We start from the raw sequence: 55,212 nt of genomic DNA, 5'->3' as shown, positions 1-55,212 counted from the left end.
GGCCGACCGCAACAAGCCCGAGGATGCGCCGATCGGCATGATCGCCATCGATGCCATCTACTCGCCGGTCAAGAAGGTGTCCTACGACGTGCAGCCGACCCGCGAGGGTCAGGTGCTCGACTATGACAAGCTGACCATGAAGGTCGAGACCGACGGTTCGCTCACGCCCGATGACGCCGTGGCCTATGCCGCGCGCATCCTGCAGGACCAGCTGTCGATCTTCGTGAACTTCGACGAGCCGGAATCGGCCTCGGCCGGCGCGCTCGACGACGGGCTCGAGTTCAACCCGCTGCTGCTGAAGAAGGTCGACGAGCTCGAGCTTTCGGTCCGCTCGGCGAACTGCCTGAAGAACGACAACATCGTCTATATCGGCGACCTGATCCAGAAGACCGAAGCGAGATGCTCCGCACCCCGAACTTCGGCCGCAAGTCGCTCAACGAGATCAAGGAAGTGCTGTCGGGCATGGGCCTGCATCTCGGCATGGACGTCGAGGATTGGCCGCCGGACAACATCGAAGACCTGGCCAAGAAGTTCGAAGACCAGTTCTGAGTTTCACTGGGGGCGGGTGACCGCCCCCAGCACGACCCGGGCATCCCGCCCCAAGGAGAGCGATCGACACGCATCGGTCGCCGGACAAAGCAAAACGCTATAGGAGACACCCAATGCGTCATGGAAGTGGCTATCGCCGCCTGAACCGTACCCACGAGCATCGCAAGGCGATGTTCGCGAACCTCGCCGGCTCGTTGATCGAGCACGAGCAGATCAAGACCACGCTGCCCAAGGCGAAAGACCTGCGCCGCGTGATCGAGAAGCTTGTGACCCTTGGCAAGCGCGGCGACCTGCACGCCCGCCGTCAGGCCGCGTCCCAGCTCAAGCAGGACGCCTATGTCGCCAAGCTGTTCGACATCCTCGGGCCGCGCTACGCCGAGCGTCAGGGTGGCTATGTCCGCGTTCTGAAGGCCGGCTTCCGCTACGGCGACATGGCGCCGATGGCGATCATCGAGTTCGTCGACCGCGACGTCGATGCCAAGGGTGCCGCCGACCGCGCCCGACTCGAAGCGGAAGACGCCGCCGCCGAGTGATCGGCAGAGTGATAGGGACCCGATCCCTAAGCGTAGCGCTCCACCCCGAAAGGGTGGGGCGTTTTTGGTTAATGTCGTAACGTCAATGACTTATGCCTTGGGAGGGCACCGGCGGTCTGCCTAGAAGGAAGGATATGTAGCATCCTTTCAGGAGTGAAGACGCCATGTCCCTCGGAGCCGGTATCGACCTGCATATTCGCCAGCTCGCCACTCTCGCGCCGGATGGGTTCTTCTTCGCGCTGCACATCCGTTTCGCCCTGCCGCTGATGAGCCATGAGACCTTTCCCGAGGGCTGGACGGAACGCTACACCGAGGAGGCCTACGCGCTGCGCGATCCGATCATCGCATGGGGCTTCAGCACCACCGGCACCTGTCGCTGGAGCGACATCGAGATCCCCGATCCTTTCGACATCTTCGGGCAGGCGCGCGAGTTCGGGATGAATTACGGCTTCTCGGTGGCCTGCGGTCCCGTCAAATCGCGCACCATCGCCTCGGCCTGCCGCCCCGACCGCGAGTTTGCCGACGAGGAGATCGCCAGCTTCGCCGCGGTGATCGAACATCTGCACGAGATCACGGAGCCGCCGCGCGCCCTTACCAAGGCGCAGATCGAGGCGCTGCAATGCATCGCCAACGGCGATCGCCACACTGCCGCGGCGGCCCGCCTCGGTATCTCGGAAAGCGCGCTCAAGGCGCGGTTGGCTTCGGCACGCACCACGTTGCTGGCCCGCACCACCGCCGAAGCGATCCAACGCGCTCGGAACTACCGGCTGCTCTGATCCGCGCCCGGGGCCTCTACGGGACGCTCCGCCCGACCGGCCCCCATATTTCGGCAGCAATACCAAATCCCTTGGCAGTTATCCACAGCTGCACTAGATTTGGGGGCATGGCTGATCTGTTCGACAATTTTCCCGACACGCCCGTCCAACCTCCGCGCCGCGGCACGGTGCCCGAGGCCGCGCACCGGCCGCTGGCCGACCGGCTGCGGCCCAAGGTGCTAGGCGAGGTGATCGGTCAGGAGCAGGTGCTGGGCCCCGAGGCCCCGCTCGGCGCGATGCTGGCGGCGGGATCGCTGTCATCGCTGATACTGTGGGGACCGCCCGGCGTCGGCAAGACCACCATCGCGCGGCTGCTGGCCGATGCGTCGGATCTGGCCTTCGTGCAGGTCAGCGCGATCTTCACCGGGGTCGCGGACCTCAAGAAGGTGTTCGAGGCCGCCAAGCTCAGGCGCGGGCAGGGGCGTGCCACCCTTCTTTTTGTCGACGAGATCCACCGCTTCAACAAGGCGCAGCAGGACGGTTTCCTGCCACATATGGAGGACGGCACGATCCTTCTCGTCGGGGCCACGACCGAGAATCCCTCCTTCGAGCTCAACGCCGCGCTTCTGAGCCGGGCGCAGGTGCTGGTGCTGACCCGGCTCGACCTCGCCGATCTCGAACGTCTGGCCCAGCGCGCCGAGAAGGAGCTGGGCCGGGCCTTGCCCCTCGATGGGGCGGCGCGTGAGGCGCTTCTGGAGATGGCCGATGGCGACGGGCGGGCGCTCTTGAACCTGATCGAGCAGGTGACGGCGTGGAAGACCGACACCCGGCTCGGGGTCGAGGCGCTGACATCGCGGCTGATGAAGCGGGTGGCCAAATACGACAAGTCCGGCGACGAGCATTACAACCTCATCTCGGCCCTGCACAAATCGGTCCGCGGCTCGGATCCGGACGCGGCGCTCTATTGGCTGGCGCGGATGCTGACCGGTGGCGAGGACCCGCGCTACCTCGCGCGGCGCATCACCCGCATGGCGGTCGAGGATATCGGGCTGGCCGATCCGCAGGCGCAGACGATCTGCCTTCATGCATGGGAAACCTATGAGCGGCTCGGCTCGCCCGAAGGCGAGTTGGCGCTGGGGCAGGCCGTGACCTATCTCGCCCTCGCGCCGAAATCCAACGCCGGATACGCCGCCTTCAAGGCGGCGATGGCCGAGGCGCGCAAGACCGGCTCCGAGCCGCCGCCCAAGCACATCCTCAATGCCCCGACCCGGTTGATGAAGGAACAGGGTTACGGCAAGGGCTATGATTACGATCACGATGCCGAGGACGCGTTCTCGGGGCAGAACTACTTCCCCGAGACGATGAAGCGGCCGGTCTATTACACCCCCGTCGATCGCGGCCATGAGCGCGAGCTGCGCAAGCGGGTGGAGTTCTTTGCCGGGCTGCGCGAGAAGCGCAGGCGTAGTGGGGGCAGCTGAACCGGCCGATGCGGCGCTGTGTCAATGCCGGAGGCGATGGGGCATGGCAGGCCCGGCTTGACAAGCGCGGCGCGCGCGCGACACCGCGCGGATGATGACATCCCTTGCATTGGTGGCCTTCGGCGGCGCCACGGGCGCGAGCCTGCGGTTTCTCGTGGGGCAGGCGCTGGCCTTTCCCATCGGCACGTTCGCCGTGAACCTTGCGGGCAGCTTCGCGATCGGCGTGCTGTTCGTCTGGCTCTCGGGTCGCGACGCGCCGCTGGCGCCCTTGCTGATCACCGGTCTGCTGGGCGGCTTCACCACCTTCTCGGCCTTTTCTCTCGATGCGCTGCGCCTTGTCGAGGCGGGGCGCCTTGGGGCGGCGCTGGCTTATGTGGCGGGATCGGTCATTCTCTCAATCGCGGCCTGCGCTTTGGGCCTCTGGATCGCAAGGAGCCTCTCATGAGCGGCGTGCAGACCATCACCGTCGGCCCCGACGAGGGCGAACAGCGGCTCGACCGTTGGCTCAAGCGGCGCTTTCCCCATCTTGTCCAGACCCGGATCGAGAAGATGTGCCGCAAGGGCGAGCTTCGGGTCGAAGGCGGGCGCGTGAAGCCCGCGACCCGGCTCGAGGTCGGCCAGAGCGTGCGCGTGCCCCCGATCCCCGAGGCGCACGAGGTCGAGAGCCGGCCCGTGGACCGCAGCCAGATCTCCAAGAAGGACGCGGAGATGATCCGCGGCTGCGTGATCTTTCGCGACGAGCACATCATCGCCATCAACAAACCCGCGGGCCTGCCGACCCAAGGCGGCTCCGGCGTCTCCAAGCATGTCGACGGGCTCGCCGAGGCGCTGCGCGATGGGTTCGAGGACAAGCCGCGCCTCGTGCACCGGCTCGACAAGGACACCTCGGGCGTGCTGCTGCTGGCGCGCACCCGCATGGCTGCCAAGGGGCTGACCGAGAACTTCAAGCACCGCGAGACGCGCAAGATCTACTGGGCCGCCGTTGCCGGCGCGCCGCAGCCGCGCGCGGGCATCATCAAATACGGTCTCGTCAAGGCGATGGGCCACGGCAAGGGTGGCGAGGGCGAGAAGATGCAGTGCATTCATCCCGCCGAGGTCGACAAGACGCCCGGCGCCAAGCGCGCCACTACCGAGTTCGCCACGATCAGCGCGCTGGGACAGCGGGTGTCCTGGATGGCGCTGGTGCCGGTGACGGGGCGCACGCACCAGCTGCGCGCCCACATGGCCGAGATGGGCCACCCCGTCGTGGGCGACGGCAAATACGGCGGCTCGGGGCAGGAAAACCTCGGCGATGGCTGGGGCTCGGGCCTCGGCGCCGAGATCGACCGCAAGCTGCACCTGCACGCCCGCTCGCTGCGGATCGAGCATCCGATCACCAAGGCCGTGCTGCAACTCGTGGCACCCTTGCCCGAACACATGGAGCGGACCTGGGACTTTCTCGGCTGGGAGCCGCGCGAAGCGCCGCTCGATCCGTTCGACCCGGACGATGCGCTGGCATGAGCGAGCTGCGGCTGGTGATCTTCGACGTCGACGGCACGCTCGTCGACAGCCAGCGCGACATCCTCGCCGCGATGGCGGCGGCCTTCGGCTCACAGGGGCTGGAGACGCCCCCGCGCGAGCGGGTGCTGTCGGGCGTCGGCCTGTCGCTGCCCGAGACGTTCCTGCGGCTGGCGGGCGAGCAGGGGGCCGATATTCGCGCCCGGATGATCGACGCCTACTGCACCGCCTATGCCGATCTGCGGCAGGCGCACGGCCCCGAGAGCAGCCCGTTCTACGCAGGTGCACGCGAAACGCTCGATCGCCTGGCGGGCGAGCCTCACACGCTTCTGGCCGTGGCCACCGGCAAGTCGCGGCGCGGGCTCGATAGGTTGATCGAGGCGCATGGGCTGGAGGGTATGTTCCAAAGCCGTCAGACCGCCGATGACCACCCTCGAAGCCCAACCCCGCGATGATCCGCGCGGCTCTGGACGAGACGGGCGTGACGGCGCGGCGCGCGGTGATGATCGGCGACACCCGCTTTGATGTCGACATGGCGCACGCGGCGGGGGTGGCCTCGATCGGGGTCGCATGGGGCTATCAACCGGCGGCGGGCCTCTCCGCCGACCGGATCATTCACGACTGGGCCGAGCTCGCGCCCGCGCTCGACGATCTGACGGAGACGACCTCATGAGCGAATGGAAGGCCAAGCGGTTCTGGAAAGAGGCCAACGTGGCCCCAGCCGAGGGCGGCTGGCAGGTGCTGCTCGACGCGCGCCCGGTGCGCACGCCCGCCAAGGTGCCTCTGATCCTGCCCACGCAGGCGCTGGCAGAGGCTCTCGCCGCCGAATGGCAGGCGCAGGAGGAGCGGATCGATCCGGGCAGCATGCCGCTGACCCGCACCGCCAATTCGGCGCTCGACAAGGTGGCGGTGCAGCGCGTCGAGGTGGCGCAGATGCTTGCGGCCTATGGCGGATCGGACCTGCTGTGCTACCGCGCCGAACGCCCCGCCGAGTTGATCGCACGGCAGGCGAGCGAATGGGACCCGCTGCTCGCCTGGGCCGAAGAGCGCCATGGCGCGCGGCTCGTCACCGCGACCGGGGTCATGCCGGTGGCGCAGGACGCGGCGGCGCTCGAGCGGCTGGCGGCCCCTGTCTTCGCCATGGAGCCCTTCGCCCTCGCGGCCTTTCACGATCTGGTGGCGCTTTCGGGGTCGCTGGTGCTGGCGCTGGCCGTCGTCGAGGAGCGGCTGGAGCCACGGGAGGCCTGGCGACTGTCGCGGCTCGACGAGGACTGGCAGATCGAGCAATGGGGCGACGACGAGGAGGCCGAGGCCATGGCCCGCGTCAAGGGCGCGGCCTTTCTCGATGCGGCGCGGTTCTGGGCGCTGCTCGGCTGAGAGGCGGACAGGTGGAGTAATGATCGGGCAGCCTCTTGAGGGGCTGCCCTTTTTTTGTGTCTTGGCGCCGCTTTACCCGGCGTTCGCGCCGTTACGTGACAGGGCGCGACCCTTGACCTGAAGCGAAATCATTGTCCAACTGCCTGCGTCGGGATCAATGGTCCTTGCATATTGCCGGATCGCGTCGCGGTCGGCTCCAAGACTGCCGCCCCCGCCAAGAGGGGCCGATACTCAGGAAGAGGTAAACATGAAGAAATCCGTTATCTTCGGCGCGCTGACCGCCACCGGTCTTCTCGCCGGAGCGGCTCAAGCCGCCACCCTCGACGACGTCAAGGAGCGCGGCGAGCTGAACTGCGGTGTGGTGACTGGCCTTGCTGGTTTCGGCGCCCCCGACGCCAACGGCGTCTGGGAAGGCTTTGACGTCGCCGTCTGTCGCGCCGTCGCCGCCGCGGTGCTGGGCGATCCCACCGCCGTCAACTTCGTGCCGACCACCGGCCAGACCCGCTTCACCGCGCTGGCTTCGGGCGAGATCGACGTACTCGCACGCAACACCACCTGGACCTTCTCGCGCGACACCGACCTGAAGTTCGATTTCATCGGCGTCAACTACTATGACGGCCAGGGCTTCATCGTGCCGACCGCGCTGGGCGTGTCCTCGGCCAAGGATCTGGACGGCGCCACCGTCTGCATCCAGACCGGCACCACCACCGAGCTGAACCTCGCGGACTTCTTCCGCAACAACAACATCAGCTACGAGCCCGTGCCCGTCGAGACCAACGCCGAGGCACAGCAGCAGTACCTCGCCGGGGCCTGTGACGCCTACACCACCGACGCCTCGGGCCTCGCCGCGACCCGCGCCACCTTCGAGAACCCGGGCGATCACGTGATCCTGCCCGAGATCATCTCCAAGGAGCCGCTCGGTCCGCTCGTGCGCCACGGCGACAACGAGTGGGGCGACATCGTGCGCTGGACGCTCAACGCGCTGATCGCCGCCGAAGAGTTCGGCGTGACCTCGGCCAATGTCAGCGAGCTGGCCGCCGCGCCGGGCACCAACCCCGAGGTGAACCGTCTGCTCGGCACCGAAGGCGAGCTGGGCGCGATGATCGGCCTCGAGAACGACTGGGCCAAGAACGCGATCGCCGCAGGTGGCAACTATGGCGAGATCTTCGAGAAGAACATCGGTGAGAACACCCCGATCGGTCTGGCTCGTGGCCTCAACGCACAGTGGACCAATGGCGGCCTGATCTACGCGCCGCCGTTCCGCTAAGCATTTCGGAAAGGGGCGCCGCGGCGCCCCTTTCCACCCATGAAGAACAAGGCGCGATGCGCCACCTGTCCCCGTCAGCAGGGCGCAGCCGGAGCAACCGGCGCGAGGCCTGCGCGGGGACCAACGGGGACCAGGACATGACAACGACCTCGGATGCGCCGAAGGCCGGGTTTCGCCCGAGCCAGCTGATCTACGACACCCGCTACCGCTCCCTGACCATCCAGGTAATTGCCTTCATCGCGCTGATGCTGGGGCTGAGCTGGCTGGTGTCGAACACGGTCGCCAACCTCTCCGCGCTCGGCAAGGATTTCGACTTCGGCTTTCTGGGCCAGCGCGCGGGCTATGACATCAACCAGCGCCTGATCGAATACGACAGCGCTTCGTCCCATGGCCGCGCCGCGCTCGTGGGCATCCTCAACACGCTGCTGGTCGCGGCGCTGGGCTGCGTGCTCGCCACCATCGTCGGAGTTCTGGCGGGCGTGCTGCGCCTGTCCAAGAACTGGCTCATCGCCAAGCTGATGGCGGTCTATGTCGAAGGCTTCCGCAACATCCCGGTGCTGCTGTGGATTCTGCTGATCTTCGCGCTGATGACAGAGGCCACGCCGCAGCCGCGCGATTTCCGCGAAGGCGGCGGCGCGTCGATGATCTTCGGCGATACCGTCGCCATCACCAATCGCGGCGTTTTCGTCCCCGCGCCCGCCTGGGGCAATGGCTCGCTGATCCTGCTGATCGTGCTGGTCCTGTCTCTCGTCGCGGTCTGGGGCTGGCGGCGCTATGCTCACAAGACCCAGGAGGAGACAGGCCGTATCCTGCCCATTGGCTGGGGCACGCTGGGCCTTTTGGTCGTGCCGCTCACCATCGCCTTCCTCGCGCTGTCGATGACTTCGGGCCGGGTCACGCAGCCGATCTACGTTGCCGGCGGCATAGAGGGAGCGAGCCTTGCCGAGTTTGGTGCTGCGCAACAGGGTATCAACGCCTGCGCCGTGCCCAATTCGACGGAATCTCTGAACCTGCGCCGCGCGTTGCGTGCCGAGGGGCTGCGCTTCAACGTCGTGCCGGTAACGACCGCCGAGGAGGCCATCGCCGCCGCCGAGGCCGGGCGCTGCAACATCCTGTCGCTGCCCGCTTCGACCGATGCCGCCACCGTGCCCGCAGGCGCCGTGGCGCTGTCGGACACGATCCAGCGCGGCAGCCCGGTGCAGTTCGAAAGCCCCGTGTTGGGCGGCTTCAACTTCGAGGGCGGGCTGCAGCTTCGCAACTCGCTGATCGCGCTGTGGCTGGCGCTGTCGCTCTACACCGGCGCCTTCATCGCCGAGAACGTGCGCGGCGGCATCCTGTCGGTCTCCAAGGGCCAGACCGAGGCGGCTTTCGCGCTGGGCATCAAGCCCTCGCGCACCATGCGCCTCGTCATCCTGCCGCAGGCGCTGCGCGTCATCATTCCGCCGATGATCTCGCAATACCTCAACCTCACCAAGAACTCCTCGCTGGCAATCGCGGTGGGCTACATGGATGCCCGATCGACGCTGGGGGGCATCACCATCAACCAGACTGGCAAGGAGCTGGAGGGAATGTTGCTCTTGGGACTGTTCTACCTCGTGACCAGCCTCGTCATCTCGAGCGCGATGAACCTCTACAATTCCCGCGTGAAGCTGAAGGAGCGCTGAGATGTCGGACACCCACGCACAGACCGTCTCCTTCGTGCGCGAGACCATGCTGCCGGAGGCCGAGCCTCCGGTCGGCAACCGCGGCGCGATCCTGTGGATGCGCGAGAACCTGTTCTCGGGCTGGTTCAACATCCTGATGACGCTGGTATCGCTCTATGTCATCTGGTGGGCGCTCGCGCATACCATGCCATGGGTCTTCAATGGCATCTGGAACGCGGGCTCTCTCACCGAATGCCGCGAGATCCGCAACGCCACGCTGGGCGAGGGCGCCTCGGCGGCCTGCTGGGCGGTGCTGGGGGACCGCTGGCAGCAGCTGATGTTCGGCTTCTACCCACGCGAGCTCTACTGGCGGCCGGTTCTGGCCTTCGTGATCTTTCTCGTCGCCATCGCGCCGGTGCTCTTCGCTGGCATGCCGCGCCGGGCGCTGTGGATCACCGCGCTGTCGCCCTTTGTGATGTTCTGGCTGCTCTGGGGCGGCACCGCGTGGTTTCCGGTTTCGATCGCGCTGGGCTTCGTGTTGGGTTGGGCGGCGCTGCGGGCGCTCGCGCCGATTGCGGGGCCCCTCGTGGCAGTGATCGTCGCTGCCGCGCTGCCGATCATCTACTGGTTCTACACCGCCGGGCCGCTGGCACGCGAGCTGGAACAGGTCGTCGCGCTGCGTATCGAATACGTGCCGAGTCAGGATTTCGGCGGCTTCATGCTGTCGTTCATCATCGGCATTGCGGGCATCATCCTGTCGCTGCCGCTGGGCATCCTGCTGGCGTTGGGCCGGCAGTCGGACCTGTTCATCATCAACAAGATCTCGGTGGGCTTCATCGAGGTCATCCGTGGCGTGCCGCTCATCGTCTGGCTGTTCACCGCGTCCCTGCTGCTGAACTACTTCCTGCCGCCGGGCACCAATTTCGACCTGATGCTGCGCGTGATCATCATGGTGACGCTCTTTGCCGCGGCCTATATCGCGGAGGTCGTGCGCGGCGGTCTCGCCGCCCTGCCCAAGGGCCAGTACGAGGCGGCCGACGCGCTTGGGCTAGATTATTGGAAAGCGATGCGGCTGATCATCCTGCCGCAGGCGCTCAAGATATCGATCCCGGGCATCGTCAACACCTTCATCGGCTTGTTCAAGGACACGACGTTGGTGGTGTTCATCGGTCTGTTCGACCCGATCGGTCTCAGCAACGCGATCCGTGCCTCGGTCGAATGGAACGGCATCTACTGGGAGCTCTTCGTCTTCATCGGCCTGCTCTTCTTCATCTGCTGCTTCAGCATGTCCCGCTACTCGCTGTATCTGGAGAAAAAACTCCAGCGCGGCCACAATTGAGGAGGGTGTGATGACCGACACCACCGCCGCCCGCACCATCGACCGCAGCCACATGCAGGTCTCCGACGAGGTCGCGATCGAGATCTCGAACATGAACAAGTGGTACGGCTCGTTCCACGTGCTGCGCGACATCGACCTGACCGTCTATCAGGGCGAGCGGATCGTGATCTGCGGGCCCTCGGGCTCGGGCAAATCGACGTTGATCCGCTGCATCAACCGGCTCGAGGAGCACCAGTCGGGCCGGATCGTCGTCGACGGGACCGAGCTCAGCTCGGATCTCAAGAATATCGACAAGATCCGCTCCGAGGTCGGCATGTGCTTCCAGCACTTCAACCTCTTTCCGCATCTGACGATCCTCGAGAACTGCACCCTCGCGCCGATCTGGGTCCGCAAGACGCCCAAGCGCGAGGCCGAGGAAATCGCGATGCATTTCCTCAAGAAGGTGAAGATCCCCGAGCAGGCGAACAAGTATCCCGGCCAGCTTTCGGGCGGCCAGCAGCAGCGCGTCGCCATCGCCCGCAGCCTGTGCATGAAGCCGCGGATCATGCTCTTCGACGAGCCGACCTCGGCGCTCGACCCGGAGATGATCAAGGAGGTGCTCGACACCATGATCGAGCTCGCCGAGGAGGGCATGACCATGCTCTGCGTGACCCACGAGATGGGCTTCGCGCGGCAGGTCGCCAACCGGGTGATCTTCATGGATCAGGGCCAGATCGTCGAACAGAACGAGCCGGAGGCCTTCTTCATGGCGCCCAAGTCCGACCGGACCAAGCTGTTCCTGAGCCAGATTCTCGGCCACTGAGCGCGGCGCGGCCCCGAGGGCCGCGAAGACGCGTATTTGAAGTATGAAATCGGGAGGGGGGCGCGAAAGCGGCCCCCTTTCGCGCTCAGAGATCCGCGGGAACGGCGAAGGCGGCGACGCGGCCCTGACCCATGGCCAACCAGTCGGCGCCCTCGAACTCCAGCACCGTCACGGCGCAGGTGGGATAATCCGCAAAGCGCGCGTGATCGGGTGCTTCACCGGCCAGTTCGGCAGCAAGTCGGCCGATGCCGGGGTTGTGCGCCACCAAGGCGACGCTGCGCGTGCTCACGTCCTTGAGGGCGGACAGAAGCTGGCGCGGCGGGGCAGCGTAGAGCGTGGGATCGAAACGGATCTCGGTGGGGCCGGGCCATTCGGGCTGCATCAGGGCGATCGTCTCGCGGGTGCGCGTGGCATCCGAGCACAGGACCAGATCGGGAGCATGTCCGCCTTGGGCGAGCCATGCGCCCATGCGCGGCGCATCGCGGCGACCGCGAGCGGCGAGCGGGCGGGCATGGTCGCGCTGACCGGCGTCGCCCCAGTCGGACTTGGCATGCCGGATCAGGACGAGCTTGAGGCTCATGTCTCGTTGCGCGGACGCATCCGGCTCTCGCTCGAGCGGATGATGGAGCCCGCGCCATGCTCGGTGAACAGCTCCAGCAGGGAGGCGTTGGGCAGGCGGCCATCGAGGATCACCACGGCGCGCACGCCCTGCTCCAGCGCCGCGAGCGCGGTTTCGGTCTTGGGGATCATGCCGCCCGCGATCGTGCCTTCGGCGGTCATCTCGCGCACCTGCTCGGGCGAAAGCTGGGTGACGACCTCGCCGCTGGCGTCCTTGACGCCGGACACGTCCGTCAGCAGCAGCAGGCGGTCAGCCTTAAGCGCACCGGCGATGGCACCGGCGGCGGTGTCGCCGTTGACGTTGAAGGTCTCGTTGGGATCCATGCCGGTGGCCACCGGGGCCACCACGGGGATGATGCCGGCCGAGAACATGTCGCGCAGCACCTGCACGTTCATCTCCACGGGTCGGCCCACGAAGCCCAGCTCAGGGTCGTCGGCCACGGCGACCATCAGGTCGTCATCCTTGCCCGACAGGCCCACGGCGCGGCCGCCCTCGTCCATGATGGCCTGCACGATGCGCTTGTTGACGAGACCGGTGAGCACCATCTCGACCACCTCGACGGTGGCCTTGTCGGTGACACGCTTGCCGCGCACGAACTCGGACTTGATGCCGAGCTTGGCCAGCATCTCGTTGATCATCGGGCCGCCGCCATGCACCACGACCGGGTTCACCCCGACCTGCCGCATCAGCACCACGTCGCGCGCGAACTCGGCCATCGCCTCGGCGTCACCCATGGCGTTGCCGCCGAACTTCACCACGACGATCGCGCCCGAATAACGCTGCAGGTAGGGCAGGGCTTCGGAGAGCGTCTTGGCGGTGGCGATCCAGTCTCGGTCCATCTTCTGCGTCCTCATGGGAGGCCCCTGTTCAGCTGGTCAGGCCAGCCCCGCGACGATCGCGCGGAGCGTCTCGATGCCGTCGCCCTTTTCGGAGCTGGTCAGCACCAGCTCGGGAAATGCGGCCGGGTGCTTGGCCAGCGCGGCCCGTGTCAAGCCGAGGCTCTGGTCGAGCTCGTCGCGGCGCAGCTTGTCGATCTTGGTCATCACGACCTGAAACGGCACGGCCGAGCGGTCGAGCAGAGTCATGATCTCCTCGTCGACCTTCTTGGCACCGTGACGCGCGTCGATCAGCACGAAGGCGCGGCGCAGGGTGGGGCGGCCCGAGAGATACTGCTTGAGCAGGCGCTGCCACTTCTCGACCACCGCCAGCGGCGCATTGGCAAAGCCGTAGCCAGGCAGGTCGACGATATAGTGGCTGTCGGCAGCGGTGAAGAAGTTGATCTCCTGCGTTCGCCCCGGTGTGTTCGACGCCCGCGCGATCGCCTTGCGACCTGTCAACGCGTTGATCAGGGACGATTTTCCGACATTGGAGCGGCCGGCGAAGCAGACCTCGATCCGGTCGGCGGGCGGCAGGCCCGACATCGCGACGACGCCCTTGAGGAACTCGACCTCGCCCGCGAAGAGAAGCCGCCCCGCCTCGGCCGCGTCGGGCTCGGGCGGGGTGGCCTCGGGAAAGTTCATCTTCATGCCAGTCACTTCTTGGGCTTCCCGGGGGCGTTGGCGGCCTTGGCTTCGGTGGGCTTGCGCTTGAAGCCGGAGCGGATGTTGCCGAACACGTCCGGCTTGGCCCCATGGCTGCGCATGATGGCGTATTGCTGCAGGAAGGTCACGGTGTTGTTGGTGATCCAGTAGACCACGAGACCGCTGGCGAAATTGCCGAGCATGAACATGAAGACCCACGGCATCCAGGCGAAGACCATTTTCTGCGTCGGATCGGTGGGGGCCGGGTTCAGCTTTTGCTGCAACCACATCGAGATGCCCAGAAGGATCGGCAGGATACCCAGCGAGATGATCGCGAGGAAGCTGGTCGGATCTGGCGCGTCGAAGGGCAACAGGCCGAACAGGTTCAGGATCGAGGACGGGTCGGGGGCCGACAGGTCGCGGATCCAGCCGAACCATTCGGCATGGCGCAGTTCAATGGTGACGAAGATCACCTTGTAGAGCGAGAAGAAGATCGGGATCTGGATCAGGATCGGCAGGCAGCCCGAGGCCGGGTTGACCTTGTTCTCCTTGTAGAGCTTCATCATGCCCTGCTGGAGCTTCTGACGGTCGTCGCCGGACTGCTCCTTGAGCGCCTCCATCTGCGGCTGCAGCTCCTTCATCCGCGCCATCGACACGTAGGAGCGGTATGCCAGCGGGAACACGATCGCCTTGAGGATCAGCGTCAGCGCCACGATCGACCAGCCCATGTTGCCGATCAGACCGTTGAGGAAGTGCAGCAGTATGAAGATCGGTTTGGTCAGGAAGAAGAACCAGCCCCAGTCGATGCTGTCGACGAAGCCCTCGATGCCGCCGTCGTTCTGGTAGGAGCGGATCGCCTCCCATTCCTTGGCCCCGGCGAAGAGCCGGGTTTCGGAGGAGACCGTGGCGCCGGGGGCCACCTCAAGCGCAGGCGACACGCTGTCGGTCTGGTAGATCTCGGTGCCTTCGGTGTAGCGCACGACCGACCGGAACGGCGTTCCCGGCTCGGGGATCAGCGTCGTCATCCAATATTTGTCAGTGAAGCCGGTCCAGCCATTCTCGGTGACCTCGGCCACGTCGACCCGCCCCGCACCGCGCGGATCGGGGTCGAGATCGTCCATGTTCTTGTACTTGATCTCTTCGAGCGTGCCGTCGGTCATCCGCACGAGACCCTCGTGCAGGATGAAGAAGTTCTGCGTGTCGGGCTGGCCGTGGCGTGCGACAAAGCCATAGGGAGCAAGGCTCACGGCGGTGTCGCCGGTGTTCTCGACGGTCTGCTCGACGTCGAACATGAACTTGTCATCGACCGAGACGGTGCGGCGGAACACGAGACCCTCGCCATTGTCCCAAGCCAAGGTCACCGGGCTGCCGGGGGTCAGCGTCTCGCCGCTTTCCAAGGTCCACAGCGTGTCGGGGCCGGGCAGGGATGTCGTGGTGCCACCGACCGGGGCCCAGCCCCAGACCGCATAATAGGGCGTCTCGGTGCCGACGGGCGACAGCAGCCGAACCAACGGGCTCTCGGGGTCGAGGGTCTCGCGGTAGCCCACGAGCGACAGATCGTCGATCCGGCCGCCGCGCAGCGACAGCGAACCGGTCAGGCTCGGAGTCTCGACGGCGATGCGAGGCGCTTCCTGCTCTTGGGGGGCGGCCTGCGCCGCGGCGGTGCCGGGCAGTGCGGTGTCGCCCGAGGCCGGAGACGGCCCTTCGGCAGCGGTCGATATCTCGTCGAGATCGGGCGAGGGGGCCTGCTCCTCGGGTGGGAAGATCAGGAACCACCCCAGGATCACCACCAGGCTGAGCACTGTCGCCAGGATCAGGTTCTTGTTCTGATCGTCCATGAAAAAACGCCCTCGATCGCCGGAAAAGGTCAGTGGCGGTTCAACAGGGCGAGGGTCCGAAGGTCAAGCTCTTTCGCCTTTGCGGCCCGGTGCCGGGGGTCATACGGCGCGGCATGACGGCTCTTCGGGGCACGAGGGAGGGATGGCGCGGATCCAGGCTTCGGTCTCCAGGCGCGGCATCGGCCTGCCGATGCCAAACCCCTGCCCATGGTCGCACCCCAAGCGGTGAAGCATGTCGCGCTCGGCTTCGGTCTCGACCCCTTCGGCCAATGTCTCGATCCCGAGCCTGTCAGCCATGGTCAGGATCGCCGAGACCATCTTCTGCTGCTCCGCGTCGTTGTCGATTCGGGTAACGAAGGAGCGGTCGATCTTGATGCGCTGGATCGAGAATTGTCGGATCGAGGTGATCGCGGCATGACCGGTGCCGAAATCGTCAAGATCGAGCCTGCAGCCAAGACCGGACAGACCCGAGAGATTGCGGACCACCACGTCCTCGACACGTTTGGCCACCACCGTTTCGAGGACCTCGATCGCCAGACGGTCGGGGCGCAGGTCGAAGCGATCAAGCTCCCACGCAAGGCGGTCGACCAGCCGCGGGTCGGCGAGCTCTGCCTGCGAGAAGTTGATGGCGACATGCGGCACATCAAGGCCCGCGGCGTCCCACAGGCGCAGCGCGTTGAGGCCGTCCTGCACCATGACCTCACCCAGCCGACCCATCAGCCCGGCCTGTTCCATCACCGGCAGGAACTCCCCTGGTGGGATCAGGCCGCGTTCCGGGTGGTGCCAGCGCGCGAGTGCTTCAACACCGGTGAGCCGCCCGCTGCGCAGCGAAATCTGCGGCTGGAAATGGGCCACGACATCGCCCCTGTCGAGCGCGGCGGCCACCTCGTCCGCGAGGTCGTGACGCAGGCTCACCCGGTGGCGCATCGCTTCGGAGTAGCAGCGGATCGAATTCGATCCGCCACGCTGTGCCTCAATCAAGGCAAGGGTCGCGGCCTGTACGAGATCGGCCCCGTCCGGTCGCACCAGTCGCAATGCCAGAGCGAAGCCCAGCGATACGGTGACATGGATCTGCAGGCCCTCGACCGGGATCGGATCGGCGACCGCAGCCTGCAACCTCTGGCCAAGCTGGATCGCCGTTTCGAGGTCGGGCTGATGGCGCGAGGAGAGGGCCAGGCCGAAACAGGCCCCATCGAGACGGGCAAGCGTGTCGCCGTCACGCAGGCCGTCCTGCAGTCTTTCGCCCACGATCCGAAGCAGCCATTCGATCGCGACGCGGTCATGCCGCTGTTCGATCTGTTTGAAGCCGTCGATCTCGAGCACCATGGCCGCGACCGATCGCGGCGGCCCGCCGCTTCGGCCCAGTATCCGGTCTAGTTCGGCGGTCAGGGCGGCACGGTCCCCGAGCCCGGTCAACGGGTCGCGTGTCCCCTCTCGCGTCAGGATCGGCCGGCCAACCGCGCTCGCCACGGTCAGCGGCAACGCGAGGAGCACGAGCGCGACTCCGAGATTGCCCCCCAGCGTCAGCGCCGCGAGCAGCAACATCGGCGCCATGGCGAGCATGACAGGGCGGGTCAGGCGACCGATCGGTCCCGCGAGGGCTGCGATGAGGCGGTGCAGGGGAAGGCCGACCGTACTGCGCATGCGTGTTCTCGTCCCGCCGAAGAGAGGCCGATGCGCGGTCGCGCCGGGCCCTGACAGGAAGACAACCTAGAAACGCAATCTAAGCGGTTTCTTAATGTGACGGGCCCGGATCGTTAGAATTGCGGCTACCTTTCGGGCGCATCGCGGGTCAACGCCGCGAAATCGAACAACTCGGGGTCGAGCATGTGGCTCGGCCTGACCTGGTTCAGCGCAGTGAACATTTTCTGGCGCCGCCCCGGCGCGTTTCTTTCCCACTGGTCGATCATCTGCTTGATCTGTTGGCGTTGCAGCCCGTCTTGGCTGCCGCACAGGTCGCACGGGATGATCGGGTAGTTCATTGCGCTCGCGAACTTCTCGCAATCGGCTTCGGCCACATGCGCAAGCGGGCGGTAGAGGAACAGGTCGCCCTCGTCGTTCAGGAGCTTGGGTGGCATCGTCGCGATCTTGCCGCCGTGGAACAGGTTGAGAAAGAAGGTCTCGAGCATATCGTCGCGGTGATGGCCCAGCACCACGGCCGAACATCCCTCCTTGCGCGCGACGCGGTAGAGGTTGGCACGGCGCAGACGCGAGCACAGTGCGCACATGGTGCGGCCCTGCGGCACCTTGTCCATGACGATGGAATAGGTGTCCTGATACTCGATCCGGTGCGGCACGCCCATGCGTTCGAGGAACTCGGGGAGAACGGTCGCCGGAAAGCCTGGCTGGCCCTGATCGAGGTTGCAGGCAAGGATCTCGACCGGCAGCAGCCCGCGCCATTGCAACTCGGTCAGCGCCGCGAGCAGCGTGTAGCTGTCCTTGCCGCCCGAAAGGCAGACCAGCCAACGCGCGCCGCGCTCGACCATGCCGTATTTCTCGATCGCCTCGCGGGTGTCGCGAATGATCCGCTTACGCAGCTTGCGGAACTCCGTGGTCTTGGGCGCGCCGGCAAAGAGCGGGTGGATGTCGTCATGGCTGTCATCTTGGGCGTCGTCGAGCATGATCGGGGCTCCTGTGGATCGGCGGGGATATGCCACGCGGGCGCCCGCGAGGAAAGAGCCAGCGAAGAAAGGGCCAGTGAAGAAAGGGGTGGAACGCCGGGTGGCCGATCGTCGTTTTCCCGCCAGCAGAATGCCCCAAGCCAAGGGAGAACCCCCATGAAGAAATTGATCACCTGCGCCGCGCTTCTGGCGCTTCCCGCCGCCGCCTCCGCACAGGACGCCGTGGCCGACATGGTCGGCGCCGACGGGATGGAAATGGGCACGGTGGCCTTCACCCAGACCCCGAATGGCGTGCTGCTCACGCTTGGCATCACCAACCTGCCGGAGGGCGGCCACAGCTTTCACATTCATGAGACAGGCACCTGTGATCCCGATTTCGAAGCGGCAGGCGATCACTACAACCCCGACGGGGCCGAGCATGGCTTCATGAACGAGGCGGGGATGCATGCGGGCGATATGCCCAACATTTATGCCGATGCCGAGATGGAGGTGAACGCCGACATGTTCACCGACCGGCTTTCAATGGAGGAGGGGGCCGAGAGCACGCTGTTCGACGAGGACGGCTCGGCGGTCATTGTGCATGTGAACCCCGACACCTATCAGGCCGAAGCCGGGGCGGGCGACCGCATCGCCTGTGGAGTCATCACGCTCAGGCAATGATCCGGCGGGGAGTGGCCCGAAGGGATATGGTCAGTCGGGAACGTTGTCTATGCCACTGCCGCCCCATGGGTGGCAGCGGGCGAGACGCCGTAGGGTGAGCCAGCCGCCCCTGAGCCCGCCATGCCGTTCCAGCGCCTCGAGCGCATAGGCCGAGCAGGTCGGATGAAAGCGGCAGCCATGGCCGACCATGGGGGAGAAGGTAAGCCGATACGCGCGCACCGGCAGGGCCAACAGTCGTGCGAGAGGCTCATGCCTGCGAATGGACGCGGCCCAGCGCCCATTCTAGATCGCGCGCCATCTGTTCGATATCATGCATGGCCGTGACATCGGCACGGCCGATCAGCACGTAATCCCAGCCGGGGCGGCCTTGTTCGGGCAGCATTTTGCGCGCCACCTCGCGCAGGCGGCGCTTGGCGCGGTTGCGCGCGACCGCGTTGCCGACCTTCTTGGAACAGGTGAAGCCCACGCGCACGGTGTCGAGACCGTCCCCGCGCGGGTTGCCCTGCAGGTGAAAACCGGTCGTGCCCTGCCGTAGCGCTCGCGCGGCGCGCAGGAAGTCGGCACGCTTGCGCATCTTGTCGACGCCAACGCCAAAAGACCCCTGCGCGGCGGCATCGCTGCCGACCACGGGGGTCTTTTCCGCTGCCACCTGATCGATGATCAGGCGCTCAGGACCTTGCGGCCCTGCGCACGGCGGGCGTTGATGATCTTCCGGCCGGCCTTGGTGGCCATGCGGGCGCGGAAGCCGTGACGCGCTTTGCGCACACGGTTCGAGGGTTGGAACGTGCGTTTCATTGCGCTTTCTCCGTCTCAAGGGGCCGCGCCGTCCGCCGTCCATGCCGGATTCGGGGCCTGCCATCATTCGAAGCCCGTGCCATAGAGAGGCATCGGCAGGCTGTCAACGCAAGCTGGGCCTGAATCCCCATATCACCGGCATTGTTACAGTCCCACCCTGCGGATCAAGAGCCTGCGAGGGGGGTGGGCGGCCTTCCCGCAGCGGTGCATGTCTAAGGGAGCCACCGATCAGGAGATCCCGGGATGAGCATCGAGACCGTGGAAGAGCATGGGCCCCGCCGATCGGGCTGGCTGCGCCACCTGCCGCTGATCGTGATCGGTCTCATCGCGCTGACGGGGGCGTTCTTTCTGCGCGACCTGCTCAGCTTCGACACGCTGCGCGACAACCGCGAGGCGCTGGTCACATGGCGCGACGCCAATTACGCGCTCGCCGTGGCGTGCTTCATGGCCGCCTATGTCGCGATTGTTGCCTTTTCATTGCCCGGGGCCACCGTGGCGACGCTGACGGGCGGGTTCCTGTTCGGCACCTTTCCCGGTGTCCTGTTCAATACCGTTGCTGCGGCCGCCGGGGCGATGCTGATCTTCCTGGCGGCGCGGGCCGGACTGGGACGGCGGCTATCGGGCGGCATGGACACCTCCGCAGGGCGGATCAAGAGCATCACGGACGGCATTCGTGAGAATCAGTGGTCGATGCTGTTCCTGCTGCGGCTGCTGCCGGTGGTGCCGTTCTTCATGGCCAATTTGCTGCCGGCGCTCGTCGGCGTGGGGCTGGTGCCTTTCGGGGTCACCACGCTTCTGGGCATTCTGCCGGGCTCGCTCGTGTTCACCTCGGTCGGGGCCGGGCTCGGCACGGTCTTCGCCGCCGGTGAAACGCCGGATCTCGGCATCATCTTCGCCCCCCATGTCCTGCTGCCGCTTCTGGGGCTCGCCGCCCTTTCGGCGCTGCCCCTCGTGATCAAGGCCGTGAAGGGCCGGAAAGGCTTCTCATGAGCCATATCGACTGCGACATCTGCATCGTCGGCGCCGGATCGGGCGGGCTTTCGGTCGCGGCGGGGGCGGCGCAGATGGGCGCGCGCGTCGTGCTGATCGAAAAGGGGGAGATGGGCGGCGATTGCCTCAACAGCGGCTGTGTGCCCTCTAAGGCGCTTCTGGCGGCAGCCAAGCAGGCGCATTCGATGACCAAGGGTGCGGAGATGGGCATCACGCCGGTTACCCCCGAGATCGATTTCGCCGCCGTGAAGGAGCATGTCGCGCGCAGCATCGCCACCATCGCGCCCGTTGACTCGCAAGAGCGGTTCGAAGGCTTCGGCATCACCGTGATCCGCGAACACGCGCGCTTCACCTCGCCCCACGAGATGCAGGCGGGCGACACGACGATCAAGGCGCGCCGCTTCGTGCTCGCCACCGGTTCGCGCCCCCTCGTGCCACCGATCGATGGCATCGAGGACACGCCCTATCTTACCAACGAGACGATTTTCGGCCTGCGCGAAAGGCCGCGCCATCTGCTGGTGATCGGCGGTGGGCCGATCGGCATCGAGATGGCGCAGGCGCATCGCAGGCTCGGCTCGGAGGTCACGGTGATCGAGGGGGCGAAGGCGCTGGGCAAGGACGACCCCGAGCTGGCCGAGCAGCTTCTCGGCCGGCTGCGCGCCGAGGGCATCCGCATCGAAGAGGGGGCCAAGGTCACCGCCGTCTCGGGCCACGAGGGCGCGATCACCGTCGAGACGGAAAAAGGCCGGTTCGAGGGTTCGCACCTCCTGATGGCAGTGGGCCGACAGGTCGTGACCGACGGGCTCGGCCTTGACGTGGCACACGTGAAACATGACCGGCACGGTATCACGGTGGGCGAGGATCTGCGCTCGAAGACGAATCGCAGGGTCTATGCGGTAGGCGACGCGGCGGGCGGACTGATGTTCACCCATGTCGCGGGCTACCATGCGGGCGTCATCATCCGTTCCATGCTGTTCGGACTGCCATCCAAGGCCAAGACCGCGCATATCCCATGGGCCACCTACACCGACCCTGGCCTCGCGCAGGTCGGGCTGACCGAGGCGCAGGCACGCGAGAAGCATGGCGATGCGCTCAGGGTGATCCGCATGGCCTATGACGAGAACGATCGCGCCATCGCCGAAGGCCGCACCCTCGGCACGCTCAAGCTGATGGCCGTGAAGGGCCGCCCCGTGGGAGCCACGATCCTCGGCGCGAGCGCCGACGAGCTGATCGGCGTCTGGGCGATCGCCATCGCCAGCTGCACTAAGCTGTCGAAGATCGCGGGCGCGGTGCTCCCCTATCCGACCTTGGGCGAAATCAACAAGCGCGCGGCAGGCAACTATTTCAGCGCCAGCCTGTTTGATAACGAATGGGTGAAGACCGCCGTCCGGGCGGTGCAACGCTGGATACCTTGAAGGTCCGGCCGCCCGGCGGCGCAAAAGGGACCAGATGTTCAATACCCTCTCAGGACGCTTTCTTGCCCTGACCACGGTTTTCGTGATGCTGGCCGAGGTGCTGATCTTCGTCCCATCGGTGGCGCGGTTTCGGCAGGACTACCTGCAACTGCGGCTCGAACGCGCGCAGATCGCCTCGTTGGCGTTGTTGGCCTCCGACACGCTCGACGCCGATCTGGAGGCCGAGCTTCTGGAGAACGCGGGCGTCTACAACGTTGTGCTCAGGCGCGACGAGGTGCGTCAGCTTGCGCTGTCCTCGCCGCTGCCCGAGCCGATCCATGCGACCTATGATCTGCGCGAGGTCCCGGCGCTGACGCTGATCCGCGACGCGCTGGGCACGCTGACCGGCACCGGGGAGAGGATCATCCGCGTGATCGGAGATCCCGTGCAGCAGGGCGGGCTGCTGATCGAAGTGACGATGGACGAGGCGCCGCTGCGCGCCGAGATGCTCGACTACGGCCTGCGCATCCTGATCCTGTCGGCGGTGATCTCGGTGGTGACGGCGGCCTTGCTCTTCGCGGCGGTGCAGGCCTTTCTCGTGCTCCCGATCAAGCGGGTGGTGGGGCAGATCCAGAGCTATGCCGACGCGCCCGAGGATGCGCGCCGGATCATCTCGCCGCGCGCCAGCCTGCGCGAGTTGCGAGAGGCCGAGACCGCGCTTCAGGCGATGGAGACGCAACTCACCTCGGCGCTGCGCCAGAAGGACCGGCTGGCTCAGCTCGGCTCCGGCGTCGCCAAGGTCAGCCACGACCTGCGCAACATCCTCACCTCGGCGCAACTCTTCGCCGACCGGCTCGAAGGCTCCGAGGATCCGCTGGTCAAGCGTATGGCGCCCAAGCTCGTGGGGTCGATCACCCGCGCGGTGAACCTGTGCGAATCGACGCTGGCCTTCGGCCGGGCCGAGGAGCCGCCGCCGCAGCTTGCCCGGTTCGAGCTTGCGCCGCTCGTCGCGGAAGTGATCGAGGCCGAGCGTCTGGCGACGCCCGAGGGCGAGGTGGCGCTGGTGGAGGAGATCCCCGCGGGCTTCGTGCTGCGCGCCGATTCGGAGCAGCTGTTCCGGGTGCTGTCGAACCTCGTGCGCAACGCGCGACAGGCCATCACCGCGACCGGCAAGACGGGGCGTGTCACCGTCTCGGCCCGCGAGGAGGACGAGGAGTGGTGGATCTTCGTGACGGATACCGGCCCCGGCCTGCCGCCCCGGGCGCGCGAGCACCTGTTTCTCGCGTTTCGCGGCGGTGTGGCCAAGGGCGGCTCGGGTCTCGGCCTCGCCATCGCTGCCGAGCTGGTGCGTGGCCATGGCGGGCGGCTGGAGCTGAGCCGCTCCGACGAGACCGGCACCGAGTTCGCGATCTGCCTGCCACGCAGCGCTCCCGCTTTATCGTCCTGAGGCCGAGCGAGATCGGGGCCTGCCCCCACGGCATGCGAGATCGAATGCGAAAACCGGGGATTTCCGAAAAACGGCCCTTGCATGTCCCGGCACCGGGCGGTAGATCGGCCTCACTCTACAGCGGACTGGTAGCTCAGTTGGATAGAGTACTTGACTACGAATCAAGGGGTCGGGGGTTCGAATCCTCCCCAGTCCGCCATTTCCTGCTCAGACCGAAATCATCGCCGCAACCGGGCGCGTCACAAGACGCCGCGCCGGGCGTTCGGCGTTTGCGCAAAGCTTTTCGGGCGCGGAGACTCGCAATTGCCGCTTGGCGCGATACCTCCGGAAAAGAGCATTGATTCAATCGGGAGGGCCCCATGGCCGACGACAGGGAAGAACGGATTCGGCAGCGCGCCTATGATCTGTGGCAGAACGAGGGCGCACCCGAGGGCCGCGACCAGGATCATTGGCACGAGGCCGCGGCGCAGATCGATGCCGAAGAGGCAACCGACAACGACGTCGCACCGGGCACCGCCGCCGCCGCTGGTCTGGCGGGCCGCAGCGAAGGCGCCCCGCTGAGCGCCGACGGTCTCGACGAGATCGGCGAGCGGCAGGCGAAGGAGGGGCTGACCGAAGCCCCGGGCGAGCAGATCGCCGACACCACCCCGGCCACGGGCGGCCGCCGCAAGGCTGCCGCGAAATCGGCCGAACCGGGGGCCGCTCCCAAGCGGGGACGCCCCAAGAAGGCCAAGTCGACCGAAGATGTCGATCCGGGCAAGCTTGGTGCGAAGAAGGGGGGCAACACTGTCGCGCCGGGCGAAAAGAAGGTCAGCCGCCGCGCCGTGCGTTCGGGACCCGAAAAGACCGCCGACGCCTATGCCAAGGGGCCGACCGACACCGAGTGAGATCGAGACCACGCCTATCCCGGCATGGCAAAAGGGCCGCTTCCGATGGAAGCGGCCCTTGTTCGTTCCCGCAGGACCGACCCGAGGGTCAGGGGGCCAGTTCTTCGGCCTCGCGTGCTTCGTCCTCGGTGATGGCGAGACGATTGCGCAGCAGCGTCAGGTAGGCCCGGTTGGCCTCGGTCTCGGAATCGACCGCCGCGCGGGACGCGAGGTAGAACTCGATCGCCGTGTCATGATCGTCGATCTGCGCAAGCAGCGTATCGAGCGGTTTGGGGTTTTCGATCTCGGTGTTCATGAGCCGCCGTTCATCGGCGCTGGCCTCGGCCTCGTCGAGCTGACCAGTGATGCGGTGACGCTCATCCATGCTCAGCGTGCCGTCGGCATGGGCCGCGGCGATCATGCCCCGGATCAGCAGGAGCGCGCGGTCGTCGCTCATCGCCTCGGCGGCCTGCTGATGGCGCGGGTCCGGCGCCTCCTGCGACTGTGTCTCGCCGCCGAGCGCACCGGCGATCTGATCGAAGATGCCGCCCAGTCCCGAGCTGCTGCTGCCGGTTCTGGGGGCGTGCGCGGTCGAGCCGCTGGCGCGCTGACGCGATTGGTGATCGCGGTAGGCCTGATAGGCCATGTAGCCCAGCGCCGCGACGCCGGCCTTGCCGCGCATGCCGCGTCCGCCGAGCCCACCCAGAAGCGCCGCGCTGCCGAGGCTGCCCCGGCGGCGGCCACGACCGGCCATGCGAGAGGCCAGCATGACGCCGAGAATCCGTTTGAGGCTCATGGGAAGTCCTTTCCGCCTGATGTGCCTTGGTCAACGACGCGCGCGAGCGTTTCGTTCCGGTCCGGCCCCCGTGCGGCCCCGCACCGGGGCAAAACGGACCCTTGACCGGCCCGGAACCGGGCGCAGCTTGTCGGTCAGGCAGGCGCTCAGACAGGCGTCCAGACCCGCGCCGGAGTCCCACCCGTGAAGATTGCCCTGATGACCCATATCCGCCACCCCGTGCGCCCGCCCTTCATGGGTGGCATGGAGGCGCATGGCTGGCACCTCGCGCGCGCTCTCGTGGCGCGCGGTCACGAGGTCACGCTTCTGGCCAGCGGCGACAGCGCCGCCCCGCCGGGGGTGCGGCTGCACCCGGTCGTGCCCGAGCACTACGACCGCCGCTACCCGTGGCACGACTTTCACGGCACGGAAGTGCTCATCGCGCATCTCGACGCGGCCTTCGCCGGCGCATGCGACCACGTGGCGACAGGTGGCTACGACGTGGTGCACAACAACACGCTGCACCGTTTCGTGCCGCGTGTTTCGCGCGCGAAACGTTTGCCGATGGTGTCGTCGATGCATGTCCCGCCCTTCGAGGTGCTGCGCCGCGCGATGACCGACAGCGTCGCGCCATGGCATCTCGTGACGACCTGCTCAACGCGGCAGCTCGGCCGCTGGTGGGAGGTGCCGCCTACCACGGCCCGCGTCGTCGGCAACGGCATCGCGCTCGATGATTGGCCGTTTTCGCCTCGGGCGATGGCTCGGCGGTCTGGGCGGGGCGGATCACGCCGACCAAGGGGACACATCTGGCCGCACAGGCGGCGCGGATCGCGGGCGTGCCACTGACGCTCTTCGGGGTGATCGAACACCGCGACTACTTCGAGGCAGAGGTGAAACCGCATCTGGGGGGAGATGTCCGATATGGCGGCCACCTCGCGGGGGTCGATCTCGCGCAGGCCTTCGGACGGGCCTCGGTGCTGCTCTTCACACCGCTATGGGACGAACCCTTCGGTCTGGCCGCGATCGAGGCGATGGCTTGCGGGCTGCCGGTCGCGGCGATCGATCAGGGCGCGGTGCGCGAGGTGATCGGTGACAGCGGCGCCTATGCGCCGCCCAACGACCCGGACGCCTTGGCGCGGGCCATTCTGACGGCGATGACGCTGCCCCGCGCGGCGGCGCGGGCGCGGGTCGAGGCGCGGTTCTCGATCCGCGCGATGGTGGATGGTTACGAGGCGCTCTATGCCGAGGCAGTCGCGGCGCGCGAGGCGGATTGGCCCAACCTCGCCTATGCGCCGCACCAGCTGCGGATGACCCCGGCGGCGATCGCCGGGGCCTGAGGTCTATTCCGCCGCCACGCGGCTGGCGGATGTCGCGGCGCGGCGGCGCTCGATCTCGCGGATCACCTCGGCCGAGTTGCAATAGGGCCGGTGGCTCTGGTGCCGGGTCAGCTCGAGATCGGCCTCCGAGGGGGCGCGCAGGATTCGGATGCGCTCCTCGTCATGCGCGATCAGCCCCATGAGCGCGAAGGCGTGCAGCCAGTGCCCCATGGTGCGGTGGCCCCATTTCTCGCGGAACAGCTCTGCGTTGCGCACCACGCTTTCGAGGTGGTGCACCGGGGGCATGTGGTGCGGGTGGTACTGGTGATAGACCCGCGCTCCCTTGGCCCAGCCGATCTTGATGCCCTTCTTGTCGAGCACGCGGCCGAAATCCGTATCTTCACCGCCATAGCCGTGAAAGCGTGTATCGAAGCCACCCGCCTTGCGAAAATCGGCACGGCGCATGGCGAAGTTGAGCGACCAGAAACAGCGGTAGTCGTTGCAGTCCCGGATGCCTTCGGACGGCGGGCCTTGCCGGTCGGAATGGCGCTCGGCCACCGCTTCGAAATCGGGATAGTCCCAGCCCTCTTGGTTGACCCCGTCGGGCAGGTACATGACCTCGCCCATCACCAGCCCGTCGAAAACGGCGAGGTGGCGGCGGTAGTCTGCCACGAAGTCGGGGGCGGGGATGCAATCGACATCGAGGAACAGCAACGCGTCACCCACGGCCTCCTTGGCCGCGAGGTTGCGTGCCTCTGCGAGTGGCAGGCTGTCGCGGATCAGGGCGATCTGTCGGACCGGAAAGGGGGCCTCGGGCAGATCATAGGGTTCGGCCTGCATCCGCACGATCACGAATTCGGCCGGCAGTTCGGTCTGGCGGGCAAGGCCACGTACGACATTGGCAAGATGGGCGTCGCGCCGCGGGCGATGGTCAGGGCTGAGGCTGTCATAGGGGGCTCCGGAATGTCATTCGGCAACGAGGGCGAAGGGCGCAGCGGCCCCCCAGGCGCGGTGGATCAAGCCTTCGATCCAGGACGCGGCGGCGCGGGCGGCATCGGCGTCGACAAGGGATCGCATGCGCCCGGCATCGTGCCCGGCCTGCGCCGCCTCGACCGCGGCGCGCCAGGCGTGGGCCGAGGACGGCAGATGTGGTGTCACATGGGCAAGGCCCGCCTCCGCGAGGGCGCGGGCCTTTTCGTGCTGCTCATCGAAATAGCGCCATTCAGGCACCGCGATCCACGGCACCCCGGCAGCCAGCACCTGATGGCAGGTGGTGTTGCCGGTCGAGGCGATGACGAGATCGGCGCTGGCGATGCGGTCGGGCGCGTCGTCGACCCAGCCGTGATGCGTGAGGTTGCCGGGTTCGGTGGCGTGCCAGTCGCGCTCCACGTGGCCGATGCTGTGCCAGCTCCAATCGCTCAGGGCACGCGCGCCGACGCCGATCGGCGCCTGTGCAAAGCCCGACCCGCCGCCGCCCGAGACGACGAGGGCAATCCGCTCATCGGCCCGGATACCGAGTCGCGCCCGTGCCGCATCCCGCGCGGGCATCGGCGCGATGCCGAGACCGCCCGCGAAATGGGTCTTGGCGATCATCCAGTCGGGCCAGTCGGGTTGCGCCAAAGCCGCGTGGCAGGGGGCCAGCAGTCCCAGCGCGCCGCGATAGGTCGCGACATGGCCCGGATCGCTACGGTTGCCATGCTGGACCACCTTCACATGCGGCACCGAACAGATCCGCGCCAGCTGCGCGATCTCGGCCGAGACGTCGCAGATCATCAGCGCCGGGTCGGCTCCCGGAACCATTGCGCGATGATCCCCATGGCCTCACGGATGCCGGGCCAACCGACGGGCGCGCAATGCAATGTGTCCGGCGTATCGAGATCGGCCAGCCCCTGCGCCTCCGCCCCCGTGGCCTGAAACAGCGAAGGATGGTGACGATGCGCGCCTGCGGCGGCAGGGGCGGGAAGATGTCGTCGCGGGCGCAGAAGATCACCAGCGGCCGCGCGGCGGGCAGGGCATGCGCCAGTGCGGCGCAGCGCTCAGCATGGCCGCGCCCCTGGTGATGGACGAAGTAACCGATCGGCTTCATTCGGCGGCCATCCGCAATTGCGGCGCCCCGGCCCCGTCATGCAGCCCGGCCCAGGCCAAGCCGTCGAGCAGGCCTGCCGCATGTGCCAACGGGCTTCGATACAGGCCGGGCCGACGCGGCAGATGGCACAGATCGCCATCGGCATTGCCCACGATGATGGCGCGATCGGCGGCACGCAACATGCATTCGTCGTTGCCCGAATCCCCTGCCACGACGCAGTGGTCGAGCGTCAGCCCGTGGCTCTTGGCCAAATGCGCAACCGCCGCTCCCTTGCCGGCGCGGATCGGCAGCACGTCGATCAGACGCCCATGCGAGGCGATGACACGCGCCGCGAGACCCGCCATGTCGAGCCGGTTGCGGATGCGCATGGCCTGCCGGGCATCGCCCAGATAGCCCAGCTTCCAACGCCGCTGTTCGATTTCGGGCTGGGCCCGGATCGAGGGGTTGTCGAGGGTGTCGCGGATCGCGTCGATCCGCCAGTCCGACTCGATTTCCTGTGCCCATGTTTCGTCGAAAACGAGCCGCCCCGTCGCGTCGCGCCGATAGATCTCGGTGCCGACAGAGGTGATGAAGGCGTCGGGTTCTTCGATGTCCCATTCCGCGAGGATGCGCCGCGCCTCGGTGATGGTGCGCCCCGTGGCCACGGCAAAGAGCGCATGGCCCTGCCTGCGCCATTCCGCGAAACCGGCCAGAGCGCCCCGGTCTCCGGTGAGCGTGTTGTCGATGTCGCTGGCAAGGATGCGGGTGGGGGCGGGCAATGGACGCGGTGCCGCGATGCGCGCCATGAGATCGGACACCCGGGCGGCCCAAGCCGCCCAGGAATAGGCGTCCTCATGATCGGCGGCGGCGGCCCGGCAGCGCGCATGCAGGTCGGCATCGCCCAGAAGCCGCGATAGCGCGGCGCCGAAGGCCGGCGGATCGTTCGGTTCGGCCAATAGCCCGTGCCCGATCCGGGTCACGATGTCCGAGGGGCCGCCATGACAGGTGGCCACCACCGGCAGGCCGGCGGCGGCGGCCTCCAGAATGGTCAGGCCAAAGGGCTCGGTGAAGGCAGGGTTGGCAAAGATGCCGCGCCGGTCGGCGGCGAGGGCATAAAGCCCCGCGAGAGCCGTGGCGTCGTGCTCGGGCGGCAGGGCGACGCGCCCTTCGAGCCCATGTGTCCGCACCGCTCGTTCGATCCCGGCGATGACCCGGCGCTGTTCGGCGCTGCCCTGCCGTCCGGGACCGCGCAGCCCGGCGAGAATCACGAGGTTGGCGCGTTGGCGCAGGCCCGGGGTACGGGTATAGGCCTCGACCAGCCCGACAAGGTTCTTCTTTTCTACCGGTCGCGCGACGGCGAGGATCATCGGTCTGTCGGGCGCGGCGAGCCACGGCGCAATCAGTGTGCGGGCCGCGTCGCGATCGGGGGCGGCAGGCAAGGTGGCGCCGGGGGCGATGCAATGGATACGGGCCGGATCGGCGCCCGGATAGGCGCTGACCTGTCGCTCGGCCTCGTCGCGCGACGACACCACGGTGGCGCAGGCCCCGGCGATGGCGCGGGTCTCAGCCGCGATCCGGCGGGCCATGCCGGGGGCGGCCATGGCCCCCGCCTTGTCGAGTCCGAGCGAATGTGGCGTGTAGATCACCGGGATGCCGAAACGCGCGCGTGCCGCGAGCGCGACCTGCGCCGCGTCGGCGAAATGCGCATGGATCACGTCGGGCTTGCGGACCAGCCCGTCGAGATGGGTCAGAAACGCTGCCGTGAAAGCCTCGACCCGCGCCTCCAGCGCCTCCTTGGACAGATAGTCCGCCACCCCGTCGTCGATCCGCAGGATGCCGGATTTCGGCCCCAGCTTCTCGTAGGGCCGCGCATGGGCCGCGCCGAGATCGGGCCGGTCGAACCGCCGCGTGACCACTTCGACATAGTCGATGTCATCGCGCGCCTCAAGCGCATGGGCGGCAGCGAGGACATAGGCGATGTGGCCCCCGGTATCGTCAGTCAGGCCGTAGTGGATCGGCGGCGCCTTGAGGCAACCGCCGAGCGCAATTTGCATCACGAACATCGGGGGGATCTTTCGGCAGGGATGTCGGTTTCGCCGCTCAATGCTCCTTGGCGATTATCGGTTCCCTTCATGTTCCGGTGCGTACCCAGGCGGGATTTTTCGGCCAAACGCACTAGGTACATGTGACCCATCCGCCCGAGGACAACGCAACCATGCGCCATCGTTATCTTTTCATCGGTGGGTTGCATCGGTCGGGCACATCGCTGGCCGCACGGATCGCGGCATCCATCAATGGAATTGGCGCGATCGAGAACGCGCCAATTCCCGAAAACGAAGGTGTCTACCTGCAAGGCGCGATCCCGCATGACGCGCTGTCGGGGGCGCCGGGGCGCTTTGCTTTCGACCCCGACCAGCATCTTGCCGAAGGTGGTCTTTATGACCGGCTCGACGTGCGCGAACGGATCGAAGCGGATTGGGACCCGTGGTTTCCTCCAACCCCGTGGCGGGTCGAGAAATCGCCAGTGAACCTGCTGCGCAGCCGTCTCTACCAGCAGCTCTTTCCGCTGTCGCAATTCGTCATCGTCACGCGGCATCCGCTGGCGGTGGCGCGCGCGACCGAGAAATGGAGCGATCTGGGCGAAGCAGATCTGGTGGCGCATTGGGGGCAGGCCTACCGGCTGGCGCTGATGGATGCCCGAAGGCTGCATGCCCGGCTGATCCTGCGCTACGAGGACCTCGTGGCAGATCCCGGCACGGCGCGGCAGGCGCTCGCGGCGTTTTGCGACAGGCCGGGGGAGGGGCCGAAGGATGCACTGGAAGCCGTACGCGACGGCAATGCCGATTATGACCTGCGCGCGATGCCCTGTCCCGAGGGGGCACGGGAGGCGATGGCAGCGTTGGGCTATGGCCCAGACGGGGCGGTCCTGCCCTTGTCGGAAGTGACCGTGACGCATCCCTTGCGGCGGGTGCGCGAGGCGGTGGCCGCGATCTGGCCCCCCTCCCGATGACGGGGATTCTTGAGAAAATCTGCGCCGGGTCCGGAACCTGTCGCGCTTGCCTAGGTTGCCTCTTGGCGACAAGAATGCGGTGCGCGCGACGCGCCACGAGGGGAGATTTCACGACATGACCGATACAGCCGGACCCGCGAAGCGGCCCAAGACGTCACAATTCTGGATCGCGGTGGCCGCCGCGGTGATCGGCTGGATCTTGGTGCTGTGGCTGCTCATCGCCCGCGCCTCGATCGGCAGCGATCTCGAAGAGACGCAGGTCCGGGTCGTCGAGCTTGAGGATCAGGTGGCGATCCAGACCGAGACCATGGGCAGCATCGAGGCGCTGCGCGCGGAACTCGATCAGATGCGCGTCGAGGAGCAGGAGCTCGAGAACCGCCGCGCCACCATCGAGGCGGAGATCGCTCCTGCCGAAGCGCGGCTGCAGGAGCTGTCCGGTCAGATCGCCACGGCCGAAACCGATCTCGGTCAGGCACAGGCGCGGACGCAGGCCCTTGAGGAGCAGCTCGCACCGCTGCGCTCGGAGCTCGACAGCATCGAGAGCCGCCGGGCCGACGCGCAGGCGCAGGCCGAAGCCTCCGCCGCCGAGCTGAACGAGGTAACCGAGCGTCTGGAGCAGGCCCGCAATGAGGAGGCCGAGCTGCGCCAGCTCATCGCGACGCTGAGCGCCGAAGCTGCCGACCTGACCGAACAGGTCTCGCAGGCCGAAACCGAGCTCGGTGAGTTGCGGGCCCAGAACACGACCCTGGAAAAGCAGGTGGCCGAGGCGGAGGCACGCGTTGCCGAGCTGACCGAACGTCGCGACGGGCTTGAGACCGAGGTGGCTCAGCTCAGCGAAGAGCAGCAGGCTCTGAGCGGCGATGTCGAGGCCGCGCGCGACCAACAGCAGCTGCTGCAGCAGGAAGTGGCGCGGCTGGCGCAGAACCTCGCCATGCGGGCCGAGGAACTGGCGCAGATCGAAAGCCGCATTGCCGCCGCATCGTCGCGGCAGGGCATCGCGTCGACCCCTGTCGTACGCCCGCAGGTGACGGACCTGCCGCAAGACGAAGCGACTCGCGGCGAGGCGACCGCTCCTGACGCTCAGGCCGAGGTAGAGGCCCCCATCGCTCAGGAGGACGTCGCTCAGGAGGAAACCGCCGCCCCCGTCGTGCCGACCGCCGCCGAAGCCGGTGCGCAGGCGCGTCCGCAGGTGACCGAGCTGCCGCAGGAGGATGCACAGACAGAGACCGAAGCCACGCAACCGGCTCGAGCCTTCGAGGCTGGCGACATTGGCTCGGATGCCGCCGAAGCGTCTGCTCCCGCGGCCGCCGCACCTTCGATCGACGTCTCCGACCCCGCTCTCGACGAGCAGGCGAACGCAGCGCCTGCCGGTCCTGCCGTGGCCTCGGCCAACAGCGATACCGAAGAGGCAGTCGCCCCAGCCAATGCCATCGAACCAGGCCTTTACACCCTTGGCCCCATCGCGGTGAAGTTCTCGCAGGATGGCCGCTTTTCCATGGCGGGCAGCGATCAGCTGGGCCGGGTCAACGGCGTCTACACGGTCGCCAATGGCATTCTGACGCTCGACCAAGCGCAGGGCGACACGGGGTCGGCGATCTTCCCGATGCGTTGCGACATTTCCGATAGCGGCTCCGGTTTCGCCATCGGCGACAGCGACGGCTCCTGCGCCCTGTTCGAGGGTCGCGAGTTCATCGCCGCCGAATGATGGTCACGCCCGTCCTCTAGATGGATCTGGGTGGCCTCTCGCTTGGGGCCGTTGCCGGCATTTTCGTCATGGCGGCGGCGGCCATTGCCCTGGCGGGCGTGCGCCTTGCGCATGTGGCCGACGCCTTGGCCGATCGCACCGGTATGGGCGAGGTCGTTGCCGGGGCGCTCTTCGTCGGCGCGACGACCTCGCTGCCCGGCGCCATCACCTCGATCTCGACCGCAGCACAGGGAGCCTCGGGTCTTGCCGTCGGCAACGCGCTGGGCGGGCTCACCGCGCAGACCGCCTTCATCGCCGTGGCCGACCTGTTCTACCGTCGCGCCAATCTCGAACATGCCGCCGCCTCTGTCACCGGCCTCGCGCAAGGCGTGCTTTTGGTGGCGCTGCTGTCGATTCCGCTCATCGCTTCCGCCGAGCCGCAGATCACCTTCTGGGGCGTGCATCCCGCCTCGCTGCTGATCCCGGTGGGTTACGCTCTGGGCCTGCGCCTGCTTGCCCAGATGCATGAGGCCCCGATGTGGCATCCTGTTGAGACCGACGAGACGCGCGAGGAGGTTTCCGAGCCCGACCGCGAGGGCGGCAAGTCCGACACCGGCCTGTGGCGGCGCTTCGCACTCTATGCGGGGGTGACGGCGGTAGCGGGCTGGGTGATCGGCGAGGCGAGCCTCGCGCTCGTGGAGATCACCGGCATGGGCGAGAGCGCGGTGGGCACGGTCTTTGCCGGTGTCGCCAATTCTTTGCCCGAGCTGGTCACCGCCATCGCGGCGGTGCGGATCGGCGCGGTCAGCCTCGCCGTGGGCGATGTGATCGGCGGCAACGCCTTCGAGGTGATGTTCCTGTCGGCGGCGGATTTCTTCGATGACGGGTCGATCTACGCGGCGATCGGCCCGGCCGACCGGTCCACCGCGCTCATCGCGATGCTGATGACCGGTGTGCTGCTTCTGGGAATGCTGCGGCGACAGAAGACCGGACCGGTGCGGATCGGCTTCGAGAGCGTTCTGGTGCTTGGCCTCTATGTGGGGTCCGTGGTGTTGGTGCTTCTTTGACGCGGTCATATTGGAACATTGCGTTGCGCCGCTTGCGCAAACGCGCCACAGAGCCGCACCGTGCTTATCGGGTGTGACAGGGGAGACAGGACCGCATGACACAGTTGCAGACACTATTCGGCTGGATCGGAGACGCCACCTGGGGGTGGGCGCTGATCCCCTTCCTCGTTGTTTTCGGCGGGACCTTCACCCTGATGTCGGGCTTCGTTCAGCTGCGCTATTTCGGGCGCATGTGGGGCGTGCTGTCCGAGGGCGGCAATCGCGCCGGTGGCGTGTCCTCGCGCGAGGCGCTGCTCGTGTCCATCGGCGGCCGCGTCGGCGGCGGCAACATCGCGGGTGTCGCCGTGGCGATCACGCTGGGCGGGCCGGGCGCGGTGTTCTGGATGTGGGTCGTTGCGTTCATCGGCATGGCGACCTCTCTGTTCGAATGCGCGCTGGCGCAGCTCTACAAGCGCAGCGAGGATGACGGCACCTTCCGCGGTGGTCCGGCGCAATACATCATTCACGGTCTGGGTGAGCGGTTCACCTGGCTCGCGATGCTCTACGCGGTCTGCCTGCTGGCCTCCTTCGGCCTCGGCTTCTCGGCGTTTCAGGGCAACACCGTCGCCGTGGCGGCGCAGGACAGCCTCGGGCTAGATCCGATCTGGGTCGGCGCGGGGCTTGCTCTCGTCACGCTGATCATCGTGTTCGGCGGCATCAAACGGATCGCGCAGGTCTCGGACGTGGTGATCCCGGTGATGGCACTGGGCTATATCGTGCTCGCTCTGGCCGTGATCGTGCTCAACATCACGGAGGTTCCGGCGGCGCTGTGGACCATCGTGGCCAACGCGGTGGGCCTCGAGGAAGCGGTCGGCGGCGGTGTCGGCGCGGCGGTGGCCCAAGGCATGCGGCGCGGCCTCTTCTCGAACGAGGCGGGCCTCGGCTCGGCTCCGAACGTGGCAGCGGCGGCGGCGGTGCCGCACCCGATCAGCCAAGGCATCGTGCAGTCGCTGTCGGTGTTCATCGACACCATCATCATCTGCACCTGCACCGCGATGGTGATCCTTCTGGGCGATGTCTACGTGCCTGGTGCCACCGAGGTGGACGGCGTCGCGCTGACGCAGCAGAGCCTCGTCGATCATCTGGGCGGCTGGGCGCAATATTTCCTGACCGGCGCGGTGCTGCTCTTCGCCTTCTCCTCGATCATCTACAACTACTACCTCGGCGAGACGGCGCTTTCTGTCCTTTCCGACACCAAGATCGCGCGGCTTCTGCTGCGTGTCGCGGTGCCGGTGGTGGTGTTCCTCGGCGCGGCGGCCCCGGGTGCCACGGCCGTGTTCTTCTTCTCGGATCCGCTGATGGGACTTCTGGCGCTGGTCAACCTGCTGGCGTTGGCGATGCTGTTCCCGGTGGGGCTTCGGCTTCTGGCCGACTACCGCCGTCAGCTGCGCGCAGGCGCGGTGGAGCCGGTTCTGGAGATCGAGGATTATGCCGATCTCGACATCGACCGCGGGGCATGGGCCAACCCGGCGCTGACCCGGCCCCTGGGCTGAGGGTCACGCATCAGGCGGCAAAGACAAGGGGGGCCTCCGGGCCCCCCTTTTCACATGTCAGGTGTCGGTTTCGAAGCCGGTGGGCGGGTTCTCACGGCCCGGGCGCGATTTGTAGGCGGGCATCGACCAGCCTCGCCAGAGCGCCAGCATCCGCAGCACGAAGGCCGCACTGAAGCCTGCCAGCGCCGCCGCTTCGCGACCCGCTCCCGCGACCTCGAGCGCCGCGCAGGCGGCTGCACCCAGCATCGAGGCCGCGACATAGATTTCGCGGCGCAGGATCACCGAGGGCTCTTGGCCCAGCGTGTCACGGATGATGCCGCCGACATTGGCGGTGATCACGCCCATGGCGATCGCCACCGTGACCCCGGCCCCCGCATCGAGCGCCTTGAGCGTGCCTACCACGCTCACCAGCGCCATGCCGAAGGCGTCGAGCCACAGGATGTAGCGGTAGCGGTATTCGATCAGATGTGCCGCGAAATGCACTGCGATGGCGGTGGCGATGCAGACCAGCACGGTGGTCGGATCCTCGACCCAGAACACCGGCAGCCCGAGCAGCAGATCACGCAGCGTACCGCCGCCGACGCCGGTGATGACCCCGAACCAGACGAAGCCGAGGATGTCGAGTTCCTTGCGCGAGGCGACCAGCGCGCCGGTCGCGGCAAAGGAGACGGCTGCGATGAGATCGAGCGCCGCGAGAAACGGCGCGAGGGACAGGTCCATGACGGGGATCTCCGGCGGAGGGGCGAGAGCGCCCTCCTATCCGTCGGCACGGATCTGTCAACCGGGACAGTCCCGTCAGAGCAACGACGCCCCTTTCGGGAAATCAGGCGGCGAGAGAGGCGTAGCTGTCGCGCAACCGCACCAGATCTTCGATCCGGCCGGACATCATCAGCTGCAGCGGGCTGCGATCGCCAAGCTGGCGCTGACGCGCGCGGATCCAGTCGGCGGCGCCGAGACCGGCGCAGGCCGGGCGGGTGGCGATATGGATATCACGAAGCAGTGCCATGCGGCGCAGGCGTTCGCGATCGACGATCTCGACTTGGCCCGCGCACCAGCGACGCCAGCTTTCGGGCTGCATGCCGCCCAGAATCGCCACCATCTGTGCGTCGCGCAGCTCCCAGACGCGGGCCAGCAGGATGGCGGTGCGCACGAGTGGACCGGTTTCGGAAGGGCTGACGGGACGTTCCGGGGCCTGCACGGACTGGACGGCTGCGAACAAGGGCGATCTCCTCTGGCTCTTCCCCCGATATAACAGAGTCGCCCAAAAGGATCAGAAGCGGTTCCCGAAAAGACGAGCCGTCAGCAATTTCCTGCCGATTGTTCCGCCGCGACTTTGGTTGCCTTCGCCTCGGCGGCGGCGACGGCGCTCGCCACGCGACCCGAGACATGGTCCATGAAGATGCGGATTTTGGGATCCTGCAGCCGCCGATGCGTGAAGAGGCAGGCCATCTGTACCGGCAGCGGCGGCGTTGCGGCGCAGACCGGGACGAGACGCCCGGCCGCGAGATGCTCCGCGATCTCGAACACCGGTTTCATCGCGATGCCCGCCCCTTCGAGCGCCCAAGCGGTCAGCACGTCGCCATCGTCGCATTCGAGGCGGCCCCTGACCGGATAGGGCCGGGGGCCTTGCGGTGTCCTCAGCGTCCAGCGGAACTCCGTGGCGCCGGGAAAGCGCAGGTTGAGGCAGTCATGCCCCGCCGCCACCAGATCGTTGCCATCGCGGGGTGCGCCGTGCCGGTCGATATAGGCCGGTGCCGCGCAGAGCACGCGCGCGCAGGTCGCAATCTGGCGGATTGTCAGGTCGCTGTCGGCGGGATGGCCGAGGAAGAACCGCAGATCGATCGCCTCGGCGGCCAGATCGATCATCCGGTCCGACAGCCGCAGCCGCAGATCGATGCGTGGGTAGGCCTGCGCGAAGCCAGGAAGCAGCGGCGCGATCAGTCGCCGGCCCACCCCCAGAGGGGCCGCGACATGGATCGTGCCGCGCGGGGTCTCGGTGATTTCCGAGACCAGCGCCTCGGCCTCCTCGACCTTTTCGAGCACCGCGCGCGCGCCATCATAGAAGCTGCGGCCCTGCTCGGTGGGGGCGAGGCTGCGGGTGGTGCGCTGGAACAGGCGCACGCCCAGATGCGTCTCGAGCTGACCTATGCGGGCCGAGGCGACGGCGGCCGAGATCCGCATGTCGCGCCCGGCGGCAGACATCGAGCCCAGCTCGTAGACCCGGACGAAGGTGCGGATGTTGTCGAGATAGGCCAAGGGGGCTCCGTCGCTGCCGCTCCTCGTTACCCTGCCGCGGCGCTTGGTGCCAGAGCGGGCGCCGCGTCCGGGGCCGCAAGGCCGCCCATCCGGCGCAGGTGACCTAGCACCTCGTCTATGCCGCCCCCATGGCGCAGCGCGCAGAAGGTGAAGGGCCGGCCTGCGCGCATCCGGGCCGCGTCGCGCTCCATCACCTCGAGCGAGGCGCCGACATGCGGCGCAAGGTCGGTCTTGTTGATGACCAGAAGATCCGACCGGGTGATTGCGGGACCGCCCTTGCGCGGGATCTCCTCGCCTGCGGCGACGTCGATGACATAGACTGTCACATCCGCCAACTCGGGCGAGAAGGTCGCCGAGAGATTGTCGCCGCCCGATTCGATCAGCACCACCTCGATCCCTGGATGCCGCCGTTCGAGTTCCGCCACGGCGGCGAGGTTGAGGCTCGCATCCTCGCGGATCGCGGTGTGCGGGCAGCCGCCCGTTTCAACGCCGATCACCCGGTCGCCGGGCAGGATCTGCATCCGCATCAGGGCCTCGGCGTCCTCTTGGGTGTAGATGTCATTGGTGATGACGCCGATGGAGTGATCGGGCGCAAGGGCGCGGGCCAGAGCGGCAGTGAGCGTCGTCTTTCCAGCGCCGACGGGGCCGCCGATGCCGATGCGCAGGGGGCCGTTCATGGAGGTCGTGCTCATGTGGCGAATATCCTCGGTTGCAGGGTCTCGTGGCGCATCGACGCGATGTCACCCATGAAGGTCGTGGAGGAGAGATCGTCGAGCGTGCCGTGCTCGGTCTCCTCGGCGATGCGGGCGCAGGGGGGCGCGAGGGCGGATTGCAGTCTTTGGCCTTCGGTCTGGCCCAGCGGCATCAGGCGTTGCGCCGCCGTGACGAGATTGGCGGCGAAGGCTTGGAGGTAGAGCGCGCAAGTGGGCCGTAGCGGCAACGCATGGCGCGCCGCTGCCGCGCCGATGGCGACAGGATAGCTCAGCGGCGCATCCGGGCCGCCCGAGACGATGGCCTCGGTGCGCGCGAAGGCCGCGCCCTGCCGCTCGGTCTCGATCACCCTTTCGCGGCTCGCGGCAAAGGCGCGGGCGGCGGCGTCGGTCCGTGCGGTGTCGTCCGGGTCGCGATAGGCCGCAACGAGCAGCAGCACGTCGTTGCGGCCTGCGCCATGCTCCAACGTGTCCCGCAGCCAGTCCTCGAGCGTGGCGCGATCCCGCACGTTTTCTTCGGCGATGGCCTGCTCCAGCCCGTGCGAATAGGCGAAGGCCCCGACCGGGTAGCCCGGCGACAGCCAGCGCATCAGCATCAGGGCCTGATGATCAGTGAGCATGAGCGGTGGCGACATGGTCGTGGGCATGGGTGCGGCCATGGCCATAGGCCCCGCCCTCGGGCGTGAAGGGCCCGGTCACGTCGCGCAACTCCGCGCCCAGATGCGCCAGCATATGCGCGATCACGTGGTCGCGGCGGATCACGAGGCAATCAGGACGGATCTCGCAGGGGGTGTGGCGGTTGCCGACATGCCAAGCGAGACGGACGAGGTCGCCGCGCGCCTCGGTCAGTGGCTCTGGCGCGGCCTCGATCGCGACGTGGCTGCCGTCCGACAGTTCCAGCGCATCGCCTGCGTCGAGCGATGTGGTCTGCGCGAGATCGACGAGGAAGGGACGGCCCGATGCCGTTTCCAGCCGCTTGCGGCGCAAAAAACGACCCTCGTAATCGAGCGCGCAGGTCTCGGCGGGGCCGGACCAGTCACCCTTGCGGTGCAAGTGCCGGGCAGTGGGAAGATCGGTCATGGTTATCCTCAGAACAGGAAGTAGCGCTGTGCCATCGGCAGCACCTCGGCAGGCTCGCAGGTGAGCAGCACGCCGTCGGCGCGCACTTCGTAGGTCTCGGGGTGCACCTCGACGCTGGGCAGCGCGTCGTTGAGCTTCAGGTCGCGCTTGGTGACGTGTCGCGTGTCCTCGATCGCCACCGTCTGCTTGGCGAGGCCGATCTTGTCGCGCAGCCCGTCCTCCTGCGCCGCCTTGGACACGAAGGTGACGCCCGCATGTTCCACTGCGCGGCCATAGGCGCCAAACATCGGGCGCAGATGCACCGGCTGCGGCGTCGGGATCGAGGCGTTGGGATCGCCCATCTGCGCCATTACGATCTGACCACCCAAGAGCACCATCTCGGGCTTCACCCCGAAGAAGGCGGGATGCCACAGCACCAGATCCGCGCGCTTGCCCGGCTCGATCGAGCCGATCTCGCGCGCCAGACCATGCGCCAGCGCCGGGTTGATGGTGTATTTCGCGATATAGCGGCGGGCGCGGAAGTTGTCGTTCTCGCCGGTCTCTTCCGCCAGACGCCCGCGCTGGCGCTTCATCTTGTCGGCGGTCTGCCATGTGCGGATCAGCACCTCGCCGACCCGGCCCATCGCCTGGCTGTCGCTTGCGATGATCGAGAAGGCGCCCATGTCGTGCAGGATGTCCTCGGCGGCGATGGTCTCGCGCCGGATCCGGCTCTCGGCAAAGGCGATGTCCTCGGGCACGCGCTTGTCGAGGTGGTGGCAGACCATCAGCATGTCGAGATGCTCCTCGACCGTGTTGACGGTGAAGGGGCGCGTGGGGTTGGTCGAGGCGGGCAGGACCGACATCTCGCCGCAGATCTTGATGATGTCGGGCGCGTGGCCGCCGCCCGCGCCCTCGGTGTGAAAGGCGTGGATGGTGCGCCCGGCGATGGCCTTCACCGTGTTCTCCACGAAACCCGCCTCGTTCAGCGTGTCGGTGTGGATCATCACCTGCACGCCGGTCTCGTCGGCGACCCGCAGGCAGCAGTCGATGGCCGCCGGGGTGGTGCCCCAGTCCTCGTGGAGTTTCAACGCGCAGGCGCCCGCGAGGATCTGCTCGTGCAGCGCGCCGGGCAGGCTCGCGTTGCCCTTGCCCGCGAAGGCGAGGTTCATCGGGAAGGCATCGGCCGATTGCAGCATCCGGGTCATGTGCCACGGCCCCGGCGTGCAGGTGGTGGCGAGCGTGCCATGCGCGGGCCCGGTGCCGCCGCCGAGCATGGTGGTGACGCCCGAGGCCAAGGCCTCCTCGATCTGCTGCGGGCAGATGTAGTGGATATGGCTGTCCATGCCGCCCGCCGTCAGGATGCGCCCCTCGCCCGCGATCACCTCGGTGCCGGGGCCTGCCACGATGTCGACGCCGGGCTGGGTGTCGGGGTTGCCCGCCTTGCCGATGGCGTGGATGCGCCCGTCGCGCAGGCCGACATCGGCCTTGTAGATGCCCGTGTGGTCGAGGATCAGCGCGTTGGTGATCAGCGTGTCGACCGCGCCTTCGGCGCGCGTCCGCTGGCTCTGGCCCATGCCGTCGCGGATCGTCTTGCCACCGCCGAACTTCACCTCCTCTCCATAGGTCGTGAGGTCGCGCTCGACCTCGATCACGAGGTCGGTGTCGGCAAGGCGCAGCCGGTCGCCGGTGGTGGGGCCGTACATGTTGGCATAGTCGCCGCGGGGAATGCGCGTGGCCATCAGAGGTCTCCCATCACGTTGCCCTGAAAGCCGAAGATCCGCCGGTCGCCACCGATCTCGATCAGCCGCACCTCGCGGCGCTGGCCCGGCTCGAAGCGTACCGCCGTGCCGCTGGCGATGTCGAGGCGGCGGCCATGCGCGGCGTTGCGGTCGAAATCGAGGCCGGGATTGGCTTCGGCAAAGTGGAAATGGCTGCCGACCTGCACGGGCCGGTCGCCGGTGTTGGCGACCATCAGGGTGATCGCCTCGGATCCTGCGTTCAGCTCGATCTCGCCGTCTCGCGGCATCAGCTCTCCGGGGATCATGCGCGCAGACCCCGCAGGATCGCGGCGGCGAGCAGTGCGAGGCCGAGGAGCGGCCCGGCCCAGCCCGCGTGCTGATGCGCAGAACCCGCATGGGCCAGCGCCGGGGCGGGAAGGACAAGCGGGGTGGCGAAGAGAATGCGGGTCATCTGTCGTCCTTTCGGCGGATCGGGCCGGGGGTCTGGTCAGCGGATTGGGTCATGCACGGTGACGAGCTTGGTCCCGTCGGGAAAGGTCGCCTCGACCTGCACCTCGGCGATCATCTCGGGCACGCCCTCCATGCATTGCGCGCGGGTGATCACCTCGGCCCCGGCCTGCATCATGTCGGCGACCGAGCGCCCGTCGCGCGCGCCCTCGACCACCGCGTCGGTGATCAGCGCGATCGCTTCGGGATGGTTGAGCTTGACGCCGCGGGCGAGGCGGCGGCGGGCCACCTCGGCGGCCATGGACACCAGCAGCTTGTCCTTTTCGCGGGGGGTGAGGTTCATGTCACAGTCTCCATGAGGCGGGAAGCGTGCCGCCGGTGAGCCGGTCGAGCACGGGCAGCAGCGCCGCGCGCAGATCGAACCCGTCGGCGGCAAGCAGGCGCAGAACGAGAAGATCGGGGGCCAGAAGCGTGGCCCCGGCGGCGGCGGGCAGGGCGGCGCGCAAGGGCGCGAGGTGGCTCTCGGCCTCGGGGGCGGCGAGGATCACGCTCGCCATCGCGGCGGCACCATTGGCCACCGCCGGGCGGGCGAGATGGGCCGTCACATCACCCGAGAAGGAGAGCGCGTCGAGATAGAGCGGCACGCCGTCGCGGCGGATCTCGACCCGGTCGCGAAACCGCGCATCACGCAGGCTCTCGCCCATCAGCACGCGGCCGAAGATCACCGGCTCCACGATCAGCGCCCGGCCGCCGGGGGCGAGGTCGAGCGTGAGGCGGCGGTCGAGATGGCAGCCCTCGAACAGGATCGTCTCCTGCGGCAGCCAGTCGAGCCGGGCGCCTGTGGCCACGCGGAGGTGGTTGCGAATCCGCGCCGGAACGCTGCCCGTGGCCCGGTAGGCGCGCTCGGCGGCCTGGGTGGTGAGGCGCAGATGCGCGCCCGGCCCGGCCTCGGCCTCAATGCGCAGCCGGTCGCCGCCCGTCGCCCCGCCGGAGGTGTTGAGAACGACCGCCTCGACCCGGTTCGGCAGGCGGGGGAACAGCGCCCTGAGCGCCCCCTCCTGCCGCAGCAGCCCAAGCCGCGCGGCGCCTGTCGCATCCACCTCGGCGGTGATCCGCAGCAGGCCGCGCGCGCGGGGCGGCCCGGACGGCGCGATGTCGGGAGCAGGGCGGGGCAACTGCTGCAGCATGGGGTCTCCGGCGGCGGTTTGCCGGAAGGTTTGGCGCGACGGGCACGCCTTGGCCACTTTTGCAGGCAGAGCATGCCGGTCGTTTCGTCAATCGCCCGAAAACATCTCACTCCTAGGCAGCGAATGCGCGATAATGAGGCGCTGGTGTATCAGCCGAGGATGCCCGGCCCGATGATCATTACCAGAAGTGGCACAGGGGCAGTGGCAAGCCCGAGGGTGAGCAGCAGCGGCAGGGGCCGGAACAGACGACTTAGCCCAGCGGCGAGCAGGATGCCGCCACCGCCGCCGATCAGCGAATTGCCCGGCAGGTTGATCAGCAGCGCCAGCAGAAGGTGACGCCGCCGCAGCACCCAGGCCCGCGCCCAGCGCGGCACGCTGTCCTCAAGTCGCCGTATCCGGGTTTCGGGGTCGGTTTCCCGCAACCGGCCCAGCGTCGCCGCCGCGCGGGCAAAACCGTGCCGCTCCAGCGCCGCGCAGATGCGGGGTCCCGACAGGGCGAGGCCCGCCCCGTAGGCAAAGCTCAGCCCCAGAACCGTCGCGCCCCAGACAAAAGGCGCGGCGGAGGCCCCATGCGTCATCAGCAGCGCCAAACCGATCTCGGCCCCCGGCACGAAGGGGATCGCCAGCACCAGCGCATAGAGCAGCAGCAGCCCGGCCACGGTGGCGCCGAACAGTTCGATCCGGCCCTGCGCGGCCATCTCGGCGGCGAAATCGCGCAACCATAGCGCCAGCCACAGATTTCCCGCGATCAGCAGGACGATCAGCACCAGCCGAAAGGCCAGTCTGGGCAGGGCGGATTGCATGGAGCCTCCGGGCGCGGGTCTGGAACACCGGCCCCATTTAGGGGCTGGTGCGCCGATGTGCCAGTGCGGGACCGATCAGTTCGCGGCCGGATCGGCGGGGGCGATGACGATCCGCGTGCCCCAGTCGGCGCATCGCTGCGCCAGCGCGGCGGGCGGCAGCGCATCGGTGTAGAAGGCGTCGATTTCGCGCAGCGAGGCGATGCGCGCAGGCGCCGTGCGCGAGAACTTGGAGCGATCGGCCACCAGCACCGTGCGGCGCGAGCGGCCCAGAAGGCTCTGGTTCACGCCGACCTCCTCGATGTCGAAGTCGAGCAGGTCGCCACTCTCGTCGAGGGCGGAGCAGCCGATCACCGCGAGATCAAACTTGAACTGCTGGATCGTCTGGGTCGTGAGCGCACCCACCAGCCCGCCATCCGAACGCCTGAGCGTGCCACCGGTGACGATCACCTGCGCCTCGGCGTTTTCGGCGAGAATATGGGCCACGTTGATGTTGTTTGTCACCACCATCAGCCCGCGATGGCGCAAGAGCGCGCGGGCCACGGCCTCGGTCGAGGTGCCGATGTTGAGGAAGATGGAGGCGTTGTCCGAGATATCGGCGGCGCAGGCGGCGGCGATCGCGGATTTAGGGCCGGGGTTGAGGCTTCGGCGGTGCTCGTAGCCGATATTGACGGTGCCCGATGGCAGCACCGCGCCGCCATGCACCCGGTCGAGCCGTCCTGCCTCGGCCAGATCGGTCAGGTCGCGGCGGATCGTCTGCAGCGTGACGTTGAAATGCTCGGCCAGCCCCTCGACGGTGACGCGCCCCTCGCGGCGCGCGATCTCGAGGATCTCGGGTTGGCGAAAGCTCTGTGACATCGGCGCGGTTCCCCTCGTGAATGTTCCATAATGCGCGGTATTGTGCGGAATGCAACGGAATCGCGGAATTGCGACACCCTTGGAGGTCGCGTCTCCGGAACCGGCGCACCCGAATCCTTCGTGTGGTAAGGCTCCGTCCAAGGTGGGGCGCCTGCGAAAAGCGAACGAAAACGAAAAATTGCACTTGCCAGACGCGGCTCGAAGATGCAGTCTCGCCGTTGAACCGAACACCGGGCGGGAGGGTCCACGTGTCGTCATCTCAGGCATCGGAGCCGGTCTCGGATCTTTTCGTGATCGGCGGCGGCATCAATGGCTGCGGCATCGCACGCGACGCCGCCGGACGCGGTCTGTCGGTGGTGCTGGCCGAGATGGACGATTTGGCGCAGGCGACCTCCTCCTCTTCGACCAAGCTGTTCCATGGCGGGCTGCGCTACCTCGAATATTTCGAGTTCCGGCTGGTGCGGGAAGCGCTGATCGAGCGCGAGACGCTGCTGCGCGCCATGCCGCATATCTCGTGGCCGATGCGCTTCGTGCTGCCCTATCATCCCAGCATGCGGTTCGAGAGCGACACGCCGACCTCGAAGCTTCTGGGCACGGTAATGCCGTGGATGCGGGGCCGCCGCCCGGCCTGGCTGATCCGGCTGGGGCTGTTCATGTACGACCATCTGGGCGGGCGGAAGATCCTGCCCGGCACCAGCACGCTCGATCTGCAGCGCGACCCGGCGGGCGCGCCTCTCGATCCCAAATTCGAGACGGCCTACGAATATTCCGACTGCTGGGTCGAGGATTCGCGTCTTGTCGTGCTCAACGCCCGCGACGCCGAGGCGCGCGGCGCGCGGATCATGACGCGGACCCGCGTGCTGCACGCCGCGCGGGAGGGCGATCTCTGGGCCGTCAAGGTTGAGGATCGCGAAACCGGCGCGCGGCGCACGCACCGTGCCCGGATGCTGGTCAATGCGGGTGGCCCGTGGGTCGGCAAGCTGCTCAAGGGCGCGATCGATGTGGAGACGCGCGAAGGCGTGCGCCTCGTGCGCGGCAGCCACATCGTCACCGAGCGGCTCTATGACCACGACAAGTGCTATTTCTTTCAGGGCACCGACGGGCGGATCATCTTCGCGATCCCCTACGAGACCGATTTCACGTTGATCGGCACCACCGATGCCGACCACCCCGATCCGTCGGAACCAGCTGTCTGCACACCCGAGGAGCAGGAGTATCTGTGCCGCTTCGCGAGTCGCTATTTCGAGCGCGAGGTGACGCGCGACGACATCGTCTGGACCTATTCCGGGGTGCGTCCGCTCTATGATGACGGGGCCAGTTCGGCCACGGCGGCGACGCGGGACTACACGCTCAAGGTCAACGCGACAGGTGGCGCGCCGGTGCTCAACGTTTTTGGCGGAAAGATCACCACCTATCGCCGCCTTGCCGAGAGCGCGATGGAGAAGATCGCGCCCTTCTTCGAGACCAAGAAGGGTCATTGGACGGCGGGCGTCGCACTGCCCGGCGGCGATTTCCCGGTGGACGGGGTCGAGGCGCTGATCGCGGGTCTGGAGGCGGACTATCCGTTCCTCGACCGGCGCTGGGCGCGGCGGCTGGTGCGCGCCTACGGCACCGAGGCGCGGCTCATCCTCGGCGATGCAAAGCGCCCGGAAGATCTGGGCCGCGATTTCGGCGCGACGCTGACCGAGGCCGAGGTCGCATGGCTCGTCGAAAAGGAATACGCTCGCAGCGCGGATGACGTGCTGTGGAGAAGATCGAAGCTGGGGCTTCGCCTGACGGGAGATCAGGCGGCGGCGCTGGAGGACTGGATGCAGGGAGAGAGGGCCGCGCGGCACGGCTGAGGCCGCGCGACCGGGGAGGACGAGAATGACACTGACGCTGGAGGGCGTGTCGAAGCGGGTGGAGGGGCAGACCCATATCCACCGCACCGACCTCACGTTGCAAAACGGCACGATGAACGTGCTCTTGGGCCCGACCCTGTCGGGCAAGACCTCGTTGATGCGGCTGATGGCGGGGCTCGATCAGCCCTCCACGGGCCGCATCCTGTGGAACGGCGAGGACGTGACCGGCCAGCGGGTGCAGGACCGCAAGGTGGCGATGGTCTACCAGCAGTTCATCAACTACCCGTCGATGACGGTCTACGACAACATCGCCTCGCCGATGCGGATCTCGGGCAAGTCGAAGGCCGAGATCGACGCCGCCGTGCGCAAATCGGCCGAGATGATGAAGCTCACCCCGCTTCTCGACCGCAAGCCGCTGGAACTGTCGGGCGGCCAGCAGCAGCGCTGCGCTCTGGCCCGCGCGTTGGTCAAGGATGCCGGTCTGGTGCTCTTGGACGAGCCGCTGGCCAATCTCGACTACAAGCTGCGCGAGGAGCTGCGCGCCGAGATCCCACGGATCTTCGAAGAGGCGGGCTCGATCTTCGTTTATGCCACCACCGAGCCCGAGGAGGCGCTGCTTCTGGGCGGCCATGTCGCCACGCTCTGGGAGGGCAGGGTGACGCAGTTCGGCGAGACGCCGCGGGTCTATCGCCACCCGGTGGACGCGACCACCGCGCGGGTCTTTTCCGATCCGCCGATGAACTTCCTGCCCTTCGAGAAGCGCGGGAACGGCCTGCATCTTGACGGCGGCCGCGAGGTGCCGGCCGCGGGCGCGCTGGGGGCCTTGCGCGACGGGCGCTATCAGGGGGGCTTTCGCCCCAACCACATGGAGTTGGAGCGCGGCGCTCCCGGCGACATCGCGTTCGAAACCCGGCTCGCGGTGACCGAGATCACCGGCTCCGAGACCTTTGTGCATCTCGACCATCACGACACCCGCTGGGTCGGGCTGATCCACGGCGTGCGCAACCTGCGTCCCGGGCAGGCGCTCACCGCCTATCTCGATCCGGCGCATGTCTATGTCTTCGCCGAGGACGGCACGCTCGTCGCCCCCGCCGCTTATGTGGAGGCCGCCTGACATGGCCAAGATCACGCTCGACAATCTCGCGCATTCCTACCTGAAGCATCCGAAATCCGACGACGACTGGGCGCTCAAGGAGCTGAACCACGACTGGGTCGACGGCGAGGCTTACGCGCTCTTGGGCTCTTCGGGCTGTGGCAAGTCCACGCTGCTCAACATCATCTCGGGGCTGCTGCGCCCGAGCCGGGGCCGCATCCTGTTCGACGGGCGCGACGTGACCGACGCGCCGACGGCCGAGCGCAACATCGCGCAGGTGTTCCAGTTCCCGGTGGTTTACGACACGATGAGCGTTGGCGATAATCTCGCCTTTCCGCTCAAGAACCGCGGGGCCGATCCGAAATACATCGCCGAGCGGGTGAACAGCATCGCCGCGATGATCGGTATGGAGGACCAGCTCAAGCGCAAGGCGCGCGGGCTGACCGCCGACGCCAAGCAGAAGATTTCCTTGGGTCGCGGCATGGTGCGCGAGGACGTGAACGCGCTTCTGTTCGACGAGCCGCTGACCGTGATCGACCCGCACATGAAGTGGGAGCTGCGCACCCAGCTCAAGCAGCTGCATCACGACTTCGGCCACACGATGATCTATGTCACCCACGACCAGACCGAGGCGCTCACCTTCGCCGACAAGGTGGTGGTGATGTTTGACGGACGCGTGGTACAGATCGGCACGCCGCAGGAGCTGTTCGAGAGGCCCGCGCACACTTTCGTCGGCTTCTTCATCGGCTCGCCCGGCATGAACCTGTTCGAGGCCGAGGTGTCGGGGACCACGGCCACCGTGCGGGGCGTGACAGTGCCGCTGGGCGACAGCTACGCCCCCGTGGCGGGGCAGGTGCAGATCGGTGTGCGGCCCGAATTCGTCCGGCTGCATGCGGGCGGCGAGGGGCTGCCCGCGCGCATCACCCGGGTCGAGGATGTGGGCCGTCACAAGATCGTCCGGCTCGAAGTCGGCGGCACGACGGCCAACGCGATCCTCGATGAGGGGACGCCGGTGCCGGCGGGGGCCGACAGGGTGAGCTTCGATGCAGAGGCGATCAACGTCTATGCCGACGAGTGGCGCGTCGCGCCGGGGACCGCGCAGGGGAGGGCCGCGTGATGAACAAGACCGTCAACCAGAAGGCTTGGTTTCTCGTCCTGCCGGTGCTGATCCTTGTCGGTTTTTCGGCGGTGATCCCGCTGATGACCGTGGTGAACTATTCCGTGCAGGACACCTTCGGCAACAACGTCTTCTTCTGGGCCGGGCTCGACTGGTTTCGCGACATGCTCGAAAGCGAGCGGATGTGGAACGCGCTGGGCCGCCAGCTCGTCTTTTCGGGCATCATCCTCGCGATCGAGGTGCCGCTGGGCATCTTCGTCGCGCTCAACATGCCCAAGAAGGGCTTCTGGGCCTCGTTCTGCCTCGTGCTGATGTCGCTGCCGCTGCTGATCCCGTGGAACGTGGTCGGCACGATCTGGCAGATCTTCGGTCGGGTCGATATCGGCCTTCTGGGCTACACGCTGGCCAAGCTCGGCGTGAACTACAACTACACTCAGAACGTGATCGATGCCTGGGCCACGGTCATTGTCATGGATGTCTGGCACTGGACCTCGCTGGTGGCGCTTCTGGCCTATGCCGGGCTGCAATCGATTCCCGACGCCTATTATCAGGCCGCCAAGATCGACCAGGCCTCGCGCTGGAAGGTGTTTCGGTTCATCGAGCTGCCGAAGATGGCGGGCGTGCTGATGATCGCGATCCTGCTCAGGTTCATGGACAGCTTCATGATCTACACCGAGCCCTTCGTCGTCACCGGCGGCGGCCCGGGCAACGCCACCACCTTCCTGTCCATCGACCTCGTGAAGATGGCGTTGGGGCAGTTCGACCTCGGCCCGGCGGCGGCGTTCAGCCTGATGTACTTCCTCGTCATCCTGCTGATCTCATGGGTGTTCTACACCGTCATGACCAACCTCGACAAAAGGGATGGTGTCTGATGACCGACGCGACCTCCGCCCCCGGCGCGGCCTCGATCCCCGGCGACGTCAGCGCCGCCGAGCCGCGCGCCCGCAGCCGCCGCCGGTTCCGGCCCAATGGCTCGGTGATCGTGATGGCGCTCTACCTGCTGTTTCTGATGCTGCCGATCTACTGGCTCCTGAACATGAGCCTGAAGACCAATGCCGAGATCCTTTCGGGCTTCTCGATGTGGCCGCGCAACCTGACACTGGCCAATTACGAGAAGATCCTGACCGATCCGTCATGGTACATGGGCTACGTCAACTCGATCATCTACGTGACGATGAACACCGCCATCTCGATTGCAGTGGCGCTGCCCGCGGCCTACGCCTTTTCGCGCTACAGCTTCATGGGCGACAAGCACCTGTTCTTCTGGCTGCTGACGAACCGCATGGCGCCGCCCGCGGTCTTCGCGCTGCCCTTCTTCCAACTCTACTCATCCGTGGGGCTGTTCGATACGCATATCGCGGTGGCGCTGGCCCATACGCTGTTCAACGTGCCGCTGGCGGTCTGGATTCTCGAAGGCTTCATGCGCGGCGTGCCGCGCGAAATTGACGAGACCGCCTATATCGACGGCTATTCCTTCCCCAAGTTCTTCGTGAAGATCTTCATGCCGTTGATCGCGAGCGGCATCGGGGTGGCGGCGTTCTTCTGCTTCATGTTCTCATGGGTGGAACTGCTCTTGTCGCGTACCCTGACGAGCGTCGATGCCAAGCCGATCGCGGCGACGATGACCCGCACCGTCTCGGCCTCCGGCCTCGACTGGGGCGTGCTGGCGGCGGCGGGGGTGCTGACGATCCTGCCCGGCGCACTCGTGATCTGGTTCGTGCGCAACTACATCGCCAAGGGCTTTGCCCTCGGCCGCGTCTGAGAGAGGGAGAGACGACATGGCATGGATGGCATGGACGGTCCCGACGGCGATCTTCTTTGGCACGATCGCGCTGCTTCTGATGATCTTCACGGTGCTGGCGATTCGCTATCCCGAGACGCCGCGCACCGGCGTGCTGGGGATCGAAACGACGCGCGGCGACCGGCTCTTCATCACGCTTCTGGGCTCCGCCTTCATCAATCTCGCCTGGTTGGGTCTGGTCGATGCGGCCCAGCCCTGGGCGATGCTGGTCTGTCTCGTCTACGCCGCGGCGGTGTTCCGCTGGGTCTGACGAGCTTTTAAGAAGCGCCGTTCGGGGAGGACGGCGTCGGTTCGATAAATGGGAGGAAACCATATGAACCCGCTTTTGAAATCCACCACCGCGCTGGGCCTCGCGCTCGGGCTGCTGGCGGGGCCCGCCATGGCCGACATGGAGGCCGCGCGCCAGTTCCTCGATGACACGATCGAGCGTTCGGCCCTCAGCCGCGAGGAGCAGGAAGCCGAGATGCAATGGTTCGTCGACGCCGCCGAGCCGTTCTCGGGCATGTCGATCAACGTGGTCTCCGAAACCATCCCGACGCATGAATACGAGGCCACCGTGCTGGCCCCGGCCTTCACCGCGATCACCGGGATCGAGGTCACCCACGACCTGATCGGCGAAGGCGACGTGGTCGAGAAGCTGCAGACGCAGATGCAGTCGGGCGAGAACATCTACGACGCCTATGTCAACGACAGCGACCTGATCGGCACGCATTGGCGCTATCAGCAGGCGCGCAGCCTGACCGACTGGATGGCGAACGAGGGCGCGGACGTCACCAGCCCGACCCTGAACCTCGACGATTTCATCGGGCTGCAATTCACCACCGGCCCGGATGGCGAACTGTACCAGCTGCCCGACCAGCAATTCGCGAACCTTTACTGGTTCCGGCAGGACTGGTTCACCGACGAGAAGAACATGTCGGATTTCGAGGCCGAGTACGGCTATCCGCTCGGCGTGCCGGTCAACTGGTCGGCCTATGAGGACATCGCCGAGTTCTTCACCGGTCGCGACCTGAGCCATATGGGCGTCGAGGGCGAGGTCTTCGGCCACATGGATTACGGCAAGAAGGACCCGAGCCTCGGTTGGCGCTTTACCGATGCGTGGATGTCGATGGCCGGGATGGGCGACAAGGGCGAGCCCAACGGCCTGCCGGTCGACGAATGGGGCGTGCGCGTCAACGAGAACAGCCAGCCCGTCGGCTCCTGCGTGGCGCGCGGCGGTGCGACCAACTCGCCCGCGGCCGTCTATGCGATCGAGAAATACGTCGACTGGCTCAAGGCCTATGCGCCGCCCGCCGCCGCCGGCATGACCTTCTCCGAATCCGGCCCAGTGCCGGCGCAGGGCGAGATCGCCCAGCAGATGTTCATGTATACCACCTTCGTGCCGTCGCTGGTCGAAGAGGGCATCCCGGTCGTGAACGAGGACGGCTCGCCCAAGTGGCGCCTCGCGCCCAGCCCGCACGGGGCCTATTGGGAAGAGGGCATGAAGGTCGGCTATCAGGACGTGGGGTCGTGGACCCTTCTCGACAGCACCCCCGTCGACGAGGCCAAGGCGGCGTGGCTCTATGCGCAGTTTGTCACCTCGCAGACCGTGGACGTCGAGAAGTCGCATGCTGGCCTGACCTTCATCCGCGAGTCGACGATCCAGCACGACAGCTTCTCGGAGCGCGCGCCCGCCTTGGGTGGTCTCGTCGAGTTCTATCGCTCGCCCGACCGGGTGCGCTGGTCGCCCACCGGCACCAACATCCCCGACTATCCCAAGCTGGCGCAGCTGTGGTGGCAGAACATCGGCGACGCCTCCTCCGGCGCCAAATCCGCGCAGGAGGCCCTCGACAGCCTTTGCGAGCAGCAGGAACAGGTGCTCGAGCGGCTCGAGCGGGCTGGCATTCAGGGCGATCTCGGCCCCGTCATGAACGAGGAGCAGGACCCGCAATACTGGCTCGACCAGCCCGGCGCGCCCAAGCCCAAGCTGGAGAACGAGGACGAGGAGCCCCAGACCATCGGCTACGAAGAGCTGATCAAGTCCTGGCAGTGAGCCTGTGAACCGCCGGGGCCCTCGGGCCCCGGTATTCGCGCCGCGAAGCCTCCCCCTTCGTGGCGCGCCCTTTTCCAAGACACGAGCATCCGATGACCCACATCCTCGCCATCGATCAGGGCACCACCTCGAGCCGCGCCATCCTTTTTGATGCGCAGATGAAGATCGTCGGTCTGGCACAGGAGGAGTTCCCGCAGCACTACCCCGACAGCGGCTGGGTCGAGCACGCCCCCGCCAACCTGTGGGACTGCACGCTCAAGGTCTGCCGCGAAGTACTGGAGACCACCGGCATCGCCGCCACCGAGATCGCTGGCATCGGCATCACCAACCAGCGCGAGACCACGCTGGTATGGGAGCGCGAGACCGGCCGCCCGATCCACAACGCCATCGTCTGGCAAGACCGCCGCACCGCCGCCTTCTGCCGCGACTGGCGCGAGCGGGGCGAGGAGGAGGCGGTGATCGCCAAGACCGGGCTGATCATCGACCCCTATTTCTCGGGCACCAAGCTCAAATGGATCCTCGATAACGTCGAAGGCGCGCGCGACCGGGCGCGCGGGGGCGAACTCATGTTCGGCACCGTCGATACGTGGCTGATCTGGAACCTCACCGGCGGCCGCGTACACGCCACCGACGCCACCAATGCCTGCCGTACCATGCTCTACGACATCCATGAAGGACGCTGGAGCAGCACCCTCTGCGGCATGCTCGACATTCCCATGGAGATGCTGCCCGAGGTGCGCGACTGCGCCGCCGATTTCGGCACGACCGAACTGCTCGGCGCGCCCGTCCCGATCCTCGGCGTGGCGGGGGACCAGCAGGCGGCGACGCTGGGCCAAGCCTGTTTCGCGCCAGGCATGTTGAAATCCACCTATGGCACCGGCTGCTTTGCGTTGATGAACACCGGCGAGACGCCTGTGCGTTCGACCCACCGGCTGCTGACCACCGTGGCCTACCAACTCGACGGCAAGCCGACCTACGCGCTCGAAGGCTCGATCTTTATCGCGGGCGCGGTGGTGCAATGGCTGCGCGACGGGCTCGGCCTGATCGAAAAGGCGTCCGAGACACAAGGGCTGGCCGAGGGGTCGGACCCACAGCAGCGTGTCATCATGGTCCCCGCCTTCACGGGCCTGGGCGCGCCCTATTGGGATCCCGACTGCCGCGGCGCGGTGTTCGGCCTGACCCGCAGCACCGGCCCGCGCGAAATGGCGCGCGCTGCACTGGAAAGCGTCGGCTACCAGACCCGCGATCTCCTCGAGGCGATGCGCGCCGACTGGCAGGGCGAAGGCGACGCCGCGACCTTGCGAGTGGACGGCGGCATGAGCGCCAGCGACTGGACCATGCAGTTCCTCGCCGACATCACCGACGCTCCCGTCGATCGCCCCGAGATCACCGAGACCACGGCGCTGGGCGTCGCATGGCTCGCCGGAATGAAGGCGGGGATCTATCCCGACATGGAGGGCTTCGCGGCGGGCTGGAAGCTGGAGCGCAGCTTCAGCCCCGCGATGGACGAGGCCGCGCGCGAGGCGGGCTACGGAGCTTGGCGTCGCGCGGTGGCCGCGACGCGCTCGGTATGACCGGCTTCGACATCCTCACCGCGGGCCGCGTGGTCTTCGGGCGCGGCCGCGCTTCCAAAGCGGCCTCGGCGATCCGTGCCAGCGGCGGCCGCGTGCTCTTGCTGCGTGGCAGTCACGCGGTCGCCGACCGCCTCGCCGCCGAACTGCGCGTGCTCGGGGCCGAGGTCGAGGAGATCCGTCAGACCGGCGAGCCGCTGCTCGATGATCTCGACGCCGTGGTGGCGCGGGGCCGAGAGCGTCGGGTCGATGTCGTGGTGGCCTTGGGCGGCGGCTCGGCGATCGACATGGGCAAGGCGGCGGCGGCGCTGATCCCGGCGCCGCACCCGGCGATGACCTATCTCGAGGTGGTGGGGGAGGGGCGTCCGCTCGACGTGGCCCCGTTGCCCTTCATCGCCCTGCCGACCACCGCGGGCACCGGTGCCGAAGTCACCAAGAACGCCGTGATCGGCGTGCCCAGCCATGGCCGCAAGGTCAGCCTGCGCGATGACCGGATGCTCGCCGACCTGGCGATCGTCGATCCCGCGCTCACCGATCATGCGCCGCGCGGCGTGACACTGGCGTCGGGACTCGACGCAGTGACGCAGGTCATCGAGCCCTATCTCTCGTGTCGCGCTACCCCCTTCACCGACGCGCTGTGCCGCGATGCGATCCCGCGCGGGCTGAAGGCCCTGTCATGCCTGATGCAGCACGAGGAGGAGGCCGCGCGCGACGATCTGGCGCTCAGCAGCCTGTTCGGCGGGCTAGCGCTGGCCAATGCGGGGCTGGGCGCGGTGCATGGCTTCGCAGGCGTGCTGGGTGGAGCGACCGGCGCACCGCATGGCGCACTTTGCGGGCGGCTCCTGCCCGGTGTTCTGCGCGCCAACGCGCGGGCCGTGGCGGGGGAGGGGGGCGACCTGACCCGTCACCACGAGGTCGCGTCTTGGATCGGCGCGGCCTTGGGCGAAACGGGCGACCCCATCGACCTTCTCGAAGCCCGTATCGATGCCTGGGGCCTGCCCCGTCTCGCGGCAATGGGCGTCGAGGCTTCCGAGATCGCCGTGCTGGCCGAAGCCTCGCGCGGATCGTCCTCCATGCGCGGCAACCCTCTCCCGCTTGGTGTCGCCACGCTGGAAGCGATCCTGCACGACAGCCTCTAGCGCCGCGCGAACCGCTCAGATCGCTGATTTTTCGGGCAATCAGAACTTTTTGCTCCGGAGAGGCGTTTTTGCTGTTGCGACTCACGCGCCCCATCCCTAGATAGCCCCTCACCGGCGGCGCAG

At 67.2% G+C, this 55,212-nt stretch carries 56 protein-coding genes, 1 tRNA gene and 2 pseudogenes (1 of these 59 only partly in view); 33 read left to right on the top strand and 26 right to left on the bottom strand.

Annotated elements, in window-relative coordinates; all coding sequences use genetic code 11:
• The 12 genes and pseudogenes from MBELCI_RS06360 to MBELCI_RS06305 form a co-directional block, all read left to right on the top strand.
• Positions 1–549, top strand: a pseudogene (locus MBELCI_RS06360) (DNA-directed RNA polymerase subunit alpha); it begins 467 nt to the left of the window's first position.
• A 113-nt stretch (positions 550–662) separates the two neighbouring features.
• The gene (gene rplQ, locus MBELCI_RS06355) at positions 663–1,082 is read left to right on the top strand and encodes a 50S ribosomal protein L17 (protein ID WP_021693340.1); all 420 of its coding nucleotides are present in this window, start codon (positions 663–665) and stop codon (positions 1,080–1,082) included.
• 164 nt (positions 1,083–1,246) lie between these two features.
• Entirely contained in the window at positions 1,247–1,858 is a 612-nt protein-coding gene (locus MBELCI_RS06350) for an autoinducer binding domain-containing protein (protein ID WP_021693339.1), read from the top strand.
• A 107-nt stretch (positions 1,859–1,965) separates the two neighbouring features.
• Positions 1,966–3,315, top strand: a complete 1,350-nt coding sequence (locus tag MBELCI_RS06345; RefSeq protein WP_021693338.1) for a replication-associated recombination protein A — start codon at positions 1,966–1,968, stop codon at positions 3,313–3,315.
• A gap of 91 nt (positions 3,316–3,406) precedes the next feature.
• A complete protein-coding gene (crcB, locus tag MBELCI_RS06340) occupies positions 3,407–3,760 on the top strand; it encodes a fluoride efflux transporter CrcB (protein WP_021693337.1) in 354 nt (117 codons plus the stop codon).
• Positions 3,757–4,815, top strand: a complete 1,059-nt coding sequence (locus MBELCI_RS06335) for an RluA family pseudouridine synthase (RefSeq protein ID WP_021693336.1) — start codon at positions 3,757–3,759, stop codon at positions 4,813–4,815. Before crcB ends, MBELCI_RS06335 begins: the two co-directional genes overlap by 4 nt.
• Positions 4,812–5,485, top strand: a pseudogene (locus MBELCI_RS06330) (HAD-IA family hydrolase). The gene MBELCI_RS06335 and the pseudogene MBELCI_RS06330 overlap by 4 nt, the downstream one beginning before the upstream one ends.
• Entirely contained in the window at positions 5,482–6,189 is a 708-nt protein-coding gene (locus tag MBELCI_RS06325) for an ATP12 family chaperone protein (RefSeq protein ID WP_021693334.1), read from the top strand. The pseudogene MBELCI_RS06330 and the gene MBELCI_RS06325 overlap by 4 nt, the downstream one beginning before the upstream one ends.
• A 247-nt stretch (positions 6,190–6,436) precedes the next feature.
• A complete protein-coding gene (locus MBELCI_RS06320) occupies positions 6,437–7,456 on the top strand; it encodes an amino acid ABC transporter substrate-binding protein (RefSeq protein ID WP_021693333.1) in 1,020 nt (339 codons plus the stop codon).
• A gap of 137 nt (positions 7,457–7,593) precedes the next feature.
• Positions 7,594–9,120: an amino acid ABC transporter permease gene (locus tag MBELCI_RS06315; protein ID WP_021693332.1), complete on the top strand. Its 1,527-nt coding sequence runs from the start codon at positions 7,594–7,596 to the stop codon at positions 9,118–9,120.
• Position 9,121: 1 nt separating this feature from the next.
• Positions 9,122–10,438 carry an amino acid ABC transporter permease gene (locus tag MBELCI_RS06310; RefSeq protein ID WP_021693331.1) on the top strand — a complete coding sequence of 439 codons (1,317 nt, stop codon included), beginning with the start codon at positions 9,122–9,124 and terminating at the stop codon, positions 10,436–10,438.
• Between the two features lie 10 nt (positions 10,439–10,448).
• Positions 10,449–11,240, top strand: coding sequence for an amino acid ABC transporter ATP-binding protein (locus MBELCI_RS06305; RefSeq protein WP_045319784.1), 792 nt, complete (start codon positions 10,449–10,451; stop codon positions 11,238–11,240).
• A gap of 85 nt (positions 11,241–11,325) precedes the next feature.
• Here MBELCI_RS06305 and MBELCI_RS06300 read toward each other — a convergent pair whose 3' ends face one another.
• From MBELCI_RS06300 to ttcA, 6 genes are all read right to left on the bottom strand, one after another.
• A complete protein-coding gene (locus MBELCI_RS06300; RefSeq protein WP_021693329.1) occupies positions 11,326–11,820 on the bottom strand; it encodes a SixA phosphatase family protein in 495 nt (164 codons plus the stop codon).
• Positions 11,817–12,698: an acetylglutamate kinase gene (argB, locus tag MBELCI_RS06295; protein WP_021693328.1), complete on the bottom strand. Its 882-nt coding sequence runs from the start codon at positions 12,696–12,698 to the stop codon at positions 11,817–11,819. Before argB ends, MBELCI_RS06300 begins: the two co-directional genes overlap by 4 nt.
• Positions 12,699–12,734: 36 nt before the next feature.
• Complete coding sequence (gene yihA / locus MBELCI_RS06290; protein ID WP_021693327.1) at positions 12,735–13,385, bottom strand: ribosome biogenesis GTP-binding protein YihA/YsxC; 651 nt, start codon at positions 13,383–13,385, stop codon at positions 12,735–12,737.
• Between the two features lie 5 nt (positions 13,386–13,390).
• Positions 13,391–15,217 (bottom strand): membrane protein insertase YidC, encoded by a 1,827-nt coding sequence (yidC, locus tag MBELCI_RS06285; protein WP_021693326.1) that lies wholly within the window; start codon positions 15,215–15,217, stop codon positions 13,391–13,393.
• Positions 15,218–15,316: 99 nt separating this feature from the next.
• On the bottom strand, positions 15,317–16,861 hold the full coding sequence (locus MBELCI_RS06280) for a putative bifunctional diguanylate cyclase/phosphodiesterase (protein ID WP_021693325.1): 1,545 nt from the start codon (positions 16,859–16,861) through the stop codon (positions 15,317–15,319).
• A gap of 125 nt (positions 16,862–16,986) precedes the next feature.
• Positions 16,987–17,838, bottom strand: coding sequence for a tRNA 2-thiocytidine(32) synthetase TtcA (gene ttcA, locus MBELCI_RS06275; RefSeq protein WP_021693324.1), 852 nt, complete (start codon positions 17,836–17,838; stop codon positions 16,987–16,989).
• Positions 17,839–17,994: 156 nt separating this feature from the next.
• Between ttcA and MBELCI_RS06270 the strand changes: the two genes are divergently transcribed.
• Positions 17,995–18,498, top strand: coding sequence for a superoxide dismutase family protein (locus MBELCI_RS06270; protein WP_021693323.1), 504 nt, complete (start codon positions 17,995–17,997; stop codon positions 18,496–18,498).
• Between the two features lie 30 nt (positions 18,499–18,528).
• Here MBELCI_RS06270 and yidD read toward each other — a convergent pair whose 3' ends face one another.
• Genes yidD through rpmH form a run of 3 tightly spaced genes read right to left on the bottom strand, consistent with a single transcriptional unit; the run spans position 18,529 to position 19,293 of the window.
• On the bottom strand, positions 18,529–18,729 hold the full coding sequence (yidD, locus tag MBELCI_RS19800; RefSeq protein WP_268744178.1) for a membrane protein insertion efficiency factor YidD: 201 nt from the start codon (positions 18,727–18,729) through the stop codon (positions 18,529–18,531).
• 16 nt (positions 18,730–18,745) lie between these two features.
• A complete protein-coding gene (gene rnpA, locus MBELCI_RS06265) occupies positions 18,746–19,126 on the bottom strand; it encodes a ribonuclease P protein component (RefSeq protein ID WP_021693321.1) in 381 nt (126 codons plus the stop codon).
• A gap of 32 nt (positions 19,127–19,158) precedes the next feature.
• Positions 19,159–19,293 carry a 50S ribosomal protein L34 gene (rpmH, locus tag MBELCI_RS06260; RefSeq protein ID WP_021693320.1) on the bottom strand — a complete coding sequence of 45 codons (135 nt, stop codon included), beginning with the start codon at positions 19,291–19,293 and terminating at the stop codon, positions 19,159–19,161.
• Positions 19,294–19,536: 243 nt separating this feature from the next.
• Between rpmH and MBELCI_RS06255 the strand changes: the two genes are divergently transcribed.
• From MBELCI_RS06255 to MBELCI_RS06235, 5 genes are all read left to right on the top strand, one after another.
• Positions 19,537–20,283, top strand: coding sequence for a TVP38/TMEM64 family protein (locus MBELCI_RS06255; protein ID WP_021693319.1), 747 nt, complete (start codon positions 19,537–19,539; stop codon positions 20,281–20,283).
• The gene (locus MBELCI_RS06250) at positions 20,280–21,698 is read left to right on the top strand and encodes a dihydrolipoyl dehydrogenase family protein (RefSeq protein ID WP_021693318.1); all 1,419 of its coding nucleotides are present in this window, start codon (positions 20,280–20,282) and stop codon (positions 21,696–21,698) included. Before MBELCI_RS06255 ends, MBELCI_RS06250 begins: the two co-directional genes overlap by 4 nt.
• A gap of 34 nt (positions 21,699–21,732) precedes the next feature.
• Positions 21,733–23,124, top strand: coding sequence for a sensor histidine kinase (locus tag MBELCI_RS06245; RefSeq protein ID WP_021693317.1), 1,392 nt, complete (start codon positions 21,733–21,735; stop codon positions 23,122–23,124).
• 122 nt (positions 23,125–23,246) lie between these two features.
• A tRNA-Arg gene (locus MBELCI_RS06240) sits at positions 23,247–23,323 on the top strand.
• A gap of 160 nt (positions 23,324–23,483) precedes the next feature.
• Positions 23,484–24,011, top strand: a complete 528-nt coding sequence (locus MBELCI_RS06235) for a DUF2934 domain-containing protein (RefSeq protein WP_021693316.1) — start codon at positions 23,484–23,486, stop codon at positions 24,009–24,011.
• An 88-nt stretch (positions 24,012–24,099) separates the two neighbouring features.
• On the opposite strand, the gene MBELCI_RS06230 is transcribed toward MBELCI_RS06235, so the two are convergent.
• The gene (locus tag MBELCI_RS06230) at positions 24,100–24,786 is read right to left on the bottom strand and encodes a tellurite resistance TerB family protein (RefSeq protein ID WP_021693315.1); all 687 of its coding nucleotides are present in this window, start codon (positions 24,784–24,786) and stop codon (positions 24,100–24,102) included.
• A 183-nt stretch (positions 24,787–24,969) separates the two neighbouring features.
• Between MBELCI_RS06230 and MBELCI_RS21500 the strand changes: the two genes are divergently transcribed.
• The gene (locus tag MBELCI_RS21500; RefSeq protein WP_235047580.1) at positions 24,970–25,611 is read left to right on the top strand and encodes a glycosyltransferase; all 642 of its coding nucleotides are present in this window, start codon (positions 24,970–24,972) and stop codon (positions 25,609–25,611) included.
• Positions 25,500–26,102: a glycosyltransferase gene (locus tag MBELCI_RS21495; protein ID WP_235047579.1), complete on the top strand. Its 603-nt coding sequence runs from the start codon at positions 25,500–25,502 to the stop codon at positions 26,100–26,102. The genes MBELCI_RS21500 and MBELCI_RS21495 overlap by 112 nt, the downstream gene beginning before the upstream one ends.
• Positions 26,103–26,105: 3 nt before the next feature.
• Here MBELCI_RS21495 and MBELCI_RS06220 read toward each other — a convergent pair whose 3' ends face one another.
• The 3 genes from MBELCI_RS06220 to MBELCI_RS06210 all read right to left on the bottom strand — a co-directional run bounded on the left by MBELCI_RS06220 (position 26,106) and on the right by MBELCI_RS06210 (position 30,209).
• Positions 26,106–26,933: a galactosyltransferase-related protein gene (locus MBELCI_RS06220; RefSeq protein ID WP_021693313.1), complete on the bottom strand. Its 828-nt coding sequence runs from the start codon at positions 26,931–26,933 to the stop codon at positions 26,106–26,108.
• Between the two features lie 114 nt (positions 26,934–27,047).
• Positions 27,048–27,881 (bottom strand): glycosyltransferase, encoded by an 834-nt coding sequence (locus MBELCI_RS06215; RefSeq protein WP_235047578.1) that lies wholly within the window; start codon positions 27,879–27,881, stop codon positions 27,048–27,050.
• Positions 27,882–28,163: 282 nt separating this feature from the next.
• Entirely contained in the window at positions 28,164–30,209 is a 2,046-nt protein-coding gene (locus MBELCI_RS06210; RefSeq protein WP_021693311.1) for an HAD-IIB family hydrolase, read from the bottom strand.
• Positions 30,210–30,361: 152 nt separating this feature from the next.
• Here MBELCI_RS06210 and MBELCI_RS06205 point away from each other — a divergent pair, with 152 nt between their 5' ends.
• From MBELCI_RS06205 to MBELCI_RS06190, 4 genes are all read left to right on the top strand, one after another.
• Positions 30,362–31,156, top strand: a complete 795-nt coding sequence (locus MBELCI_RS06205; protein ID WP_021693310.1) for a sulfotransferase family protein — start codon at positions 30,362–30,364, stop codon at positions 31,154–31,156.
• Positions 31,157–31,271: 115 nt separating this feature from the next.
• Positions 31,272–32,861 carry a coiled-coil domain-containing protein gene (locus MBELCI_RS06200; protein ID WP_045319783.1) on the top strand — a complete coding sequence of 530 codons (1,590 nt, stop codon included), beginning with the start codon at positions 31,272–31,274 and terminating at the stop codon, positions 32,859–32,861.
• Positions 32,862–32,881: 20 nt separating this feature from the next.
• The gene (locus tag MBELCI_RS06195; protein WP_021693308.1) at positions 32,882–33,907 is read left to right on the top strand and encodes a sodium:calcium antiporter; all 1,026 of its coding nucleotides are present in this window, start codon (positions 32,882–32,884) and stop codon (positions 33,905–33,907) included.
• Between the two features lie 95 nt (positions 33,908–34,002).
• Positions 34,003–35,439, top strand: a complete 1,437-nt coding sequence (locus tag MBELCI_RS06190) for an alanine/glycine:cation symporter family protein (RefSeq protein ID WP_021693307.1) — start codon at positions 34,003–34,005, stop codon at positions 35,437–35,439.
• A gap of 57 nt (positions 35,440–35,496) precedes the next feature.
• Here MBELCI_RS06190 and MBELCI_RS06185 read toward each other — a convergent pair whose 3' ends face one another.
• The 13 genes from MBELCI_RS06185 to MBELCI_RS06130 form a co-directional block, all read right to left on the bottom strand.
• A complete protein-coding gene (locus MBELCI_RS06185) occupies positions 35,497–36,159 on the bottom strand; it encodes a trimeric intracellular cation channel family protein (RefSeq protein ID WP_021693306.1) in 663 nt (220 codons plus the stop codon).
• Between the two features lie 103 nt (positions 36,160–36,262).
• Positions 36,263–36,658: a hypothetical protein gene (locus tag MBELCI_RS06180; protein WP_052512682.1), complete on the bottom strand. Its 396-nt coding sequence runs from the start codon at positions 36,656–36,658 to the stop codon at positions 36,263–36,265.
• Positions 36,659–36,738: 80 nt separating this feature from the next.
• On the bottom strand, positions 36,739–37,695 hold the full coding sequence (locus tag MBELCI_RS06175) for a LysR family transcriptional regulator (protein ID WP_021693304.1): 957 nt from the start codon (positions 37,693–37,695) through the stop codon (positions 36,739–36,741).
• Positions 37,696–37,721: 26 nt separating this feature from the next.
• The gene (gene ureG / locus MBELCI_RS06170) at positions 37,722–38,387 is read right to left on the bottom strand and encodes an urease accessory protein UreG (protein WP_021693303.1); all 666 of its coding nucleotides are present in this window, start codon (positions 38,385–38,387) and stop codon (positions 37,722–37,724) included.
• Entirely contained in the window at positions 38,384–39,064 is a 681-nt protein-coding gene (locus MBELCI_RS06165) for an urease accessory protein UreF (RefSeq protein WP_235047577.1), read from the bottom strand. Before MBELCI_RS06165 ends, ureG begins: the two co-directional genes overlap by 4 nt.
• Entirely contained in the window at positions 39,015–39,485 is a 471-nt protein-coding gene (locus MBELCI_RS06160; RefSeq protein ID WP_021693301.1) for an urease accessory protein UreE, read from the bottom strand. The genes MBELCI_RS06165 and MBELCI_RS06160 overlap by 50 nt, the downstream gene beginning before the upstream one ends.
• Before the next feature lie 8 nt (positions 39,486–39,493).
• The gene (ureC, locus tag MBELCI_RS06155) at positions 39,494–41,203 is read right to left on the bottom strand and encodes an urease subunit alpha (protein WP_021693300.1); all 1,710 of its coding nucleotides are present in this window, start codon (positions 41,201–41,203) and stop codon (positions 39,494–39,496) included.
• A complete protein-coding gene (locus MBELCI_RS06150) occupies positions 41,203–41,508 on the bottom strand; it encodes an urease subunit beta (protein ID WP_021693299.1) in 306 nt (101 codons plus the stop codon). The genes ureC and MBELCI_RS06150 overlap by 1 nt, the downstream gene beginning before the upstream one ends.
• Positions 41,505–41,654, bottom strand: coding sequence for a hypothetical protein (locus MBELCI_RS20960; RefSeq protein WP_021693298.1), 150 nt, complete (start codon positions 41,652–41,654; stop codon positions 41,505–41,507). The genes MBELCI_RS06150 and MBELCI_RS20960 overlap by 4 nt, the downstream gene beginning before the upstream one ends.
• Before the next feature lie 36 nt (positions 41,655–41,690).
• Positions 41,691–41,993: an urease subunit gamma gene (locus MBELCI_RS06145; protein WP_021693297.1), complete on the bottom strand. Its 303-nt coding sequence runs from the start codon at positions 41,991–41,993 to the stop codon at positions 41,691–41,693.
• Position 41,994: 1 nt separating this feature from the next.
• Positions 41,995–42,837: an urease accessory protein UreD gene (locus MBELCI_RS06140; protein ID WP_021693296.1), complete on the bottom strand. Its 843-nt coding sequence runs from the start codon at positions 42,835–42,837 to the stop codon at positions 41,995–41,997.
• Between the two features lie 149 nt (positions 42,838–42,986).
• On the bottom strand, positions 42,987–43,640 hold the full coding sequence (locus tag MBELCI_RS06135; RefSeq protein ID WP_021693295.1) for a hypothetical protein: 654 nt from the start codon (positions 43,638–43,640) through the stop codon (positions 42,987–42,989).
• 75 nt (positions 43,641–43,715) lie between these two features.
• A complete protein-coding gene (locus tag MBELCI_RS06130; protein ID WP_021693294.1) occupies positions 43,716–44,495 on the bottom strand; it encodes a DeoR/GlpR family DNA-binding transcription regulator in 780 nt (259 codons plus the stop codon).
• A 248-nt stretch (positions 44,496–44,743) separates the two neighbouring features.
• Between MBELCI_RS06130 and glpD the strand changes: the two genes are divergently transcribed.
• The 9 genes from glpD (at position 44,744) to MBELCI_RS06085 (ending at position 55,089) form a co-directional block, all read left to right on the top strand.
• Complete coding sequence (gene glpD / locus MBELCI_RS06125; protein ID WP_021693293.1) at positions 44,744–46,336, top strand: glycerol-3-phosphate dehydrogenase; 1,593 nt, start codon at positions 44,744–44,746, stop codon at positions 46,334–46,336.
• Positions 46,337–46,361: 25 nt separating this feature from the next.
• Complete coding sequence (locus tag MBELCI_RS06120; protein WP_021693292.1) at positions 46,362–47,450, top strand: ABC transporter ATP-binding protein; 1,089 nt, start codon at positions 46,362–46,364, stop codon at positions 47,448–47,450.
• 1 nt (position 47,451) lies between these two features.
• Complete coding sequence (locus MBELCI_RS06115) at positions 47,452–48,546, top strand: ABC transporter ATP-binding protein (protein WP_021693291.1); 1,095 nt, start codon at positions 47,452–47,454, stop codon at positions 48,544–48,546.
• Positions 48,546–49,418, top strand: a complete 873-nt coding sequence (locus MBELCI_RS06110; RefSeq protein WP_045319786.1) for a carbohydrate ABC transporter permease — start codon at positions 48,546–48,548, stop codon at positions 49,416–49,418. Before MBELCI_RS06115 ends, MBELCI_RS06110 begins: the two co-directional genes overlap by 1 nt.
• On the top strand, positions 49,418–50,308 hold the full coding sequence (locus MBELCI_RS06105) for a carbohydrate ABC transporter permease (RefSeq protein WP_021693289.1): 891 nt from the start codon (positions 49,418–49,420) through the stop codon (positions 50,306–50,308). The genes MBELCI_RS06110 and MBELCI_RS06105 overlap by 1 nt, the downstream gene beginning before the upstream one ends.
• Before the next feature lie 16 nt (positions 50,309–50,324).
• On the top strand, positions 50,325–50,597 hold the full coding sequence (locus MBELCI_RS06100) for a DUF2160 domain-containing protein (protein WP_021693288.1): 273 nt from the start codon (positions 50,325–50,327) through the stop codon (positions 50,595–50,597).
• Positions 50,598–50,660: 63 nt separating this feature from the next.
• Positions 50,661–52,379 carry an ABC transporter substrate-binding protein gene (locus MBELCI_RS06095; RefSeq protein ID WP_021693287.1) on the top strand — a complete coding sequence of 573 codons (1,719 nt, stop codon included), beginning with the start codon at positions 50,661–50,663 and terminating at the stop codon, positions 52,377–52,379.
• Between the two features lie 92 nt (positions 52,380–52,471).
• Positions 52,472–53,953 carry a glycerol kinase GlpK gene (gene glpK, locus MBELCI_RS06090; RefSeq protein WP_021693285.1) on the top strand — a complete coding sequence of 494 codons (1,482 nt, stop codon included), beginning with the start codon at positions 52,472–52,474 and terminating at the stop codon, positions 53,951–53,953.
• Positions 53,950–55,089: an iron-containing alcohol dehydrogenase gene (locus MBELCI_RS06085; protein WP_021693284.1), complete on the top strand. Its 1,140-nt coding sequence runs from the start codon at positions 53,950–53,952 to the stop codon at positions 55,087–55,089. Before glpK ends, MBELCI_RS06085 begins: the two co-directional genes overlap by 4 nt.
• Positions 55,090–55,212: the final 123 nt, after the last annotated feature.

Source organism: Limimaricola cinnabarinus LL-001, from assembly GCF_000466965.1.
Classification (GTDB): domain Bacteria; phylum Pseudomonadota; class Alphaproteobacteria; order Rhodobacterales; family Rhodobacteraceae; genus Limimaricola; species Limimaricola cinnabarinus.
This window is presented reverse-complemented; position numbering and strand designations above follow the sequence as displayed.

Bases quoted from the DNA above. Each gene is read 5' to 3' on its own strand.
- rplQ (WP_021693340.1), top strand. From the start codon at position 663: ATGCGTCATGGAAGTGGCTATCGCCGCCTGAACCGTACCCACGAGCAT.
- MBELCI_RS06350 (WP_021693339.1), top strand. From the start codon at position 1,247: ATGTCCCTCGGAGCCGGTATCGACCTGCATATTCGCCAGCTCGCCACT.
- MBELCI_RS06345 (WP_021693338.1), top strand. From the start codon at position 1,966: ATGGCTGATCTGTTCGACAATTTTCCCGACACGCCCGTCCAACCTCCG.
- crcB (WP_021693337.1), top strand. From the start codon at position 3,407: ATGATGACATCCCTTGCATTGGTGGCCTTCGGCGGCGCCACGGGCGCG.
- MBELCI_RS06335 (WP_021693336.1), top strand. From the start codon at position 3,757: ATGAGCGGCGTGCAGACCATCACCGTCGGCCCCGACGAGGGCGAACAG.
- MBELCI_RS06325 (WP_021693334.1), top strand. From the start codon at position 5,482: ATGAGCGAATGGAAGGCCAAGCGGTTCTGGAAAGAGGCCAACGTGGCC.
- MBELCI_RS06320 (WP_021693333.1), top strand. From the start codon at position 6,437: ATGAAGAAATCCGTTATCTTCGGCGCGCTGACCGCCACCGGTCTTCTC.
- MBELCI_RS06315 (WP_021693332.1), top strand. From the start codon at position 7,594: ATGACAACGACCTCGGATGCGCCGAAGGCCGGGTTTCGCCCGAGCCAG.
- MBELCI_RS06310 (WP_021693331.1), top strand. From the start codon at position 9,122: ATGTCGGACACCCACGCACAGACCGTCTCCTTCGTGCGCGAGACCATG.
- MBELCI_RS06305 (WP_045319784.1), top strand. From the start codon at position 10,449: ATGACCGACACCACCGCCGCCCGCACCATCGACCGCAGCCACATGCAG.
- MBELCI_RS06300 (WP_021693329.1), bottom strand. From the start codon at position 11,820: ATGAGCCTCAAGCTCGTCCTGATCCGGCATGCCAAGTCCGACTGGGGC.
- argB (WP_021693328.1), bottom strand. From the start codon at position 12,698: ATGGACCGAGACTGGATCGCCACCGCCAAGACGCTCTCCGAAGCCCTG.
- yihA (WP_021693327.1), bottom strand. From the start codon at position 13,385: ATGAAGATGAACTTTCCCGAGGCCACCCCGCCCGAGCCCGACGCGGCC.
- yidC (WP_021693326.1), bottom strand. From the start codon at position 15,217: ATGGACGATCAGAACAAGAACCTGATCCTGGCGACAGTGCTCAGCCTG.
- MBELCI_RS06280 (WP_021693325.1), bottom strand. From the start codon at position 16,861: ATGCGCAGTACGGTCGGCCTTCCCCTGCACCGCCTCATCGCAGCCCTC.
- ttcA (WP_021693324.1), bottom strand. From the start codon at position 17,838: ATGCTCGACGACGCCCAAGATGACAGCCATGACGACATCCACCCGCTC.
- MBELCI_RS06270 (WP_021693323.1), top strand. From the start codon at position 17,995: ATGAAGAAATTGATCACCTGCGCCGCGCTTCTGGCGCTTCCCGCCGCC.
- rpmH (WP_021693320.1), bottom strand. From the start codon at position 19,293: ATGAAACGCACGTTCCAACCCTCGAACCGTGTGCGCAAAGCGCGTCAC.
- MBELCI_RS06255 (WP_021693319.1), top strand. From the start codon at position 19,537: ATGAGCATCGAGACCGTGGAAGAGCATGGGCCCCGCCGATCGGGCTGG.
- MBELCI_RS06250 (WP_021693318.1), top strand. From the start codon at position 20,280: ATGAGCCATATCGACTGCGACATCTGCATCGTCGGCGCCGGATCGGGC.
- MBELCI_RS06245 (WP_021693317.1), top strand. From the start codon at position 21,733: ATGTTCAATACCCTCTCAGGACGCTTTCTTGCCCTGACCACGGTTTTC.
- MBELCI_RS06235 (WP_021693316.1), top strand. From the start codon at position 23,484: ATGGCCGACGACAGGGAAGAACGGATTCGGCAGCGCGCCTATGATCTG.
- MBELCI_RS06230 (WP_021693315.1), bottom strand. From the start codon at position 24,786: ATGAGCCTCAAACGGATTCTCGGCGTCATGCTGGCCTCTCGCATGGCC.
- MBELCI_RS06215 (WP_235047578.1), bottom strand. From the start codon at position 27,881: ATGGTTCCGGGAGCCGACCCGGCGCTGATGATCTGCGACGTCTCGGCC.
- MBELCI_RS06210 (WP_021693311.1), bottom strand. From the start codon at position 30,209: ATGTTCGTGATGCAAATTGCGCTCGGCGGTTGCCTCAAGGCGCCGCCG.
- MBELCI_RS06205 (WP_021693310.1), top strand. From the start codon at position 30,362: ATGCGCCATCGTTATCTTTTCATCGGTGGGTTGCATCGGTCGGGCACA.
- MBELCI_RS06200 (WP_045319783.1), top strand. From the start codon at position 31,272: ATGACCGATACAGCCGGACCCGCGAAGCGGCCCAAGACGTCACAATTC.
- MBELCI_RS06195 (WP_021693308.1), top strand. From the start codon at position 32,882: ATGGATCTGGGTGGCCTCTCGCTTGGGGCCGTTGCCGGCATTTTCGTC.
- MBELCI_RS06190 (WP_021693307.1), top strand. From the start codon at position 34,003: ATGACACAGTTGCAGACACTATTCGGCTGGATCGGAGACGCCACCTGG.
- MBELCI_RS06185 (WP_021693306.1), bottom strand. From the start codon at position 36,159: ATGGACCTGTCCCTCGCGCCGTTTCTCGCGGCGCTCGATCTCATCGCA.
- ureG (WP_021693303.1), bottom strand. From the start codon at position 38,387: ATGAGCACGACCTCCATGAACGGCCCCCTGCGCATCGGCATCGGCGGC.
- MBELCI_RS06165 (WP_235047577.1), bottom strand. From the start codon at position 39,064: ATGGCCGCACCCATGCCCACGACCATGTCGCCACCGCTCATGCTCACT.
- MBELCI_RS06160 (WP_021693301.1), bottom strand. From the start codon at position 39,485: ATGACCGATCTTCCCACTGCCCGGCACTTGCACCGCAAGGGTGACTGG.
- ureC (WP_021693300.1), bottom strand. From the start codon at position 41,203: ATGGCCACGCGCATTCCCCGCGGCGACTATGCCAACATGTACGGCCCC.
- MBELCI_RS06150 (WP_021693299.1), bottom strand. From the start codon at position 41,508: ATGATCCCCGGAGAGCTGATGCCGCGAGACGGCGAGATCGAGCTGAAC.
- MBELCI_RS20960 (WP_021693298.1), bottom strand. From the start codon at position 41,654: ATGACCCGCATTCTCTTCGCCACCCCGCTTGTCCTTCCCGCCCCGGCG.
- MBELCI_RS06145 (WP_021693297.1), bottom strand. From the start codon at position 41,993: ATGAACCTCACCCCCCGCGAAAAGGACAAGCTGCTGGTGTCCATGGCC.
- MBELCI_RS06140 (WP_021693296.1), bottom strand. From the start codon at position 42,837: ATGCTGCAGCAGTTGCCCCGCCCTGCTCCCGACATCGCGCCGTCCGGG.
- MBELCI_RS06135 (WP_021693295.1), bottom strand. From the start codon at position 43,640: ATGCAATCCGCCCTGCCCAGACTGGCCTTTCGGCTGGTGCTGATCGTC.
- MBELCI_RS06130 (WP_021693294.1), bottom strand. From the start codon at position 44,495: ATGTCACAGAGCTTTCGCCAACCCGAGATCCTCGAGATCGCGCGCCGC.
- MBELCI_RS06120 (WP_021693292.1), top strand. From the start codon at position 46,362: ATGACACTGACGCTGGAGGGCGTGTCGAAGCGGGTGGAGGGGCAGACC.
- MBELCI_RS06115 (WP_021693291.1), top strand. From the start codon at position 47,452: ATGGCCAAGATCACGCTCGACAATCTCGCGCATTCCTACCTGAAGCAT.
- MBELCI_RS06110 (WP_045319786.1), top strand. From the start codon at position 48,546: ATGAACAAGACCGTCAACCAGAAGGCTTGGTTTCTCGTCCTGCCGGTG.
- MBELCI_RS06105 (WP_021693289.1), top strand. From the start codon at position 49,418: ATGACCGACGCGACCTCCGCCCCCGGCGCGGCCTCGATCCCCGGCGAC.
- MBELCI_RS06100 (WP_021693288.1), top strand. From the start codon at position 50,325: ATGGCATGGATGGCATGGACGGTCCCGACGGCGATCTTCTTTGGCACG.
- MBELCI_RS06095 (WP_021693287.1), top strand. From the start codon at position 50,661: ATGAACCCGCTTTTGAAATCCACCACCGCGCTGGGCCTCGCGCTCGGG.
- glpK (WP_021693285.1), top strand. From the start codon at position 52,472: ATGACCCACATCCTCGCCATCGATCAGGGCACCACCTCGAGCCGCGCC.
- MBELCI_RS06085 (WP_021693284.1), top strand. From the start codon at position 53,950: ATGACCGGCTTCGACATCCTCACCGCGGGCCGCGTGGTCTTCGGGCGC.